We start from the raw sequence: 57671 nt of genomic DNA, 5'->3' as shown, positions 1-57671 counted from the left end.
ATGCTCCAGCGGTTGCTGTGCTGATGTCGGGGTATCGGCGGTGAAGCTATGCTTGAGGACCGTTACAGCTGGCGCCGGCAGGATTGCATTCACGTCGACGTCCCCCGGGGATTTTTCCGGCCTCGCGGGGTGGCGGTTTGAGGGCGACGTCAACGGGCCAATGTTGGTGGGGTGTGGAGCGTCGGGTATGTTCCCCTCTGCCGATCGCCTGGTGGGGATGTGGACGTCAACCGAAACGTTGATCCGCGGTAGTGATTTGACCGTCATGAGTTTTTTCATCCTTGAAAAAAATGTTTCAGGGGGCTTAAGCCGACAGCTCAAATATCTTCAGAGCGGTTTTGCCGTCAATGGTTTCTCGCCAGATCGGCACATGCTCCCTTCCGGCCTGAGCGTCCCGCCGCTGTGAAGCTATACCCAGTCGGCTCTGCTCCAGGGTCTTCAGGTGACCACCTTTCACCATGAAGTTCAGCGCTGCGCTGTCCTTTTTTTCGTATTTGAAATGTGCGTGCCACAGAGGCTCATGGGTGTGGTTGTCGTTCAGCGAATAGATATCGAGAAAGTTCTTGTCCCGGCCCTTGCCCCGCTCCAGCCGCTCGCTGTTTTTCTTACTGACGCTCAGGTGTCCTTGGCTGATCAGATACGCCACACGGTCGACGCTTAAAAAGGATTTGTCCTTGTAGAGCGCCATGCGTATTTTTTCGCCTTCGTTACGCAGATGCTCGCTGTCTTGCTTGAGGCGCTGGACGAGGGGGACGATATCGATTGTGGCCGGATTTGGAGCCCGTTCCATTTGCTGACGAAGATCATCGAGGTCTTCGGCCTTGCCCTCCAGAAATTCGACGATGTTGGTGGCATTGCGTTTTGCGGCTTCATCTCGCCGGGCTTTGTTCAGATGTGATTCTGATTGCTCCAGAAGTCGTTGAGCCTGGACGGTCAACGTCGACAGCTGTCTTTCTTGCTTTGCAACCAACTGGTGCCATTCACCTTCCCGGCGCTCATAGGTTTGCAAGACTTCTGTAGGGTTGTGCGGATCCATGACGTCGATCACCTCTTCGCCCAGTGCTGTGCGACGTGATTGCCCGATCCGGATCTTGTAAACGCCGTGGTGTTTGCTGCGGAACATCTTTCTTGATGTGTGTACAGGCTGGGTCGCGACCTGTGCCGGTATGAAGTCGAAGTCGATCGGCTGATCCAGTGACGGGAGGGATGAAGTTCGTTCCAGTTCCTGGTGATAAAGCTCGATGCGCTGTTCGAGGGTGTTTTCGAAAGCTTGAATGGCTTCGGTTATTTCTCGTCGTGAGCTGTCCTGGGCTGAGCCAGGTGGCAACGACATCTCTTCGTACGATGCTTTGGTTGCGGTGCATTGCTCGATCAGATAGCTCAATACGGGAATGCGCGCACCGTCCGGGATATTTTCGATATCCCCGAATGCGCGTGTTGTTTCTGAAAACGAACGCGACAATACGATGTATTGCGCGGCGTCGGGCACCGGCTCGCTGGCCAGCAACTGGCTTTTCGAGTAAATCCAGTTGGCGGTGTCTGTATGGATTCTTACCGGGTTGTAGCCATATTCCATCAATTCGATTTTCAGGTGCGGCGATCTGGTCAGTATGTCGTCGACAATGAGTTGGCATTTTCGCAAGTTTGCCAATTTGCCTTTCAAATACCCTGCCATCGAGCGATGAGCTTCCAGGGGGCGGCCATAGTAGGAAGACATGTCTATTGCTTTGCGTAAATCACCGGCCTCCAGGACATCGATATAGACTTCAACCTGCCTCTTCTGAACGCCCACCAGCTCTGTCTCGTAAGAGAAGCGTCCTTTGTACAAGAGCAGCGAGGCCTGGTTCCTGACGTAGAAGTTCACGCTCTTTTCCAGAGCCGCCAGTTGTTTTTGACTCTGGATTTCGAATTTGACCAGTTCACTTTTTTCACCTTCTTGGCCGGCCAATGCATGCCAGATGCTCCGTTGTTCTTCCGTAAGCTTCACCGCCTCCGTGATCGCTGTGATATGGACATCCAGTTCCTGATTGATCGCGTCGATTGGCTGCAGTGGCAGTGCGCCTGGCGAATCCTCAAGCGGATGCCAGAGCTTGCTGTCGTGGTCGCGCACCAGCACCGGGCCCAATGATCGTTCGCTCATCGATTTTGCTCGATACAGGCCCATTGCCGGGTCGATCACGACCTGCACGCTGCGGCCGCCCGTCACATCGACGTAGCGGCGTCCGCGCAAACTTCTGAATCCCAGGGCATCTACATCGGGAAGGCTGACTTCGACAGGAATCCAATAGTGTTCCAGTGACCGTTGTGCTGACGTGGAAGCGCCGGCGGAGGTCGAAGGTATCGGGTGAATCGTGGCCCGGGGGGGTGTAACTGCCTCGTGGGGAGGCTCACTTGGTGGTCTGTTCGACCCCGGAGCATTTCGTGTCGCAGGGGGGATCGATGGGCCAGCATCCGCACGCGGGGGAAGGGTGGGCAGTTGCGTATCGGTGTCCGCTGACGGTGCAGGGCGTGTACGAGCGCCGCCAGTGACGGCACCTTTAGAAGGCAGTTTCGGTGACATTTCTTCATCCTTGAAGGGTTGTCACATCAGCAATCGCAAATAGTTGACTGATGATGTCCAGGGTTTTGTTGGCGGTGTCTGTGCATTGAGGTCACGCAGGCTCCGGTTGTCGACATGCAACCAGCCGCGGCGTTATTTGACTATCTCGAATATTGGGCTGAATGTTTCGAATTTGCGCCATCCCCAGTCCTGACAAAAGAGGTTAACGTTTGCATCGGTTGGCAGGGGGGCAGCTGCAAAGAGAAACCGACCAAACTCGTCGGAATTGGTTAATTTTTGTGCTATATTCCGCGCCCGCGATTTTTCATCTCAACACCGGTCGTCGACATGCAAGCAGCCAAGCCGTTATTTGACTATCCAAAATATTGGGCCGAGTGTTTCGGGCCAGCGCCATTCCTGCCGATGAGCAGGGAGGAGATGGATCAGCTTGGCTGGGATTCCTGCGACATCATCATTGTTACGGGAGATGCCTACGTCGATCACCCGTCGTTCGGCATGGCGATCATCGGCCGGCTGCTGGAGTCCCAGGGCTTCCGCGTCGGGATCATTGCGCAGCCGAACTGGCAGTCCAAAGACGACTTCATGAAGCTTGGCGAGCCGAACCTGTTTTTCGGCGTCGCGGCCGGCAACATGGACTCGATGATCAACCGCTACACCGCGGACAAGAAAATTCGTTCCGACGACGCCTATACCCCGGGCGGTATGGCCGGCAAGCGTCCGGATCGTGCGAGCCTGGTCTACAGCCAGCGCTGCAAGGAAGCCTACAAGCACGTGCCGATCGTGCTTGGCGGTATCGAAGCTTCCCTGCGTCGCATCGCCCACTACGACTACTGGCAGGATCGCGTGCGTAACTCGATCCTGATCGATGCCAGCGCCGACATCCTCCTGTACGGCAACGCCGAGCGGGCCATCGTCGAAGTTGCCCAGCGTTTGTCTTACGGTCACAAGATCGAAGACATCACCGACGTGCGCGGCACCGCGTTCATTCGCCGTGACACGCCGGCGGGCTGGTACGAAGTGGATTCCACCCGTATCGACCGTCCGGGCAAGGTCGACAAGATCATCAACCCGTACGTGAATACTCAGGACACCCAGGCCTGCGCCATCGAGCAGGAAAAGGGCCCAGTGGATGATCCGGAAGAAGCCAAGGTCGTGCAGATCCTGGCCAGCCCGCGCATGACTCGCGACAAAACCGTGATCCGCCTGCCGTCGGTTGAAAAGGTCCGTGGCGATGCCGTTCTGTATGCCCACGCCAACCGCGTGCTGCACCTGGAAACCAACCCGGGCAACGCCCGTGCGCTGGTACAGAAGCATGGCGAAGTCGACGTCTGGTTCAACCCGCCGCCGATTCCGATGACCACTGAAGAAATGGACTACGTGTTCGGTATGCCTTACGCACGTGTTCCGCATCCTGCGTACGGCAAGGAAAAGATCCCGGCCTACGACATGATCCGTTTCTCGGTGAACATCATGCGTGGCTGCTTCGGTGGCTGCACCTTCTGCTCGATCACCGAGCACGAAGGCCGGATCATCCAGAACCGATCCGAAGAGTCGATCATTCGCGAAATCGAAGAGATCCGCGACAAGGTGCCAGGCTTCACCGGCGTCATTTCCGACCTCGGCGGCCCGACTGCGAATATGTACCGCATCGCCTGCAAAACGCCGGAAATCGAATCCGCGTGCCGCAAGCCGTCCTGCGTGTTCCCGGGCATCTGCCCGAACCTGAACACCGACCACTCGTCGCTGATTCAGCTGTACCGCAGCGCCCGCGCATTGCCGGGCGTGAAGAAAATCCTGATTGCCTCCGGCCTGCGTTACGACCTCGCGGTCGAGTCGCCGGAGTACGTCAAAGAGCTGGTGACCCACCACGTCGGCGGTTACCTGAAGATCGCCCCGGAACACACCGAGGAAGGTCCGCTCAACCAGATGATGAAACCGGGCATTGGCAGCTATGACAAGTTCAAGCGCATGTTCGAGAAGTACACCAAGGAAGCGGGCAAAGAGCAGTACCTGATTCCGTACTTCATCGCCGCGCACCCGGGCACCACCGACGAAGACATGATGAACCTGGCCCTGTGGCTCAAGGGCAATGGCTTCCGCGCCGACCAGGTGCAGGCGTTCTACCCGTCGCCGATGGCCACCGCCACCGCCATGTACCACTCGGGCAAGAACCCGCTGCGCAAGGTCACTTACAAGAGTGACGGCGTGACCATCGTCAAGAGCGAAGAGCAGCGTCGTCTGCACAAGGCGTTCCTGCGTTATCACGACCCGAAAGGCTGGCCGATGCTGCGTGAAGCGCTGCAGCGCATGGGTCGCGCTGATTTGATCGGGCCGGGCAAGGATCAACTGATTCCGCTGCATCAGCCGTCCACCGACAGCTACCAGAGCGCCCGTCGCAAGAACTCGACGCCGGCTGGCAGCCATAAAGTGGCGAAAGAAGGCAAAGAGAAAACCACCAAGATCCTCACCCAGCACACCGGTCTGCCACCGCGTGCCAGTGATGGTGGTAATCCGTGGGACAAGCGTGAACAGGCCAAGGCTGCGGCGTTCGCCCGCAACCAGCAGGCTGCCAAGGAGCGCAAGGACGCGGCCAAGGGCAAAGGGCCGAAGCCGGCTCGCAAGCCGGTCGTACCGCGCTAAAACAGAACGCCAACCTTCGGGTTGGCGTTCTGCATTTCAGGTCTCCCGACATGTGGTGGCGCGGCCGACCCCTTCGCGAGCAGGCTCGCTCCCACAGGTGACCGCATTCCAAATGTGGGAGCGAGCCTGCTCGCGAAAGCGCCCGATCAAACACTGCATGAACCAATGTCGCCACATTTAGGCGCAACTTTGCCAAAGCATTTCCCCGCGTCGCCCGATTTTGGTGCTGTACTGCCTTGAGCATTCCGGGAAAGCGCCCAAGCCTGTGCATGGCATAACTCTTGCGCGCTTTCAAATACGCTTAAGGCTCGCAGGAGGCACGCCGTGTCGATTCATGTCGCATTGCATCACGTCACGCATTACCGCTACGACCGCGCTGTCGAACTCGGCCCGCAGATCGTTCGCCTGCGCCCGGCCGCCCACAGCCGCACGCGGATTCTGTCCTATGCGCTGAAAGTCTCGCCCGAGCAGCACTTCATCAACTGGCAGCAAGACCCGCAGGGCAACTACCTCGCGCGGCTGGTTTTCCCCGAGAAAACCAATGAACTGCGCATCGAAGTCGATCTGCTGGCCGAGATGGCGGTGTTCAATCCGTTCGACTTCTTCCTAGAGCCTTACGCCGAGAAAATCCCCTTCGCCTACGCCGCCGATGAGCGCAAAGAGCTGGCGCCGTACCTCGAAACATTGCCGCTGACGCCGAAGTTCCAGGCGTATCTGGACGGCATCGACCGCACGCCGCTGCCGGCCGTGGACTTTCTGGTGGCACTCAATCAGCGCCTGAGCGAAGACATTGGTTACCTGATCCGCATGGAACCGGGCGTGCAAACCCCGGAACACACCCTCGAACACGCCTCCGGTTCCTGCCGCGACTCGGCGTGGCTGCTGGTGCAACTGCTGCGCAATCTGGGGCTGGCGGCACGGTTTGTCTCTGGTTACCTGATTCAACTGACCGCGGATGTGAAAAGCCTCGACGGCCCCTCCGGCACTGAAGTGGATTTCACCGATTTGCACGCCTGGTGCGAAGTGTATTTGCCGGGTGCCGGCTGGATCGGCCTCGACGCCACTTCCGGGCTGTTCGCCGGTGAAGGGCATATTCCCTTGGCCTGTAGTCCTGATCCGTCGTCGGCGGCACCGATCAGCGGGATGGTCGAACCTTGCGAGACACAGTTCAGCCACGAAATGTCGGTGGAGCGAATCTGGGAAGCGCCGCGGGTCACCAAGCCCTACACCGATGAGCAATGGCTGGCGATTCAGGCACTGGGGCGGCAGATCGACGCCGACCTGCTTGAGGGCGATGTACGCCTGACCATGGGCGGTGAGCCGACCTTCGTCTCCATCGACGACCCGGATGGCGCTGAGTGGAACACCGCGGCCCTGGGCGAGGACAAGCGCCGGCTATCCGCCGAGCTGTTCCAGCGCATGCGCAAGCATTACGCCCCGAAGGGGCTGGTGCATTTCGGCCAAGGCAAGTGGTATCCCGGCGAGCAACTTCCGCGCTGGTCGCTCAATTGTTATTGGCGCCGCGACGGCGTGCCGATCTGGCAAAACCACGCGCTGATCGCCGACGAACAACAGGATTACGGCGCCAATGGCGAACTCGCCGGGCGCTTTCTCGCCAGTGTCGCCGAGCGGCTGAAACTGCCTGCACGGTTTGTGTTTCCGGCCTACGAGGATAATTTCTATTACCTCTGGCGTGAAGGCTCGTTGCCGAGCAACGTCAGTGCTGAGGATTCGCGTCTGGAGGAGCCGTTGGAGCGCGCACGACTGCGCAAAGTCTTCAGTCAGGGGCTCGATAAGGTAATCGGTCAGGTGCTGCCGCTGGCGCGTACTGCCAAGGGCGATCAATGGCAGAGCGGGCGCTGGTATCTGCGTGACGAGCATTGTCGGTTGGTGCCGGGGGATTCGCCGCTGGGTTACCGCTTGCCGCTCGGTTCGCAGCCGTGGGTGAAAGCGGCCGAATATCCGTTTGTTCATCCGCAGGACCCGAATCAGGACTTCCCGGAGCTACCGGATACCGCGCAACTCAACAGTCACGGCGATCCGGCCACCGCTGACGAGCGCCTGCCGAAAATCGACGAGTCCGCCGATTGGCTGACGCGCACCGCGTTTTGTGCCGAGGCTCGCGAAGGGCGCTTGTACCTGTTCATGCCGCCGCTCGAGCGGGTCGAGGATTATCTGGAGCTGGTGGCAGCGATCGAGGCCACCGCCGAAGAGCTGCATTGCCCGGTGCTGCTGGAAGGTTACGAGCCGCCGAGCGACCCGCGTCTGAGCAATTTCCGCATCACCCCGGATCCCGGCGTGATCGAGGTGAACGTGCAGCCGTCTGCAAGCTGGGACGAGTTGGTCGAACGCACCGAGTTTCTCTATGAAGAGGCACGCCAGACTCGCCTGACCACCGAGAAATTCATGATCGACGGCCGCCACACCGGCACGGGCGGCGGCAACCATTTCGTCCTCGGTGGCGCAACGCCGGCGGACTCACCGTTCCTGCGCCGACCGGATCTGCTGCGCAGCTTGATCAGTTACTGGCACAACCACCCGTCGTTGTCGTATCTGTTTTCCGGGTTGTTCATCGGCCCGACCTCTCAGGCACCACGGGTCGACGAGGCGCGCAACGATGCATTGTATGAGCTGGAAATTGCCTTTGCACAGATGCCTGAACCGGGCGAGGAGTGCGCGCCGTGGCTGGTGGATCGACTGCTGCGCAACTTGCTGATCGACGTCACCGGCAACACCCATCGCGCCGAATTCTGCATCGACAAACTGTATTCGCCGGATGGCGCTACCGGTCGCCTCGGGCTGCTGGAACTGCGCGCCTTTGAAATGCCGCCGCACGCGCGCATGAGCCTGGCTCAGCAATTGTTGCTGCGGGCGCTGGTTGCGCGCTTCTGGCGCGAGCCGTATGCGCCGCCGAAACTGGCGCGCTGGGGCACCGAGTTGCACGATCGGTTCATGTTGCCGCACTGTATCGAACAGGATTTCGCCGACGTCATCGTTGAGCTCAACAGCGCCGGTTATCCGTTGCGCGCCGAGTGGTTTGCAGCACATCTGGAGTTTCGCTTTCCCAAGGTCGGCGATTACGCGGTGAACGGCATCGAGCTTGAGCTACGGCAGGCGCTCGAGCCATGGCATGTGCTGGGCGAGGAGGGCGCGGTGGGTGGCACGGTGCGTTACGTCGATTCGTCGCTGGAGCGTTTGCAGGTCAAGCTCAAGGGTTTGCCGCCGCAGCGCTATCTGCTGACCTGCAACGGCATCCCCGTGCCGCTGCATCCGACCGGGCGGGTCGGTGAGTTCGTTGCTGGCGTACGTTACCGCGCCTGGCAACCGGCCAACTGTCTGCAACCGACGATCCCGGTGCACGCGCCGCTGGTGTTCGACCTGCTCGACACCTGGATGGCGCGTTCGCTGGGCGGTTGTCAGTACCACGTCGCGCATCCCGGTGGCCGTAACTACGAGACGTTGCCGGTCAACGCCAATGAAGCGGAGAGCCGGCGCATGGCGCGTTTCTTCCGCATCGGCCACACGCCAGGGAAACTTCCGATACCGAACCTGACATTGTCTGACGAGCTACCGATGACTCTCGATTTACGACGCTTTTAAGTCCTACGCGACGCCCGGATTTTTCGTCTATCCGGGCGTCATGTGCCTGCGTTAGTCTGACCGTTCCCTGCTGTCTGCCGAGCTTTCCATGCCTGACCTGCTAGACCGCTACCCGCTGACGGCGGGCACTTATCACGAACTGCTGGATGACAGTGGTGCGGTGCGTCCGCACTGGCAGCGGCTGTTCGACCAGTTGCAGCGCAACACCTCCGCACAACTGCTGCAGCGTCAGGCTTTGCTGGCCCGGCAGATTCAGGAAAACGGTGTCACCTACAACGTCTACGCCGATCCCAAGGGTGCAGATCGCCCGTGGGAACTGGATCTGCTGCCGCACGTGATCGCAGCGGATGAGTGGCAGCAATTGTCAGCGGGTATTGCTCAGCGAGCGCGATTGCTCAATGCCGTGCTGGCCGACTTGTACGGCCCGCAACGGTTGATCAGCGAAGGTCTGTTGCCGGCGGAACTGGTATTCGGGCACAATAATTTTCTCTGGCCGTGTCAGGGGATTCTTCCGCCGGACGATGCCTTTCTGCATCTGTACGCCGTGGATCTGGCGCGCACGCCGGACGGGCGCTGGTGGGTGACGGCGGATCGAACTCAGGCGCCATCCGGGGCCGGTTATGCACTGGAAAACCGCACCATCGTGTCGCGCGCCTTCCCCGAGTTGTACCGGGATCTGAAGGTGCAACATCTGGCCGGGTTCTTCCGTACGCTGCAGGAAACCCTGGCCCGTCAGGCGCCCAGCGATGACGACGCGCCACTTGTGGTGTTGTTGACGCCGGGGCGCTTCAACGAAAGCTATTTCGAACATTTGTATCTCGCCCGACAGCTCGGTTATCCGCTGGTGGAGGGCGGTGACCTCACCGTGCGTGATGCCACGGTCTACCTGAAAACCCTCAGTGGCCTGCGCCGGGTGCACGCGATCATGCGGCGGCTCGACGACGACTTCTGCGATCCCTTGGAGCTGCGCACGGATTCCGCACTGGGTGTTCCCGGTTTGCTGGAAGCGGTGCGACAGGGGCGGGTGTTGGTCGCCAATGCGCTCGGCAGCGGTGTGCTGGAGTCTCCGGGTTTGTTGGGTTTTTTGCCGAAGATCAACCAATTCCTCTTCGGCGAAGAACTGATCCTGCCGTCCATCGCTACATGGTGGTGCGGTGAGGCACCGGTGTTGGCCCAAGCCCTGGAAAAGCTGCCGGAACTGTTGATCAAACCGGCATTCCCCTCGCAAAGCTTCACGCCGGTATTTGGCCGTGATCTGAGTGAAAACCAGCGTCAATCCCTCGCCGAGCGCATGCAGGCACGGCCTTATGCCTATGTTGCGCAAGAGCTGGCCCAACTGTCCCAAGCGCCGATCTGGCAAGCCGAGGATGGTCAACTGCAACCCCGGGCCATCGGCATGCGTATGTACGCGGTGGCCAGTCATGACGGCTATCGTGTGCTACCCGGTGGTCTGACCCGGGTAGCCGCCGAAGCCGATGCCGAAGTGGTCTCGATGCAGCGCGGCGGCGCGAGCAAGGACACGTGGGTGTTGGGCGACCGGCCGCCGAGCGGCGAACAATGGAAGGCGCAACGCAACGTCGGTGTACACGATCTTGTGCGGCGCGACCCTTACCTGCCTTCGCGGGTGGTGGAAAACCTGTTCTGGTTCGGCCGCTATTGCGAGCGTTGTGATGACAGCGCGCGTCTGCTGCGAATCATGCTGACGCGCTATGTGGACGGTGATGATCCACAAGCGCTGCTGGCGGCTGTCGATCTCGGCGAGCGGCTGGCGCTGTTGCCGGACGAGGGTGAACTGCCGGAGCGCCTGTTGGCAGCGCTGCTCGGCGAAGACTGGTCGTTCAGCCTGCGGGCCAATCTGCAACGCTTGCAGTGGGCGGCTTCGCAGGTGCGCGGAAAGCTCTCCCGGGAGAACTGGCAGGCGTTGGTGGAGTTGCAACGTGAAGCGACGGAACTGGACACCGACGAGCCGGATTTCGGCGAGTTGCTGGATTTTCTCAATCGTCTGGTGATGTCGCTCGCTGCGCTGTCCGGGTTTGCACTGGACGACATGACCCGCGACGAAGGCTGGCGTTTCCTGATGATTGGCCGGCGCATTGAGCGTCTGCAATTTCTCAGCAGCAGCCTGGCGGCGTTTCTGCGCGGCGCGGGGGCGTTCGATCAGGCGGGACTTGAGTGGTTGCTGGAGCTGGGCAACAGCAGCATCACTTACCGCTCACGCTATCTGGCGGTGGCGCAGTTGATTCCGGTACTCGACCTGTTACTGCTCGATGAGCAAAACCCCCACGCCGTGTTGTTCCAGTTGAAACTGGTCACCCGCACGCTGAAACGTTTGAACGACGATTTCGGTGTGCCACGGGAGGCTGGGTTGCCGCAACTGGTCGAGCGTCTGGCGCGGTTTGATCTGGGGTGTCTGGAGAACCCGTTGTTCGGCGAGTCCAGCGTGCGCGCGGCGCTCGATGGTTTGGCGGATTTGCTGCAAGAGATCGCCGATGCCAGCGGGCAGGTATCCGATCGCCTGGCCCTGCGCCATTTTGCCCATGTCGATGATGTCAGCCAGCGTACGGTGTCCGTCTGATGAACGCGCATTACCAGATCTTCCACGACACCTGTTATCACTACGACAGCCCGGTTTCCCTGGCGCAGCAATTGGCGCACCTGTGGCCGCGTGAATGCAGTTGGCAGCGCTGCACCGAGCAACAGTTGCTGATCAGTCCGGAACCAACGGCGCGCCGTGATGAGCTGGATGTGTTCGGCAATCCGCTGACCCGACTGGCGTTCGAGCGACCGCATGATGAATTGCAGGTCAACGCGCGGCTGACCGTTGAGGTGCTGGCGCGACCGGCGCTGGATTTCAACCAGTCCCCTGCGTGGGAGCTGACGCGCAATGCGTTGACGTACAGCAGTCAGCCGTTGTCTGCCGAATTGCTTGAAGCTTGCCGCTATCGATTCCAGTCACCGTACGTGCACTTGAAGCGCAGCTTCGTCGAGTTTTCGCAAAGCTGTTTCCCTCCCGGTCGTCCTTTGCTGCTGGGTGTGCAGGCCTTGATGCAGAAGATTTTCAGTGAATTCACCTTTGATGCCGAGGCAACCCAGGTGGCGACGCCGCTGGTGGAAGTGCTGGAACGTCGGCGTGGGGTTTGTCAGGACTTCGCCCACTTGATGCTGGCCTGCGTGCGCTCTCGAGGGCTGGCGGCACGTTACATCAGTGGTTATCTGCTGACCCAGCCACCACCGGGGCAGCCACGGCTGATCGGCGCCGATGCGTCGCATGCCTGGGTTTCGGTGTTTTGTCCGGTGCTGGGCTGGGTGGATTTTGATCCGACCAACAATGTGCAGCCGGCGCTGGAACACATCACGTTGGCGTGGGGCAGGGATTTTTCCGATGTGTCGCCGTTGCGGGGGGTGATTCTCGGTGGTGGCTCGCATGATCCCGAAGTTCGGGTGACGGTGATGCCACTGGAGTAACACAGATCAAATGTGGGAGAGAGCTTGCTCGCGACGGCGGGGGATCAGCAAGAGATGTGCTGACTGACACGACGCTTTCGCGAGCAAGCTCGCTCCCACAGGGGATAGCATCGTGTTCGGAAACAGGGAAGGTCTGTGAGGGCCGGCAATGTCGCCGCCAGCCCCGTCACGGATCCGCAGGGTCTGATTTGGATCATCAAACCCGGTGGGGCTCAGGCGTCAGGCGCCTGATCTTTCGGTGCATCCACATCGGTATCAACATCGTTGTCAGTCGCCACTTCACCATCAGGGTTCAGTGCCGCGTCTTCAGCTGATTGTTTCTTGCGCTGAAGCTTTTCCTCTTTCTTCTTTTCCTTTTCCAGGTCTCGTTGACGTTTGGCGAAGGAGTAATTGGGTTTGGCCATGGGCGATCCTCTTGGGTCGAAGGTGAGGTTGAGCGGCGCGTATTCTGCCCTGTATCGGTGCCCGGCGGTTAGCCGGGTTTTTGGTCGACCCACTTGGGCGTGACGGTCGGCTTCCAGTTATCGAGGGACTCGAGCAGTGTTTGCGGCGATTCGCTCACTTGCAGCATGTCACGGTGTGGCGCGCGAACGAAGCCTTCGCCGACGATATGGTCAAGAAAAGCGGTGAGTTTGCTGTAGAAACCGTTCACTTCCATCAAACCCAGCGGTTTGCCGTGGTAGCCGAGCTGGCCCCAGGTCCAGACTTCGAACAACTCTTCCAGCGTGCCAAGGCCGCCGGGCAGCGCGATAAACGCATCGCTGAGTTCAGCCATCCGCGCCTTGCGCGCATGCATGCCATCGACCACTTCCAGACGTGTCAGGCTCTTGTGACCGATTTCCTTGTCCATCAGGCTTTGCGGGATGATGCCGATCACCTCGCCACCGGCAGCCAGCGCGGCATCGGCGACGATACCCATCAAACCGACGGCGCCACCGCCGTAGACCAGGGTCAACTTGCGCTCGGCCATTGCCCGGCCAAGGGCGACGGCGGCTTCGGTGTAAGCCGGGTCGGTGCCGGCGTTGGCACCGCAGAATACACAAACGGATTTCAAAGACATGCCTTCCTCCTGGGTCAATCCGTCACAGGGTAATGGCTGGCAGGCCTCGATCCAAGGTCTAAACTTCGGGTTCCGGTGATTCAAAGGTACCGCTGGCGCCACAGGCGTAGGCGGCGAGCAAACTGCACAACAGACCGTTAAAGAACATGACAGGCACTCCGTCTCAAGGGATGGGCCGATCATAGGGCGGGCCAGATGGTTTGGCCGTTAGATTGTGTCGATGAGTGTCATAGCCTGAAAGTTGTATACAATTTTTGACGCAAGTCATAGGAACTTGCGAAGATTTCAGGCAGTCTTTCAACCATTCGTGATTTTGTTAACCCTGCCTTGGAGATTCACCATGTTTTCCAAAGTTGTTGCGGTATCCCTGCTGGCACTGGCCAGCAGCCAATTGATGGCTGCCGAGTGCAAAACCACCGTTGACTCCACCGATCAGATGTCCTTCAACACCAAGGCCATCGAAATCGACAAGAGCTGCAAGACTTTCACCATCGAACTGACCCACTCGGGCAGCCTGCCGAAAAACGTCATGGGCCATAACCTGGTGATCAGCAAAGAAGCTGACATGCAGCCAATCGCTACCGATGGCCTGGCTGCCGGTATCGACAAGAACTACCTGAAGGACGGTGACGCGCGCGTCATCGCCCACACCAAAATCATCGGCGCCAAAGAAACCGATTCGGTGACCTTCGACGTGTCCAAGCTTAATGCCAGCGAAAAATACGGCTTCTTCTGCTCGTTCCCTGGCCACATCTCGATGATGAAAGGCACTGTGACCCTGAAGTAATTTATTCAGGCACAAAAAAAGCGTCCTGCTCGGGACGCTTTTTTCGTTTCTTTAGGTGGCGCGGTATGGCTTACGGTGCAAACGGCATCACTCGTTTGTGATGGGTTTTGTTGTACGTATCAACAATGATCTTGAACGCTTCCTCTCGCAGTGGCTCACCGTGCAGGAAGGCGTCGATCTCGGTGTAGGTCACGCCGTGCGACGCTTCGTCCGGTTTACCCGGCGACAGGTCTTCCAGATCCGCAGTCGGAATCTTTTCAACCAACGACTCAGGCGCCCCAAAACTGCGGGCAATCGCCCTCACCTGATTTTTCACCAGACCGCTGAGCGGGGCGAGGTCGCAGGCGCCGTCGCCGAACTTGGTGAAAAAACCCATCACCTTCCTCCCCCCATAAAAGTGCACATCCAACCGAGTTTGATCGCTATTTCCGGTTCAAATCATATGTGCAGAAACCACGATTGCACAACGAAAAAATAGTTCATAAATTTTCGCCTACCAACCAGCTCTGCCAGCAATCGAGCCACGGCATCACCTCTTGATCGGGCATAATGACTCCACTAACACAAGATGCTGCGACATGTCCTGCCTGTCCTTAGATGAGCCACCAAAGGCACTTCGTGCTGCCGCTCAGTCGCCTTCAGCCAACTCGGTAGCGTGTGTCGGATGTCACCCGAGTACTCACCGAAATTGCCAGATGAACGACGCCTAGCTGACGGCGCAGAATCTTGTAGATCCCATATCAGGTTTCGGGAGGACCCATGGATCAGCGTTTGAGAGTGGTAATGGCCCAGTTGAACATCCGAGTTGGTGATGTTCATGGCAACGTCGAGAAGATCATCGAAGCAGCTCAGAGCGCCCGCGACGACCTCGGCGCACAGATCATCGTCTTCCCTGAGCTGACCCTGTGCGGATATCCGCCTGAGGATTTGCTCCTCCGATCTAGCATGCAGAGCCGCATCGAAAAGGCACTGGCGCGTGTCCGCGAGGCCGCTCGCGGCATCGTTATAGTGATCGGCTTCCCGTGGGTTGAAGACGGCGCTCGCTACAACAGTTGCGCGGTCATCTCCGAAGGCGAAGAGGTTGCTCGCTACTATAAGCAGCGCCTGCCGAACTACCGCGTCTTCGATGAGAAGCGCTATTTCGAGTCCGGCAGCGGCCCTTGCGTCGTCAACTTGTTCGGCATCCAGATCGGGATCACGATCTGCGAGGACATCTGGTTCTCCGAGCCCCTCAAGCAGGCCTGCGACGCTGGCGCCCAGATCATGCTGACGCTCAACGCATCGCCGTTCCATCGTGGCAAGCAGGCAGAGCGTGAATCCCTGCTAGCGCAACGGGCTGACGAGTGCTCGATCCCAATGGTGTACGTGAACCAGGTCGGCGGCCAGGACGAGCTGGTTTTTGACGGCAATAGTTTTGTCGTGGACGGCCACGGCAAGGTCACCCAACGCGCTCCAGCGTTTGAAGAGGGCTTGTACGTCACCGACTTCGATTGCATCGACAATGCTCTGGTGCCAGTTCCAGGGACTGTGACAGAGCTGCTGAGCCTGGAAGCCAGCGTGTACCAGGCGCTGGTGAGTGGCGTGAAAGACTACGTGCAGCACAATGGCTTTAAAGGTGTTGTACTGGGCCTTTCTGGCGGGATCGACTCAGCACTGGTTTTGGCCGTTGCCGCTGATGCGCTTGGCGCAGAAAACGTCGAAGCCGTAATGATGCCTTATCACTACACAGCACAGATGAGCCAAGACGACGCGAGGGAAGAAGCAGACATCCTGGGGGTGAAGTACAGCGTTCTGCCAATCGCCCCCATGGTCGAAGCATTCCTTTCTACGCTTGCGCCAATGTTCGAAGGTCTGGGCAAGGACACTACGGAGGAGAACCTCCAGGCCCGGTGCCGTGGCACGATGTTGATGGCCATCTCCAACAAGAAGGGCTACTTGGTGCTGACAACAGGCAACAAGAGCGAGATGGCTGTCGGCTACGCGACCCTTTACGGCGATATGGCCGGTGGATTTGACGTCCTCAAGGACGTACCAAAGACGCTGGTATTTAAGCTCTGCGAGTACCGCAATACCCTGGGCTACGTGATTCCGCAGCGCGTCATTGACCGTCCACCGTCAGCTGAATTGGCACCTGATCAGAAAGACGAAGATTCGCTACCTCCATATCCAGTTCTGGACGAGATCCTTCGCTTGTACGTTGAGCAGGATCTGTCCGCTGACGCGATCATCGAGGAAGGCTTTGACGCAGAGGTCGTGCGCAAAGTGATCCGCCTTGTTGACCTCAACGAGTACAAACGTCGCCAGGCAGCAGTGGGACCACGGATCACCGAGCGCGGATTTGGCCGAGATCGCCGCTACCCGATCACCTCGGGCTGGCGTATCGGCGACTGATCCTCAAAACCAAGTAGGCATAGAAAGGCGAGCGCCTGTGCGGGGGCAGGCTTGCTGCATTGCAGATAGGGGGCAACTTCTTTCGTGACGCGGCAAGCCTGATCGTTAACTTCCGTGACTCCTCCGGCTAGGTCTTCGCAACTGTACAGACTCGTAGTATCGCGCTTTCGCAGGATGGCAGCGAAGCAGGATGGCGAGTGCGTAGTTTTTTGATCTTTTACTTTGTTAAGGAAAACGGAAAAGTGCTTCTGGCTGTCAGCAAGCTTATTCATCCGTATCTTGAGTTCGTCGGTGGTGCTGCGTTTAGTTTAGGGCACGCATTGCAAGACTTGGGCGTTCCAAAATCCGAATTTTTTCAAGCTCACCTGAGCGGCTTTGTTCCGAGAGCAATGACGTTGCTTTTGGTCCTTCTGCTTTTGATGCCACTGATTATAGGTGCTGCTTATACCTTGGGGCGGTTTAAGGGTGGTGTGATTGCGCTATGCGTGCTCCTTGCGCCAGGCATACTTAACTTGATGGGTTTTTTCCCAGATTTTCGATACGGCGCACCAAGCTCTTCTGCGGGTGGCGTGGGTGTGATCGGAAACGTTATGGCGCTCATTCCTTTATTGATGATGGTCACTGCTGCTGGGTGGTCAGTCACGGTGCTGCTGTACGATACGTTGAAATTAACTGATAAATTTCATCATTATTATGATCATCTTTGGTTTTTGACAGCGCTGACGGCTGCGGTCTTTTTTGTGACAGACAGCACGGCCAGCAACAGTGCCCAAACCCTTAATAACGCATCGCGAGTAGCTCAGGATTCAAGTCGCTATCTTCTCCTGCAAATCCGCCGTTACCAAGATTATTGTCGGATTAACGGTTTGGAATCTACCAAGTCTTGTCAGTGGAGCAATTACTCACAGTGGACGATTGGAGCGCTTGCTGAATATGGTCCTGTCCTTTTTGAAGATCTTGCGCCCGAAAACAGTCGGGGATTTTTCCAGCAACCAAGAGAATCGAACCTGTCGGATAAAGATATTTTAACCATCAGGCGGGAGCTGTTGGAATACAACCAGAAAGTGTGTCCTGTGAAGCAGTTGTCTAAAGACGCTGCTCAGTACGCTCCGCTATCGGATAGTTGTGAATCACCCCCCTTTGAGTATTGCACCGCGTGGCCAGATGGACCAGTGGGGTTCGTTGATCCCTACATCTTCCAGCGGCCAGTGGCGATTGCTAACGAGTGCATAATTCCCAACCTGGTTAGGCTGAAATCTAGAATGCCGGGGTTACTTGCTGATGATCGTGAAGCGAGCCAGGTGAAGAACTACAGATGGTTTTACTTCTTGTTTATCGCGCTGGCTGTCGGTGGAAAGATAGCGAATTCGAGTACAAAGCTGGTCGACTTTAAGAAAAGGAGGAGAGCGATTTTCGTGAAGGATCTCTGGCGCCTCACGATTTTCCTTGCTTCGTTTGTTTGGAAGGCGTTTAGATCTGGTCTGTCTTTTGCTCGTTATATGGTCAAGACTGCTATAGCGAAATTTAAGGCTCTAAGGCCTTCTGCTGACGGAGACGCGCCCTAAAGGTACTCGGAGGAGGGCTCTGGAATGCTCTCTTTCTACGGATGCTTGGGGTACGCCGACGATGTGAAGGCCAGGCCTGGCCTCCAGCACCCATCATGGGGTCTTCAGCGCCTGCGCTTCTAGAGCTGCTTCGCAGAAGGTGCCGCGCGGGTTTTGGGGCCCGTGGGCCTAAGGTGAGGCTCATGATCAGCAATGACTGGATGATTCGGCCCGACCATAGCATTGCGATGGAAGGGTTACAGGCTGCACGCATACCCTAAAGGCTCATTGACATCATCTTTCGGGATTTGCATTCTTCATTCTTTGAACCCACCAAAGAACAAGGATGTGAGATGCGTAAAGCATTAATTTTTGGTAATGGCTTGGGCATGGCCCTTGCCCCGCAGCATTTCAGCCTAGGCGGGGCTATGCATGATGTGTGGCATCTACCGCATTTACTCACAGCGGAGGACAGGAGACTTATCAGTCTTACGCTAGGGAATGAGGGCGCGATCCCTCAGAATGAAGAGCAGCTTGACGTTTTTCATCAAGCCGTCACAGCGTGCAAAACGCTAAACAGAATACTGTCACCAGATCTTCACTGGCTTACAGAGCAGGGGCAGCGGTTTCCTGTGGCCGTAGCCAAGTACTTGCACATGGTTGCCACCAGATTACACCTTACTGATGCTGACTTACCTGAGCAGTTCATATCATCGCTATCAGCTTTTGTCCGCCAAACAAATTCTCATGTAGCGACTCTGAACTATGATCGGCTTTTATATGGGGCCTTCATTGAGAGAGGAGTTTTAGCTGGTTTTGATGGCAGTCTAGTTGATGGAATAACTAATGCTGGTTTTGATTCGGCGAATCTGGAAAGGCAGTGGGGGAGAACTTTTGGCTACTACTTGCACCTTCACGGTTCGCCGTTGTTCTACACGGACATTGATAAGCGAGTTCGTAAGCTTCAGCGGCATGAGATTAATATGTTTGCGGCGAACCCATCCGATCACATAGTCCTGACCCATGTTGCGCATAAGCGTTCAGTGATAAGTGCATCACCGATTTTAATCACGTACTGGCACTATTTGCATCGCGCACTGCAAGAGGCGTCAGAGATTGTAGTGGTAGGGTATTCGGGATGCGACACGCATCTGAACGAAATTATCGCCATGTACGGGGCACATAAACATATTCGAGTAATTGAGTGGGCTGCAAACTACTTCCACCCTGTCCGACTGTCCCAGTGGCAGACCGCATTTAGGTCAACCAATATACATTTAGAGCTGCATCAGAATATATTGAATAATTACGCTTGGTGACAGTTACTGCAACCGGAGATCGCAGATGTGGCGAGCGGCTACAAAAGTCCTGAGTTTCACAGTGTGTTCCTACAGGCTCTCCATGCTTCGGCAGAAGGGTACACCATGGTATCTTCAGCGCTTGCGCTGCTGTAACTGCTTGGTGGAAGGGGCCAAGTGGCGTCTTGCTCATGTCAGGTCAGGCTATTACAAAGGCGTAATGTCACCGGTCTCTGAGTATTGATGGCGCAAAGGCTTCACCAATGGTAAACAATGACCCAAAAGGTGGCTTGTAGCCATTATGCATGAGTGGGGCAGGGATGCAATTTGTAACGAACGGTCCAGATATTCCAGATGAGCTGCTTCAAGCCCACGAAGAAGGTAGGGTCATCTTCTTTTGTGGGGCCGGTATTTCTTATCCGGCTGGGCTCCTGGATTTCAAAGGTTTGGTGCAGCTCATCTACAAGGAGGCGTCGACCACCTTCGATAGCGCCGAGCAGAAAGCTTTTGATAACTATCAGTTCGATGCCACGTTGGATCTACTTGAGCGTCGCTTGCCGAACGGTCGCGCTGCTGTTCGAGATGCTTTGGCGCGGGCTCTCAAGCCCAACATCCGACTCAAAGGCGCCACAGACACGCACGCAGCATTGCTGAGACTGGGAAAGTGCCGGACCGGTGAAGTGCGTCTTGTAACCACAAACTTCGACCGAGTGTTCGATGCCGCAGGTCGACGTACAAAACAGCGTTTCAATTCTTACTCAGCCCCAATGCTTCCTCTTCCCAAAAAAAGTCGATGGGATGGGGTCGTTTATCTGCACGGCCTACTGCCGGATAAACCTACCATTTCCGAACTCAATCGACTGGTCATTACCAGCGGTGACTTTGGACTTGCTTACCTGACTGAGCGTTGGGCTGCCCGATTCGTAAGCGAATTGTTCCGCAACTACGTCGTTTGCTTCGTCGGGTACAGTGTCAGCGATCCAGTTCTCCGCTACATGATGGACGCGTTGGCTGCTGACAGAATGTTGGGAGAGATTACCCCTCAGGCATGGGCATTTGGATCTTGTGCGTCAGGAGAGGAAAGCCAGAAGACCGCTGAGTGGAAGGCAAAAGGGGTTTCCCCTATCCTGTACAACACTCAGCCTGGGGCAAACTCACATAGGGGGTTGCACCAAACTCTGAAAGCTTGGGCAGAGACATACAGTGACGGAACGACGGGTAAGGAGCGGATCGTGACCACTCATGCTCTCTCCAGGCCTTCGGCCAGCACCCGGCAAGATGATTTCGTGGGACGTCTGCTGTGGGCGCTTTCTGACAAGTCAGGGCTACCAGCGCGCCGGTTTGCAGATTTCAACCCTGCTCCGCCCTTGGAGTGGCTGCTGAGCGCCTTTAGTGACCCCCGATACTGCTACTCGGATCTGGCGCGCTTTGGTGTTCCTGCTCACGCTGAACATGATCCTAAGCTCAGCTTCAGTCTGGTTCAAAGACCTTCGCCCTACCACTTGGCAGCGCAGATGACGCTGGGAAGCGGGCGCACGGGTCACTGGGATAATGTTATGTTCCAGATCGCTCGGTGGCTTGTTCGGCATCTCGACGATCCAGACCTTCTACTTTGGCTTACTACGCGGGGCGGATGTATCCACGAGCGGCTTGCATTTCTTATTGAGGATCAACTGGGGCGCATTGCCAAGTTTCAGAGCGAAGGAAACACCGCTGAGCTGGATGCGCTTCGCAAAAGCTCACCTAACGCGATACCTGGTCCTCACATGCGCAAGCTGTGGGGACTGTTCCTGGCGGAGCGGATCAAGTCGCCTTGGAGAGACCTAGACCTCTATAGCTGGTTGGAGCGGTTGAAGCGAGATGGTCTGACTGCCAGCCTTCGACTGCAACTCAGGGAGTTGCTTTCGCCAGTGGTGTCGATCTCCCGGCCGTTTCGATCTTCAGAAGACCAGGATGTCTCAGCAAAACACCTGCGCGATCTGGTGAACTGGGAGTTGGTTCTAGTCTCCGACCATGTGCGATCCACGCTCTCCGAGTCGTCTCGTTCGGAGTGGGCACCGGTCTTGCCATTGCTGCTTGAGGATCTCCAGGCATTGGTTCGTGATGCGTTGGATCTTTTGCAAGAATTGGGAAGTGCCAACTCCTCCGGTGATCGTTCGAATTGGGATCTGCCGTCTGTCAGTCCTCACTGGCAGAATCGTGGTTTCCGTGAGTGGGTCGTGCTCGTTGAGCTGCTTCGGGATTCGTGGCTGGCTAACTTCGAAGAACATCCTGAGGTTGCGGCGAAGATCGCGCACTGGTGGTTTGAGATTCCATATCCAACCTTCAAACGCTTGGCGTTCTTTGCCGCCAGTCAGGATGGTGCCATTTCTGCTGATGAGTGGGCTGAATGGCTACTTGTCGAGAATGGTCATTGGTTGTGGTCCACCTCCACTAAACGCGAGGTCTACCGCCTGCTTGTGCTGCAAGGGCGCATGCTGCCCCGTGCCGCTCAAGAAAGGTTAGAGGCGGAGATTCTGGCCGGACCTCCCAGAGCAAACTTCGTGGAAGACATTACGGATGATCGCTATCAAGAACACGTAGACCGGGCGATTTGGAGGGGCTTGGCGAAGCTTCAGTACGGTGGGCTTGTGCTGGGTGATCAGGCTCAGCAAAGACTTGATGCGCTGTCCGCAGCCTACCCACATCTACGCTTGGCAGACAATGAGAGCGACGAGTTTTCTCATTGGATGAGTGGGACCGGAGACCCTGATTATCAGCAGCAGCGTGTTGTCAGGCCTGCACCTTACAAACGTGAGGCACTGGTCCAATGGCTTCGAAATGCCCCGGCAGCTGATGAGTATTTCGATGAAGACACCTGGAGAGATGTGTGCCGAAAGCACCTTCTCAACAGCTTGTATGCTTTGGGTGACCTAGCGGAGGAGGGCCAATGGCTCTTGGGTCGCTGGAGGGAAGCTTTCCAAGCATGGAGCGAATCTGGCATTGCTCGAAAGTCATGGCGTTATGTTGCTCCGTGGATCAATAGGATGCCAGATCGTGAACTTGTACAGATAATTCATTACGTAACTCGATGGCTCGATGAGGTATCCAAAGCAGAACTTCAAGATATGGATATGTTTTTGGGGCTTATCCGAAGGGTGATGCATCTGCCACTGGAAGCGGATACTGGAATGACCAGTAATGGCGAACCGATAAATCAGCCAGTCACTGAAGCCATCAATCACCCCATTGGGCACGTTACCCAGTCTCTGTTGAATATTTGGGAGAGATCAAGCCTCAACGACGGTGATGGTCTGCCAGAGAGGATGGGGCAGATTTTCATCGAGCTGTGCGACCCGCAAGTGGAACGATACCGTCATGGCAGGGTACTGCTTGCTTCTAGACTTATCGCTCTGTTCAGGGTGGATGAGGCTTGGACAAGAACAAATCTGCTTCCTCATTTCAGTTGGGCTCGTAATCCGGCTGAGGCTAGAAGGGCCTGGGAAGGCTTCTTGTGGTCGCCCCGCCTGTACCGTCCACTTCTATTGGCCTTCAAAGCCGAGTTTCTCGATACCGCAAGCCATTATGCGGATCTGGGTGAGCACGGGGAGCAATTCGCGGCTATTTTCACTTATGCAGCCTTAGGTCCACTTGATGGGTATACCACGGATGAATTCCGTGATGCCTTTGCGACGTTTCCACTGAAGGCGTTACAGGAGGCGGCTCAAGCTCTATCACAAGCGCTGGAAGGGGCTGGCGAACAGCGGGAAGAGTATTGGCAGAATCGGGTTCAGCCCTTTTGGCAACATATCTGGCCAAAATCCAGAGACCTAGTGACATCTAATATCGCTGAATCATTGACCCGGATGTCCATTGCGGGCGGGAGAACATTCCCGGACATCCTTAATGCAATTCACGACTGGCTAGTGCCCATCGAGCATTTGCACTATGTCATCCACCTGCTTGATGAGTCAGGCATGTGCATGGTTTTCCCTGAATCAGCGTTGCGCCTGCTGGCTGCGGTGGTTGGTGAGCAGACTTGGCCGCCTTCTGAGCTGCGCTCTTGTCTTGAATCGATTGCACAGGCCCAGATCGACCTTGCTGAGCGTCCAGAATACCGCAGGCTGACGGAGTACCTGCGTCGTCGTGGTCAGCCATAGTGCGAAGAACCGCTGGTGCAGCGGGCCAGTTGATTTCCTGCAAGGGAAAAAGATGCAGGATGATTGAATCGCGGCTAATGGGTAAAGCAGGGCAAGTAAGAGGTGAGTTTTGTCCGCTCTACAAACACGGCTACGTTAATGCGATCAAGAAGGTGCTTGCTGAGATTAAGTGATACCTCTGATGAGTAGGGGGGCAACCTAATCGGATACGCTGGGCTCATTCGGGGCGTAGGCCTCGGTCAATACCCGCTTAGGTGGGATGAGTCCAGCGGGTGGTGGTCTTGGTGGTCGTTGCGCTCCCGTTCTTTGCGGGGCCAACCAATTTCACCTCAAGTCCATAAGCTCCTTCAAACTCATGAATTGCATATCACTTTTTAATGAACGCGGGTCTTTAACAGCGCCGCCTAAGCGACAGACCAGATGTTCAAAAAGGTTATTAAAGTGGCCTTCCTGGTCTTCATCTTGCCATCGTTCAAATGGGCGTCGAGGGCGCGTATTCTTGCCTGAAATAGTTTGAGGGATAAAGAATGGACAGAATATCTCGCTGCTAACATCCAGTCCGGCGTAGCCCACTCTGGCAGCGGTATCTGTCCTCATGTAACGAGGGCGATGGAGCAACTGAATTGGGCCTTGCATCACACCAGCTTGAACAAGGAGCGCGCTCGCTGCGCTCTCCTGGGGCCTATCAAAGTCAGCTGGTACCAAGTACATATCCGGCTGTAATAGAAGCAGGAAAGCTTCATGTTTCGGTGTTATGCCAATGCTTTCGGCAGCGAGGTCTGCGCAGACGTCGATGATCACGACTTCGCCAGCTTCTGGTTTGCAGGCCAACACATCATCTGGAGCCAATCTTGCGCAATTGATGCGTAAGTCCTGCATTTCTTCAAGCTCGCCGGAGACGATTTCCTTGTTCTCAGGAGCAGTAGCCTGAACCAAGGTCGTCTTCATGTTCAGCGAAAATTTGGCGATGACCGCAAGATTTTTGGCAACCGTAGTTTTGCCTACTCCACTCTTTGGGCTCGCGACCGCAATCATCAATCCCTTACTTGACGGCATGTGAACGAGACGCTGCTTTTGGCTAAGCATTTTGTTGCGCACCAGCTTCGTCACCCAGTCCATTAGCGATGAGTCGACCGGGTCCAAACCACTTAGCCATCGACCTATGTTTTCAACTTCCGTGCATTTGCTGGTTCGACGAAATTCGCTGAATTGGTTGGCTAAGGCGGCGGCGCTTAGTCCGAGATATTTCATTGATTTTTTTAGCAGAAGTGAATCTATCATCGATCGATCTCGCGTCAACGAATTCTAGTTTGGATCAAATGACATCGAGTCGATTATCTCCAGTGGTTGTGATGATAGCCTCCATTGAAATCACCGTGGGCAACGCAGCCAGTGAATGAGGCCTACCTCGCTTACGCTGTTGATGCAGGAACAACTACAAAGATCGGCCGACTTCTATCATTGGGTGCCTGAAGGATTCTCAAATATGTCAGCCGTGAAATGGTTTAGCGATAGGCATTTACGTATGACTGGATCGGCGTACCTCTGAAGGGAAGATGGCCAAAATTGGGGAAAGGGAGGTTGTGGCCGCTTGAAGTCGCTACTGTGCGACTGTCGATTTTTGACCTATTTAGCGCGTTTTCACACAACCTCGCCTTAAGGGGACATGGATAATGCCCGCGTGGTTAGCAGCAGCTACTTCGGAATTAGCACTGAATCAATCACATGGATAACGCCGTTGGACTGCATGACGTCTGCAATGCTAACCGCGCTTCTGCCACCTTTAGCGTCCATCACCGATAGTTCCCCATTTTGCGCCATGATCGTGAGTGATTCACCTTGCACAGTTTTCAACACAACTTTACCGCCGTTCGTCTTGGCGTCCGCGATCAACTGTTTCGCGCTGTGAGTACCGGCAACCACGTGATACGTCAATATCTTCGTCAAATCTGCCTTGTTTTCCGGTTTGACCAGCGTTTCGACGGTGCCGGCGGGCAATTTCGCAAAGGCTTCGTTGGTTGGCGCGAAGACGGTGAATGGGCCTTTGCTATTGAGCGTGTCCACCAAGCTGGCGGCTTTGACCGCCGCCACTAGGGTCGTATGGTCTTTCGAGTTGACGGCATTCTCGACAATTGTCTTGTTTGAATACATGGGGGCACCACCCACCATGACGGGATCGGCTGCAAAGCCGGGTGACGCAGCGAGACAGAGGGCAGCGAAGCTGGCAGCGGCGATGCGTTGAACAATAGTAAGCATTATGCTTCTCCTAGATTCTTTGGTCCTTCGGATGAAGGTGATAAATGTACGGAGCAGGCCTGAAAACGGATGCATCAAAGTGACGAAATTTTTCCTTTGGCAATGACCGGTCCGGTCGGCAGCCCAGTAGGCGAGCCGTTCAAAGGCTCTAGGGAGACGGCGAGCACCGCGCCATCGCCAAGAGTGGCAGCAAGTTCCGACGGTACGCTCAAGGTCACGGCGGCATTGGCCGGCAGTAGGCCCAGTGAGTGGGGTTTACCATCGGTGGAGATGACCCATGCCTGAGCACTCTTGTTCTCCCAGTCGGCGGAGCGAGTCCGGACGAATAGCACACTTCGACCATCGAGATTAATCGTCGCAGTGAACAGCGTATAGCCGTTGCTTTGTTCCAGACGAGCTAGCATCGCCGGCCTCGTATTTGGTACCGGCGGCTGAAGGATGAAAACTGTAACCAGCAGCCCGGCGGCCAGCGCCGTCGCTGTCCAGCGCCAGAATCTTAGATTATTCCACCAGCCAGTAGACCTTGGTTGTGGGCTGGTCTCACTTGGGAACAGTTGCTGCTCGATGGCACACCAGCTGTCTGCCGGCGGATTAGACTCAGGCACCTGCGCAATCCACTCGGCGAAGTGATGCTGCCATGCCGCAATCGTGCTTTGATAATGCGGGTTCAGAGCCGCCATGGCCTGAACCCGATCACGTTCTTCTCGGGTCAATACGCCTAGCACGTACTCCGCGATCAACATGTCAGGGTCATCGTCCGGAGGCAATTCGTTCTCGTTCATAGGCTAAGGCACATGCGCAGTCGAAGCAGTCCGCGACGGATCCAGCTTTTCATCGTGCCTAGCGGAATGCTGTAGCGCTCGGCCAGCTCGGCATAGGAGTAACCCTCGAAGAAAGCCACGCGGATATAGCGTTGCTGAACTTCTTCCAATGTCTCCAAGCATCGCTCTAGCTGGCTCCCCTGTTGCTCCCGCTCGACGGTGTCCACGACCGTATCTTGCGTGGGCCAATCGTAGATCGTTTCGATTGGTTCCTGACGATGGTGGGATCTCCGTCGGTCGATGGCTTTGTGGCGGGCCATAGTCGCTAGCCAGGTAATCGCACTAGCCAATCGTGGATCGAAGCTAGACGCCTTTACCCACGCCATGATGTAGACCTCCTGAAGCACCTCTTCAGCCTCAGCTCGGTTACCTAAGTAGCGCAGGCAGATGCCGAACAGCCTAGCCGAAGTAGCTTGATACAGGGCCTCGAAAGCAAGCCGATTTCCCGTGCCGCAGGCCTGCATCAGGATGTTTAGAGCCTTGGCCTTAGATTCGATTTCGGTGAAGTCCGGTGCATTCGGTGTGATTGTCAAATGGCCAGTTCCTTCAGTGGTTGCAGCAAATGTAGTTTTTTTTTGTTTCTACTGTCGTGAATGTTTTTACAACGCAGATCGGCGTTTGTTGTTGTGCCTTAAGACCACTGCCAGCTTCCGAAAAATCCAGTAGCAAGCCCTATTGAGGCGTTTGACTCCAGTTCGTTGTGCTGTGTCATTAGTTAGGACTGTTCAGAGAGTTCTGGGTGCGATCGATGCAGCAAACTCCAAGCCATCAACAACCGCGCTCGCAATTTCACTAGCGGTAGATTGCAACGGCGAATGGAAGTAATTGAATCGAGTATTCATGGATATCTGACAGCATACTCGACGAAGCCGATCGCCCAGAACCCCCGATCGCACAGTCCAAGGTTGCTCGTCTGCATGAGAAAAGCGACAATTTCAATGCTCAAATGAAAGAGTTGTAACAGTTGAAATTCAGCTCAACGAATCGCCGGCCAGACCTCTGGGTTTGAAGCGGACGGAAGTTTCAACAACGATGCCTTCATCTATGATACAGCGAAAAACGAAAACATTGGTCCCGCTGTAAAGGCGTTGATCTCGCGCTTTTCCAGCATTGAAAAAGTCTGATGTTGCACCGGTACTGGATTTTCTAACTGCCAAGGATTCGCGCTGAAATAGAAACGCACATCGAGCAAGCAACGTCGAGTTCGGCTATTGGCGCATGAAGCCGTTTTGGTGAAATGCAGAACAGGCTGAGCAACGGTCCTGAGATGATGCTGATCCGAAAGTAGACGGTTGAGCATCCCTTTGGGACGCTCAACCAATGGATGGTGCGATGCATTTCCTCATACGAAAGTTTAGCGGGGGGAGTACAGTGTGATAGGGTTAAATGGGCTCGCCTACAACCTGAAACTGGTCCAGAAAATCATCGGCAGCACTGGCTCGATGAAAGCATTAACCGCTTAAAAATCAGTCTATTTATCTAGGCCAAAGGGCTTTAAGGGGTTAGTGAGCCGTTTTAACTGTCCCTGGAAAGGTCATGATGTTGCTCAGTTTGCGAAACGCGAGCACGGTGTCTTAGCATCGATTTAGAAAACCCAATCTGACGTTTTTACACAACCTAGACCCAAAGCAGTCATCTCTCATTGAAATTGCTTGCGCAACCTGAGCAATGGTCCCCAGCGAGCTGGGCCAGCTTACATCCAATATTTAGGATAGCTGCCTCGACTACGTATATTGTTTAGACACGAGGCGACCACGACGATCACGATTGACCCAGTCAATACTGGCGTGACTAAAAAGCTAAAAGGTGCGCCCGCGGCGAGCACAATCAACGGATTAGCACCTGCTGGGGCGTGCAGAGTGCGTGTTTGTTGCATGGCCACCAATGCGAGTCCCACGGCCAGTGCGCCTGCCCACCATGAACTTCCAAGGGTGCTCAGAATTAGAAGCCCGATTAGGGTTGACACCAAGTGTCCGCCGATAATGCTGCGAGGCTGGGCCAGCGGTGACTCAGGCATCCCGAAAGCAAGTACGCAACTCGCGCCAAAGGAGGCCATCAGCCAAGGCACTCCGGAAATATGGCTAAGCCAACCTGTTGCCCCGATAGTGATGACCGCTCCGCTGAATGACAACAAAGTAAAACGAAGAGACGGTGCTGGTGGTGCATTCGATTTGAGCAGAGGAGGGATTGGCATGGTAGTTAACTCTAGGACTGGTTGTGTGGTTTGCCAAAAAAGATACCGAACGGTATACCCTTATGTCAACCGATCGGTTTACACTTCATGCAGACCTGCACGAGGCCCGAGGAAATGAGCACATCCGACACTATTACTGAGTCCGCTCTGAAATTATTTTACTGCCAGGGTTTTCACGCCACCGGGGTGGAACAGTTAAGCCAAGTTGCTGGGGTAACCAAGAAGACGCTATATCGCCATTTCCCGAGCAAAGAACATCTCGTCGAGGCTGCTTTAAAGCTTCGAGATGCCGAGTTCATGGCGAAAATAAGAGAAGTGGTTGAAGCGGTTTCCGATCCGCAGCGGCCACTGGCATACATCGATTTCATCGCTGCATGGGTTCAAGAGCCTGACTTTCATGGTTGCGCCTTCATCAATGCTTCAGCTGAGTACAGCGTCCAGACCGATCAACCGCACATCTTGGCAAAGCTGCATAAGCAACAGTTACTCACTTATCTGGAAGAAATCTGTACCCATGCAAAGCTTAAGCAGCCGTCATCAGCAGCGCGACAGTTATTCTTGATCGGAGAAGGGTTAATCGTTACATGTCAGGTAAATGGATCCTCGAAGGATGTCATTGATGCGGCACGAGAGATGACGTTGATGCTCACCGCCAGGCAATTCGAAAAGTAGCTTCTTAAGGGGGTACGAGCCCATCGGGGATGCTACTTTTGGCCGATGCTGAGTAAAAGCGCTGTTCAGAGCTACAGGCATTCAGATTCGGACTGAGCCCGCTGCAAAAATCATCACATGCTAACGTGCCGATAAATTTCGGATTTAACACAGACGCGCTCGCTTTGATTTGGCGAGCGTTTAAATGTTCTGGCTCTAACGCAGACCAAGTCGAAATGCTGAATGTTTGAGGATAGCTTTTCCGTTTCGCGAGCTGCGCGAGGTCAGTAAATGTCCTAATTTTTCCGGCATATGGACATGTCGTAAAGTTACATTCCGCGTATCACGCGCCCCGGTGCTTCGCCGTATGTCTCCTTGAATTTTTTGCTGAAAGCCGATTGGGACTGATACCCCACCTGAGATGCAATGTCGCTTAATCCCAAATGTGAATTTTTAGGAGGCTAAAGGCTAGTTCCATCCGAACTTGGGTCAAAGATTATCTGTGTCCAGTGACCTAACCTCTGCTTCGACGCCAACACTATCTAATTCACCGTCAGCGTTTTCCACGATCATCGTCAACAGCACGGTATCGCCTTTCTTTATTTGCGCTTCTAGCTCAAGTAGCATCACATGGTAGCCATGGGGTTCTAAGCTGACCGGTTTTCCAGCTGGCAGTGTGACGTACTCAACTTGATGCATGCTCATCACATCGTCTTTCATGCTTGACTGATGAATTTGTACAGTCGGTGCAACTGCTGATTGTACGCTCAACAGTTTGCTGTCTCTGCTCGCTGTTAAAGTCATGAATGCGCCGGATGACTGTTGTCCCGCGACCGTTGCTCGGACCCAAGCATTCTTTACTTGAATTTCGGCCGTTACCTGCCCGGCCAAGCCCGTCAATGAAAAACCGAAAAGCAGCCTCATCAAATTTTTCAAAATTGGAATGTTTGTAATTTTGATTGGCATCAGCAAACCGCCATAACGGTGAGCAGATCTTCAGCAAATTCTTGAGCGGTAAGTGACGGCGATAGCCCCAGTCTTAAGCTGCCTACGGAGTCGAAAACAAAACTGGTGGCGGTATGGGAGATGGTGTAGCTCGTTCCACTAGGAACCTTTTCAAAAAAAACACCGAACTCCTTGGCAACGGCGGCGGTTTCCTCCAAGGTACCGTGCAATGCCTCGAAGCTCGGGTCAAACGACTTGACGTAAGCATCTAGCATTTTTGGCTTGTCGCGTTCAGGGTCCAAAGTAATGAAGATCACTTGCAGCCTATCGCCATCGCGGCCCATCAGTTTTTTGGCCTGTGCCGCGCGGGCTAACGTTGTTGGGCAGACCGCGGGGCACTGGGTGAAGCCGAAGAAAATCATCGGCATCAAGCCGCGATAGCTGGTTAGCAACCTCGTCTCACCCTGGGCGTCCTTCAGTTTAAAGGTTCGTCCCATAATCTTGTCGCTAAGATCCTTTCCATACTTGAATGACAGTTTGCTGCCGTTTTCGCAACCGGCGAGCATGCCAAGGCTTAACACGCTCATACCACATAGGATCTTGCGACGACTTAATAACGTATTCATGAATGCATCCTTTGCAGCCGCTTGATTCACACAGCGGCTGGTAGATCAGTCGAAACTGGAGTGTGGGAGTTAACCTTTTGACTACGGGCGCTCATGTATGCCGACGCGACGAGCATATGTGCTAGAAGATCCGTTAAAACGTGTAGCTAGACAACGAACCTCTCAGGTTAATGCTATCCACTCGCCGGAACCAAGTTTGTGTTGTTGAATCGCTGCGTAACGGCCATTTGATGGGCATTGAGATAAACCGCTTTAGAAAATATTCGGCTCATTGTTGGCGCAGGGCTTTTTTTGGTACAGCGTCAGATCTCAAAAAAATATGCGGATCAGACAGAAGGAGATACAAGTTCCGACGCGATAGGCAAGAAAAACCCGCGTGGAAGCGCGGGCTAAATAAATGCAGAAGGAGCGAGTTTAACGAAAATTACTTGCTGTAAAGAATCTGATTGCTGAGTTAAAACCCATATTTTAGGCGCCTTAGGTTTTACGGTTTCTAGAGTGGATAGAGCTATTGGGCATTCAGATAGTTGCCAACGGCCGAACCTCATAGCAGTTACCAAGTTTTTACTTTGCTGCTTTTTCGATCAGGTTGGCGACAGCCTTCGGATTGGACACCATGACAACGTGTGAGCCACCCTTAACGATAACTGTTTGTTTGGAGTTTGCGCGCTCAGCCATAAAAGCTAGGGCCTGAGGTGGGATGTTCTTGTCCTTGTCGCCGTAAACAAACCATGACGGAATGGTCTTCCAAGCCGGCTCGGTAGCCGCCTCGTTCAAAGCTGCAACGGTAACGGGACGCTGACCGGCAGCCATCAGGCGAGCATCAGCCTCGGATACATCGGCGGCAAACTGGTCGTGAAATTTGCCCTGATCGATGTATAGATCCTTGCCGCCATCTGCCAGGTCGACAGGGGGTGCTAAGGCTGCGCCCAGTGTGCCGCCTGGGAAACGGCTCGACAATTCCGCTGCCGTTTCGCCAGCTTCTGGCGCAAATGCAGCGACGAAAACCAGGCTCTTCACATTTTGGTTGCCATAGGCAGCTTCGCTAATGACAGGCCCACCGTAGGAGTGCCCAACTAGCACAACGGGTGTCTTGATGCTTTTGACGATGCTCGCAACGGACTGGGCGTCATTTGTTACGCCGCGCAATGGGTTCGCTGCTGCGATTACTGTATAGCCATCTTTTTGCAGAATATTCATCACGCCATTCCAACTCGACGAGTCAGCAAAAGCGCCATGCACTAGAACTACGGTTGGCTTGACGTCAGCGGCGTACGCGAGGCTGGCGGTAGCGAAGGCAGTTGCGAGTGCTAAACCCGAGAAAATCTTTTTCATTTGAATGTCTACCAGTAAGGGAGGGGCGAAATATACCTTGTGCGCTAACAAATCGCTGCGGTACAAATCGTGCGACAGGTAAAAATTTTTGTCAATAGCTTGCGATTTAATCGTGCACGTAATATTTTGTCTTTACGCGTAGGAGGGGAGGATGCAGGTGTCTGAATCAGAAATTCGCGGCGATGGTTTCGCGCCACTGAATGAGTTTTTGTGCTTTACGATTTACTCAACAGGCCATGCGCTGACGCAGTTTTATCGGCCGATTCTGGAGGCCATAGGTCTCACGTATCCGCAGTATTTGCTGATGGTGGCCTTGTGGGCAAAGGATGATCAGATCATTAAGGATCTGGGCAGCAAACTGTTTCTTGAGTCGAGCACCCTGACGCCGTTGGTTAAGCGTCTGGAAAACGCGGGTTTCATAACCCGTTGCCGGGACCCGAAAGACGAGCGCCAGGTGCGGGTTAAGCTCACCGACATGGGTAGGGCGTTGAAGTCTGAAGCGCTAAAAGTCCCGGGCTGCATCCAGTCGGCAGTGGGAATGAACATAGAAAAAGTCATGGCGATTCAGGCTGCGGTTGCAGGTATCCGTGATCGATTAATTGAGGGGAGATAGCATCATTCTCCAATTGCAATGCAGTGATCCATTAAATCTAGTGATCATCAGTGTTAATCCCGCGGCGCTTTCGTGGAAACTTCAAGGGGCAACGCTCGGATAGGACGGACGCGCAAATGGACTTCAAGTTCTTGGATGCACTTAGACACTGAAAACATCGGCATTTTAAGTTGCGATAATAACGAGCCGGCTTCAACGACTCAAGCAAAGGCGCGGATAGCTAGTTTTTGATTAATTGTTCACTCCGGCCGAGAGGGAAGGGCAGCTAACCAGATTCTTGATTTAGGACGTTGACCCAAAAATCATCGAGCTGAAGACTAAACTTTCAGTCGAAATGCTGAACTTTTTCCTAATTTAATACTGGGCAACCAGCGGACGTACACGAGACGGCTACATGAAAGGAAATCTGAGTGAAGAAGAAATGCGCCATGCTCTTTTCGGTACGGCGGCCCATGAGTCAAAAGCTGAAGCTGAAGATCTGCGGATTACATCTGATCAGCAGCATGTATCGAAAGCCCGGCGGGCACCGACCTCTCGCTCACCCAAGTTGAGGGTGACGCTCCGTGTTACGACGGATTTTGAGGGCAAGGCGGAGACTTTTACCTTCGAAGCAAGCACGCTGAGTTCCCTTATTGCGGAGCAGCAAGCAAAGACGGAGGCGAAGAAGCGCAAATTTAAGTATTTCGAGCTGGTGTCAATTGAATCTGTTTGACAAGTTTTGCTTGAGTTACTTCACATGGCGTTGGTGTCAGCAGCCGTGAACGGTGCCCACAGCATGTTGCTGGCGCAATGTTGGCACCATACCGATGCTTCTCGCTCGCTACAGGGAATGAAATGCAGGCGCGCTACCGGATGCCTCTGAACTGTAAGAAACGCGTTCTCTTTGCCGGTCCGCATAGGTGACAGGACTTCGCCGAACGCTCATGTTTATCTCACCCAGAGTCCTTGGACACGCTAACCCGCCCGAGGCTAAAAGCGAAATTACCATCCGCCCATGCAGTCGCTCCAGTTAGTACGCTTGTCGACACTCATACAGGCAATTCCATGCTGCCTATCGCTATGTGTGTCTCTGTGCATCTCTGCGCGAGCTGCCGACCCCAAGTTATTGCCACGATTGTTTCATCCTGCACAATTGAGCCATGACATCTCTGTCCATTCTCTCACAAGCCTTTGTTGGTGAAACTGATCCCAGAAGCGATCGACCACTGGAGTTGTCGCAGCGTTCTCCATTACTGGGATATTTCCAATGTTTGGCACTACTCAATCCTGCGCTGGCAGCTCCTATCCGGATACTTCAATCGTGCTTCATCGCGAGCACGAAGCGGGCTTTTTGCTTCCCCAATTCATGGGAGCTTTGGCAAGCGAGACCAGTGGATTAGGCATGACAGATATGTGCCAACAGCGATCAAGCGATGGTTTGTTTTTGAGGCTTAGTGCCTCACTGGTGCAGTCGCTGAAGCTCCGGTTGTTACCCCTCTAATGAATTTGGGCCGCCGGGTACTGTGCAATCCTTACAGAGAACTGAAATGGGCTACGACTTCGATTTATTTGTCATTGGTGCTGGCTCGGGCGGCGTGCATGCGGCAAGGTTTGCAGCGGGTTTCGGCGCAAAGGTCGCGGTTGCCGAAAGCCGCTACTTGGGTGGTACGTGCGTAAATGTCGGCTGCATCCCTAAGAAGCTTTTGGTTTACGGAGCCCATTTTGCTGACGACTTCGAACAGGCCGAAAGCTTCGGCTGGACTGCCGGGAAAGCGCAGTTCGACTGGGCTTCGCTTATTTCTAACAAAAATCGTGAGATCCAACGCCTCAACGACATCTACCGCACCCTATTGATCAACAGCGGCGTCACGTTGTTCGAAGGCCATGCCCGTCTATCCGATCCACATCATGTCGAAATACTCGGCCAGCGTTTCAGTGCTGAGCGGATCTTGATTGCGACCGGCGGCTGGCCGGAGATCCCGGACATTCTGGGGCGTGAGCATGCGACTACGTCAAACGAAGCGTTCTTCCTGAAGCAACTCCCCAAGCGAATACTGGTGGTCGGCGGTGGCTATATTGCTGTGGAATTCGCTGGCATTTTCAATGGGCTGGGAGCCGATACTCGGCTGCTGTATCGAGGCGACCTGTTCTTGCGAGGATTTGATCAGTCAGTGCGTACTCATTTAGCAGAAGAGTTGACCAAGCGCGGTCTGCAATTGCAGTTCAACACTGACATTGTCCAAATTGATAAGCAGGCAGATGGGAGCCTGCTCGCGACGCTCAAGGATGGGAGTCAAGTGGAAACCGATAGCATCTTCTACGCCACCGGCCGCAGGCCAATGCTAGATAACCTGGGACTGGAAAACACGCGCGTCGAACTTAACGAAGCTGGCTACATTGACGTCAATAAGCATTTCGAAACTCGCGAACCTTCGATTTTGGCTCTGGGTGATGTGATTGGTGGTGTCCAGTTAACACCCGTTGCGACAGCGGAAGGCATGGCGGTTGCCCGTCGCTTGTTCAAACCTGAGCAGTATCGGCCAGTCGACTATCGTAACATTCCGACTGCTGTGTTCAGCCAGCCAAATATTGGTACGGTAGGTCTCACCGAGCAGCAAGCGATTGAGCAAGGCCATAAAGTAGTGGTGTTCGAGAGCCGTTTCCGGCCAATGAAATTGACCCTCACCGAGTCGACAGAACAGACGCTGATGAAGCTTGTAGTGGACGCCGAATCTGATCGAGTGTTGGGATGTCACATGGTCGGTCCAGACGCGGGGGACATCATCCAAGGCTTAGCGATTGCTCTGAAGGCGGGTGCCACCAAACGGCTTTTCGATGACACCATTGGCGTGCATCCGACCTCTGCGGAGGAATTCGTAACGCTGCGTACAGCGGTGAGTAGCAGGTGACGGAGGGGGCGATTCATTTGCGCTTTCCGCCGGCGTCCTTATGGTAAACCTGCTTCATGTCTCTAGCGCTCGAACAACTAGTCGCTGGTACGCAGATCCCTTTTGCCGGTGGTCTGTCGTAGTGAGCCCCGAGTTGGCCGTGCGTTTCCGGCTAGGTGACCATCGGCTCGTAGAGCAAGTCAGTGGCGAACTGTTGCAGATCCCGGTGAACGTCTGTCTGATCCACCGTGATTGCGCAGCCGAGCTAATACCGGTGTTTCTCAATGCTCTAAGACGGGCTGGCACTGCCCGTGGCCAGAGTTGCGAATTGCACATCGTTGAGGGAAGCGAATCTGTTGTGCCAGAGGACTGGCAAACCGCTACCGTCGCGGTGTACCGCAGGATGAGGCGCTGGTTGGGTCGCTACCGGAGGATCAGTGGGGTCGGGAGTGGGAGTGGGAGTGGGGGGAGACTCCAGAGGTCAGCCTGAAGATCATCGACGATCTTGATGCCGCGGTGGGGCTGTTCAATCAATACAGTCCGAAATTTACAGCGTCTCTGATCAGCGAAGACGATCAAGCGCAAGAGCGATTCTTCAATGCAGTCAACGCACCTTTTGTAGGCAATGGCGTTACTCGCTGGGTCGACGTTCAGTACGCGCTCAATAAGCCGGAGCTAGGTCTTTCAAATTGGGGAGAGCGGGCGCCTTTTTACCCGTAGCGCCATCCTCTCAGGAGATGGAGTATTTACCATCCAAAGTCGTATGACACAGAACGATTTAACGGTTAAGCGATAGGGTCGAGCAGGAACATAAAGCGCACCCTGATCTGATCAGGATGCGATTTTTTTCATTTTTGCTTGATCAGGAATTTTCGAGTGAGATTCGCGACATCTTCCAGCCGGGTGTCCATAATAAAATGTCCGCCGTCGAGGATCGCAATCTCAGCATTGGGCAAGTCCCGGTGAAAAGCTTCAGCTCCTGCAACGGTAAAGGCCAAATCATGCTTGCCCCAGACAACCAATGTGGGCAGCTGATGTTCACGCAGCCATTTCTGCCACGCCGGGTATGCATCCAGGTTAGTGCGATAGTCGTAAATCAGCTCCATTTGAATCGCACCTTCACCGGGGCGGTTGAGGAATGCCACTTCGTCTTGCCATAAATCGGGGTTGTACGCTGTGACGTCTGGATCGCTGCCGACATGCCGCTGGCGAGTCACGTCCAGGGATAAATGAGCAGCCTGAAACTTGGCCTCATAGGCATTGCGATCAGCCCAGTAGGCTTTGCGGCTGTCCCACATCTTGCCCAAGCCTTCTGCATAGACATTGCCATTTTGGAACACCATTGAAGTTACGGCTTCGGGCCTCGCCATCGCCAATCGCATACCGACGGGAGCGCCGTAGTCCTGCATAAACAAGCTGTATCGTTTGAGCCCGACTGCATCTGTGAAGTGCTCCATCACCTTCGCAAGGTGATCAAATGTGTAGACGAACTTGTCTGGTGGGGGCGCATCACTATTACCGAAGCCTGGGTAGTCCGGAGCAATGAGGTGGAAACGGTCACCCAAATGCTTCATGAGATCATCGTACATACGAGACGAGCTGGGCACTCCATGAAGGAGTAATACGGCGGGGGCGCTGGGTTCGCCAATTTCTCGATAAGCAATATTTACTCCATCGACCGTCACGTGGCGATACTGCATTTTTGGCATTTCCGCTTGGGCGTGTCCGAAGCCCAAAAGCATCGTCAGAACGAGAAAGGAGAGGTATTTAAGTAAGGGCATCACCGGTACTCCAGTGGGTGCAGAGTTAGTCTGCGTTGAGATCTGGTCAGCGCATTGGTGTTGTTATGCGCTGTGTCTGATACTCGGCAAACCGCTGAGTCAGCGGAATGACTAACAGTGACAATGCGGTATTTCACCCGGTGAAAGAATGAGAAGGAGGGGCACCTAAGTACCTAAACAGAGCTGGGCACCTTCGCGGCATCGGTGCTCACGGAAGGCCCATTGCATTTTGGGAGGCTCGGTTGAGAATAATAAGCTGATACCTGCTCAGCCAATCACTGCGCAACGTCCGATATACAATGCATTACGTGCCCAACCTTTAGGTGATCCAATGCTGCTAAGACATCTGCGGTATTTGTTGGCAGTTAGCTGACCACGGTGGCTTCACTCGGGCCGCAGAAGTCCTTCATGTGTCTCAGCCGACACTGTCGCAACAGATACGGCAGCTGGAAGAAACCCTTGGCGTCAGCCTTTTTGATCGAACATCTCGGACTGTCAGACCCACAGATGCCGGACTGGCCTACATCGAATGTGCCCGTCGCGTACTGGTGGAACTGGCGGCGGGTAAGCGGACATTGCATGACGTAAAAGACTTGTCCCGTGGCACATTAAGACTCGCCATGGCCCCGACCTTTATCGCGTACGTCTCTAGGTCCTTTAGTGCGTGATTACATCTCGCAATTCCCGAGCATTCATCTGGAGATTTTCGAGCTGTCGATGGGCGACATCGAAACGAGGCTGGTCGATGATTCCCTGGATATTGCTGTTGCATTTGACCAAGTGAGAAACGCCGATATCGAATCAATCCCGGCTTTCGTTGAAACATTGGGTCTGATGGTCGGGCGCGCTCATCCATTGTATGACTGTCAAGGCGCGTTGACGTCTGAGCAGATAGCTCAACTGGATTTTGCTTTGCTGACTCCTAATTTCGCAACCCGCGTTTGTATCGATGAGTACTTCGCCAAGGCGAAAATCACGCCAAAGGTGAAGATCCAGGTGAACTCCGTCAACACATTGCTGGAAGTCATCCGAAACACCGCTGTTGCCACCATCCTTCCAGAACCAATCGCCACTCAGAATCGCGCTTTGCACAAACTAGCCTTGCTCGACAAGGCGTCTCAGCGTGGCGTGTCGATTCTCAGGCGGAAAAATAACTACCACAGTGCAGCATCGGTCGCGTTCATGCATTTGATGCTTGGATCCCCGGCAGTGGACTGAGAATAGAGTGCTGACCATTACTCCCAGTGAAATGCTGGATTGTAAATAATGGTAATTCCGCTGTTTGGTACGGAAGAGCAAGATGACGCCATCGACACGATCACCGGGTCGAATCCAAAAACAACCGGAGTACGTCATGTCCCAACAACCAATCAAGCTTTATCGTCACCCATTGTCCGGCCACGCGCATCGCGTCGAATTGATGCTCTCACTGCTCGGCCAGCCAACGGAGTTGATATTTGTGGATCTGATGAAGGGCGCGCACAAGATGCCCGAATTTCTGGCGCTCAACAGCTTTGGCCAAGTACCGGTGATCGAGGATAACGGCACCGTGCTGGCTGACTCGAACGCGATTCTGGTCTATCTCGCTGCTAAATACGGCAACGGTGAGTGGCTGCCCAGTGATCCCTTGGCGCAAGCAAAAGTACAACGCTGGTTGTCAGTCGCGGCCGGTCAGATCAACTCAGGCCCCGCTACGGCTCGACTGATTACCGTGTTCGGTGCCGGTTACAATGCGGAAGATGCGATCAGCAAGTCCCACAGCTTGCTCACGGTCATGGAGCAAGAGTTGGGTAAAAGTAAATTCCTGGCTGGCGATAAACCGACCGTCGCTGATGTAGCAGCTTATACCTACGTGTCCCACGCCCCGGAAGGTAATGTTGCACTGACTGACTATCCTAACGTCCGTGCCTGGTTGAGCAGTATCGAGGCATTGCCAAATTTCGTTGGTATGCAACGTACGGCTACGGGCTTGCAGCAAGCTTGATCGAAATGACGGAGCTACCTGGGAAACATTCCGGGTAAGCTCTGCTGATAGTCTGCGATTTGTCTTCGAATTTTTTGCCTGTCGTGCTAGTCATCTGGACAGGGTTTGCGCGAGTCGCCATTGGCGACACTCTTGGCATTTATGTCTGCTCGCTCTCGCGGTCAGATCTTGCTGTCCCTACGCCACGGCAGAGTCGCCTATGGATCGCTTTCAAGAAATGCAGATATTCATGACGGTGGCTGAAGAAGAAGGCTTTGCCGCCGCCGCACGTCGTCTAGATATTTCACCCCCCAGCGTTACTCGTGCCATTGCTGCCATGGAGGAACGCATCGGCACTCAGCTGCTCTCACGGACCACACGTAGCCTGCACTTGACAGAGGCCGGGCAACGATACTTGGATGATTGCCGGCGAATACTCGGTGAGGTCGATGAAGCGGAGGAGGCTGCTGCTGGCAGCTACTCAATTCCATGTGGGCATCTGACTGTGACAGCTCCCGTGCTTTTTGGTGAGTTGTACATTGCGCCTTTGCTAGCTGAGTATTTGGATCAATTTCCTTCTGTACATCTCAACGCGTTACTGGTTGACCGCGTGACGAGCATGGTTGATGAAGGTATCGATGTGGCGATCCGTATCGGCCATCTGCACGAGAATAATCAGCACGGCATCAAGGTTGGCGAGGTGCGCCAAGTGATTTGTGGCACCCCCGACTATTTTGAGCGATTCGGCAGGCCCCGCCACCCTGGCGAATTAAGCTCCGCCAAAATCGTTATGTCGTCCGCGAGCCATTTGTTAAGTGATTGGCAATTTGAGAATGACGGGAATGCATTGAGCTTTCGCTTCGATCCGCGGTTGGTCGTGACCGCTAATCAAGCTGCTATCAATATTGCCTGCTTGGGCTGGGGCGTGACACGTGTGTTGTCCTACCAGGTGGCTAGTCAGGTAGCGGCCGGTGAATTGGAGGTAGTGCTCCAGGATTTTGAACCACCCGCTTTGCCCATCCAGGTTGTTTATCTTAAGAGCACTCGCGTACCAGCGAAGGTACGTACCTTTGTGGATTTCCTCACGGAACGTCTGGGATGTGATACAGCGCTTAGACCCACTGTTAAAAGTACGCTTTGATGGACCGCTATCATGAAATGCTCATGTTTGAAGCGTTCTCAGAGCGCCCAAGCCTAGCAGCGGCAGCGCGCCGTCTTAATGTCTCTGGCCCGACGGTAGTTCGCGCGATTGCCCGGTTGGAGACGCGTCTCGGAGTGCCGTTATTGCAGCGAAGCACTCGTGGAGTGTCGTTGACTGAGTCGGGTGCGGCATTCATGGCCGATTGCTCCCGCATTCTCAAGGAAATCGAAGACGCAGAAGCATCTGCGAAAGGCCTTCATGTTCAGGCCCAGGGAAATCTGACCGTGTTGCTTCCACTTCTTTTCAGCCGCTATGTGATGACGCCTTTACTCGCGAATTACATGGAGGTTTATCCCGAAGTAAAAGTATTCGCTCATTACCATGATCGTTTTCCGAACATGAACGAGGAAGGTCTTGACGTGGCAGTGCTGGTGGGACATTTGCCCAGTTCATCGTTGATCGCTAGGCCTGTTGGCCATGTTCGTTCGATCGTTTGTGGCAGTCCTGCATACCTCGAAGCCCATGGTGTGCCCGCCGAGCCGGAGGACCTCAAAAGTCATCGGTTGATTGGCATACAAGCTTATCGGGAGAAGATCCACTGGGAGTTTTCCAAACAAGGCATTCAGAACACCATTAAGGCCCGATCACGGGTCAGTTGCACCACTGTTCAAGCTGCCATGGATGCGGCTGCTCATGGTGCGGGGCTTACGCGCTGCTTGAGTTATCCAGCCTACGATTATTTGAATTGCGGTCGATTGCGCCGGTTACTGCAACCTTTCGAGCTGCCAGCGCTTCCAGTACATGTCGTTTACCGAGAAAGGCGTAGGGCCTCGATGAGAGTGCGCAGTTTTGTCGACTACATTGTCGAGGGGCTGCGCGAACATCCGGCAATGCTACCGGATGCTCTTTGAACGATCAGCGACCCACTTTGGCTAGCTGTGTCCCGTATGTGTCCAGGTTTACAGTGTTACGCGTGGAAACGTGTCTGATACCACCTTTGCTACAAACCGACAAACGCACTCCAGCATTTCAGTGAGCGAAACATTGGATTGTGTTTTGTGTTCGTTCTCATCGAAGCGATTAAAGCGGAGCATGCGTTTCAAGCAGTTTATTTAAAGCCTCACCGCGGAGATTACTACCCGATGAAACGAGTACTCATGCTGCTAGCCAATGGCGTCGAGCCGATGGAAATGGCTGCGTTTACCGACGTGCTCGGCTGGGCCGATTTGCTCGGTGATTTTCCTCTTGAGTTAGTGAATGCAGGCCTTCGTAGAAAGATCGTAACCACGTTTGGTCTTACGATTAATCCACGTTTTCTGTTGCGCGATTTGGATATGAGTAGCTTTGACGCTTTGGCATTGCCGGGTGGTTTTGAACCGTCGGGATTTTATGAAGAAGCTTTAAGTGAGCCCTTTCTGGAGACCATTCGCTATTTTGTCGAAGCCGGCAAACCCGTTGCCAGCGTTTGTGTGTCGTCGGTATGTCTGGGTGTAGCGGGCGTGTTGCGTGGCAGAAATGCGACGACCTATCACCAGGAAGGTGGAAAGCGCAAGAATCAGTTAGTGGAAACAGGTGCTCTGTTCGTCGATCGACCTGTCGTGGTTGACGACAACATCATTACTTCGAGCGGACCAGGCACGGCCACTGAAGTCGCTTTTTTGCTGCTGGAAAAACTCACAAGTTCTGAGAACGCGACGTTTATCCGTCAGAAAATGCGCTTTGCCACTCCTGATCGTAACTGGTTTGAGACGCCACAAGTTCCCGAGGCCCTTATTCAGTAATCAAAAGAGACCGAGCGACTGTAGAAGGTAATGGAGCAGCAGTTGAGCCATCACCCGTTCATTGCAGGCGAGTATTCGATCGCTGACATGGCGATCTAGCCATGGTTGCTTCAACACGAGAAACAAGGAATGCATTGGACGCCTACCCGCACATTTCCACTTGACTAGCGAAAATCACTGAGCGTCTGGCGGTGATCCGGGCCTACGCTAAAGGAGAGGAAGTTCGCCCATCAGGTCACATCGGTGAAGATAGGAAAAAGTTCTAAAGCTGTCATAGGCACGGTCGCGGGCGACTGATGTAAATGATGTAAAGGCGCGCGGGACGCCGTTGTGTCTCGCAAAACCGTGCAGTGCTCCGACCTGCAAGACGCTGGGTTGATGGTATCTAGTGGATGTGTGGTTAGACACATCACGGGGCATCAATCAATACACGTTGGGCAGCGAGTGAACTGCACCTGTTTACGAATACGTAGAGGTGATCATGAATAAAACTGACGAGCCGGGGGGATCACCTTGGCATGCCGGTGAGCGGCACTTGCAGGAAAGCGTCGGCGTGGCGCAGCAGATGGAGCAATTTGGGCGAAAGGTTGTACGTGACTACATGCCGGATCAGCATCGTTCATTTTACAGCCAGCTCCCGTATCTAGTCCTAGGTGCTGTCGATGAAAAAGGCATTCCTTGGGCGACGTTAATAGAGGGCCCTCCAGGGTTCGTTAACTCTCCCGATTCACGCATTTTGCAAATCGGCCGGCTTCCAGCGGATGGTGATCCAGTCAAAGGAGCATTAGATACCGGTGCCGCAGTCGGGCTGCTCGGCATCGATCTAAAGACCAGAAGGCGCAATCGAATGAACGGCAATATCAGCACCGTCTCATCTGGCGGTGTTGCCGTTTCTGTCGTGCACGCTTTCGGCAACTGTCCGCAATACATCCAGTTGCGAAGTGTTGAGCCGGTGAGCGTTGGTCGTTCCTCATCCGATGTTGCAGCGGAATGCCTGAGCGAATTGGACGAGGCTGCAAAAGAGATGATTCGAAAAGCCGATACATTCTTTCTCACCAGCTACGTCGACCTGGACGGCGACTCATCCAGGCGCTCGGTGGACGTTTCGCACCGCGGTGGTAACCCAGGTTTTGTCAGGGTCGAAGGCAATGTGCTGACGATTCCCGATTTTGCCGGCAATCTGCATTTCAATACGTTGGGCAACTTGTTGCTCAATCCCAAGGCCGGTCTGGTTTTTGTCGATTTCTCGTCAGGTGATGTGCTTCAGGTGGCCGGACGCACGGAGCTTATTCTTGAGGGGCCGGAAATCGCAGCATTCCAAGGTGCCGAAAGACTCTGGACCTTAACGGTGGAGCAGGTCGTCAGAAGGCGCGCAGTGCTGGCCCTGCGCTGGGCATTCGAAGGTTTCTCGCCTAACAGTTTGATGACCGGCAGTTGGGAGAAAGCAGAGGGTCGTTTACAGGCTGATGCCCTGCGCGATCAATGGCGGCATCTGCGCGTGACCCGTATCGTTGAAGAGAGCAGCACAATCAGCTCTTTTTATCTGGAACCTGACGATGGCGCGGGGTTGCCGCGTTTCGAGGCGGGGCAGCATTTACCGGTACGGTTTAGCCTGGTTGAAGGGCAGCCTCCCCTTGTCAGAACTTACAGTTTGTCGAGCGCACCTTCTGACAACTTCTTCCGGATCAGCGTCAAGCGCGATGGGTTAATTTCGTCGCACTTGCACGACCAGATTCGGGTCGGGGATATCATCGAAGCCCGCGCCCCTCAGGGACGATTCACAGTGCAGGCCGATGAACAACGGCCATTGGTTCTATTGGCGGCCGGCGTGGGGGTCACGCCCCTGCTATCGATGCTGCGCGAAGTCATTTATGAAGGAGAGCGAATTCGGCGCACCCGGCCGACCTGGTTTATCCAGAGCGCGCGCAGCCTGGCGGAGCTGGCATTTCGGGACGAACTGTTTGAACTGGCGACCCGTGCGAAAGACAAGATTCGCGCCCTGCGACTTTTGAGTCAGCCCGAGCAGCACGCCCGCGAGGGCGAAGACTTCGAGTTGGCCGGTCGTGTGGATGTCGCGCTGCTCAAGGCGCTGTTGCCACTGGACGATTATGATTTTTACTTGTGTGGTCCGGGCGCGTTCACCCAGGCTTTATACGATGGGCTGCGTGAATTACGCATTGGCGACGATCGCATTCACGCTGAGACTTTCGGCCCTTCGACGCTGGTGCGGTTGCGCGACCAGTTGACACCGGCAGTCGAGCAAGTGCCGGCGGCCAGTAGCCCGGTCAAAGTGCTGTTCTCGACGTCTGCGAAGGAGGCGCGTTGGGAGCCGGGAAACGGCAGCTTGCTGGAACTGGCTGAGAGTAGGGGTTTGAACCCGGACTTCAGTTGCCGCGGCGGCTCGTGTGGAACCTGTCGTACGAAGTTGATCAGCGGGCAGGTACACTATCTGAACTTGCCCGCCGAGATGCCGGAGCAGGGAGAGGTGTTGATTTGTTGCGCAGTCCCTGCGCAGAGCAAGGAGGGCGATGCCCCCCTGGTGCTGGACTTGTAAACGAAACAACGATGGCCTGTTCATCCTGCTGGATGCGGCTGGAGAGCTTCGGCCAATCCGCCTTCGCGCTGGAGTTGGGCCAAATCGTCGTAACCTCCGACATGGCGGTCCCTATGAAAATCTCGGGGACCGTACGCCGACTACTGCGTTTCACCATTTCCTGCTTGGTGTTTTGAGTTCCCACATTGGTTTCTGTGTACGGGATCCCTTTGGAGTCCAGCAGCTGCTTCGCACCATTGCAGTACGGGCAGGTACTGGTTGTATACATCGTGACTTTACGCATGAAGAGTACTCCTCGTTTTCGATTACTTTTAGGCAGCGGTTTTTTTAAGCGGGCTTGTACAGCACAGGCATTGGAGTGCTCATGAACGTTGAAAACTCGGAAGCAATACTGCTGATTCCTGGCGGCTACTGGGTTTGGATTGATGTGGATGAGGCCAGCATCGGTGGAACAGGTACTGCTATGCGCTTCGAGTTGCCCTTGCATGCTCACAACCTGCCGTTGATGCATAGCCACGAAACAAAGCTCGTAGTGGCGCTAAGGGGGGAGCTGGATATTCGTATTGGTCGACATAGAATTGCATTGCTGCACGAGGGCGATGCCATACAACTTGAACCGGGAATTGCGCACCGCATCCATCAAGCCGGATCAACCCCGAGTATCGTTGGTGCAGTGCTCTGGCCTGGCGCAGTTGAAGGAGCTTTCCGAGAAATTGCCGCGTTGGTCGAGCGAGGCGCCTATCAACGTAGCGAGATGATTCGAATCCTCTCCCGATACGGCGTGATTTGGGCTGAACAACCCCTTACAAATAATCATCAAACAGTTGCTGTCCGACCTTTTTTCGATTTTCTCCGCGAAATGCCCAGCCTGCTGTCTCACGCGCTTGAGCACAGATGGAAATGAGTGGCTGTTCTCTCAATTTAGCGTTCAGAATGGCGAGAGAAAAAAGCCCGCGTACGGCGGGCTCAGTGGCAACAACTGTATTTATTTGGGGGAGGGGGCATGCAGTCGGTTTCCTCTAACTTCTACCTGTTGACCGATGGCAAACTCTTGGCGCGGCGAGCGCACCACTCGTTCTTCACCGGTATTGCTTCGGACTGCGTAGGCTCGCTCTTCTAGACCTGTAGCCTTTTGCACTTCCCGGCCGCCGAAAATCCCTAGCGCAGCTCCGATTAATGCGCCTAACGGGCCGCCAGCGGCTCCGCCGATTAGGACGCCAGTGCCTGCACCAAATGCCGCCCCTGCTGTAGTGTCCTCAGCTTGCGAGAGGACTTCGTCAGCGCTTGCGTGAGAGAGTTGGAACAGGGAAATTCCAATTGATAGAATGACTGCATAAAATTTTCTCATGCTGCCTCCGATTGGCTAGCATGGCAGTATTAGCCATGCAGATCTGGTTAGCGTGCTAATCAACTCGCCGTCTAGCGCTGCTTTTCTATGTGTCTTCGTCAGTTAGCGCAGGTACTCCGCCCTCCTCAAAGACCCAGGTCGGAAAGGCTTGGATGGTCATCCGGGCGACGGCCCAGAGGCCAATGAAACTTTCGTTCTGACTCTTTGATGGGCATGTCGTTGATGCACGCAAAACGGTGCGCCATCAAACCGTTCTCTGCGAACTCCCAGTTTTCATTTCCGTATGAGCGATACCAATTCCCGGAATCGTCGCGCCACTCATAGGCGTATCGCACAGCAATACGGTTTTCGGTGAACGCCCATAACTCCTTGATAAGTCGATACTCCAACTCCTTATTCCATTTTCGCGTAAGGAGCGCCTGAGCCTCAGCCCGGTTGACTGCAAAATCGACGCGATTGCGCCATCTGGTGTCGGGGGTGTAGGCCAATGCGACTTTTTCCGCATCTCGACTGTTCCATCCATCTTCAGCCAGACGAACTTTGAGTGTCGCAGACTCACGGTCAAACGGTGGTAGGGGGGGGCGGGTCTCAGATTCAGCCATGATGACTACTCCACATTGAGGTACATCGGGGATAAAATTTATGGTTCGCTAGAAGCTTAGTTAGGTTAGGAACGATTGGTGCCTCTACCGATCATTTCTAGAGTAAATAAATCACCTGGTGTGAAAGCGACTTCTGGGTTAGATAAACCTCCATTTGATTTTTCATCGCTAGCGCCCAATGTATAAGTAGGTTTTCAGCGACGATGCTAGAGTAGCGGTTTAGAGCAGTCCAAGAATCGAAAGAACTAATGCTCGTTTGTTTATGTAAGATAGGTCTAACGTGAGTTGGGCTCCATGCTACATAACATACATTTCGATGGCGTGCTTCCAGGTTGGTCTTTCACTTAGTGTAACAGTGGGGGGGCTTGCTACCCAATTGATGAGCAAATTATTATGCCGCTTCCTTGGCTGAAACAAGGTGTCCGATAGCTGCACTTTTTTCACCTAGATGGCTACTGATACGCGAACGTAACCAGCGTTCACCAGGATCCGTATCTGAAGTCGCACTCCATGACATAGATAGGTCGAGCGCAGGGATGCTCAACGGAAGAGTATCCATCCGCAGACCACCTTGGCGAATCATGGTCTTAGGTACGTAATCAGGAGCGACCGCAACCATCCGCGGTCTTCGATCAGGGTTTTGAGCGCACTGTATGCGGCACAGACAAAACGACCTGACGTTGCCGACCTAAAGCCACTAGCGCTCGGTCAATAGAGTCAATCACCTCTCCATTTAAAGACACGGAAACATGTGGACGGTCGCAGTACTCATCGAGATCAAGACCTCCGCTACTGACATCTGGACTAAGAAATGTGGGGCGGATGGTTCGTAGGAATTTGCGCTTGGCATTGGCTTGGAGGTCGCGTCTACGCTTCAGACGTGCGTATCTTGAGAATCGCGATGGTAGGTGTCAATAATCCAAATACTGCGGATTGGCTCGGCACTGCTCTCGCCACTGCGATGATGCTTGATGGAAAGCTGGCTTGCGCCACCGGACTCTCGAACGCGATGAAGTTTCTATCGGGGATTGAGGCGCTGCAAGTCAATGCAACCTCGACGGAGAAAGGTTGGTGTGTGGATGGATGGCTCCCTTGGGTGACCAATCTACGTAGAAGCGGGTTTGTAGTCGCCGCGGCGGTGGAGGGAAAGCGCGATGGTAGACCCTTCATACTCGCGATTCCGAGCACGTTATCGGGGTTAAAACGCTCAGATAATCTTCAGCTGATGGGGCTACAGCTCACGAATACAGCGGCATTACATTTCACCCAGTTGAACATAAATCGGGAATGGCTGATACACGATGACGCACGCGTTTTTCTCCCTGCGTTGCGACCAGCATTTCTTGGGTTGCAGTGTGGGCTAGCGATTGGTTTGGCGCGGCGCTCATTGATGGAGGTCGAGGTACGAATTTGAGGCAACCGATCTGTTCTTGCCGAGACTTTCAGGACCAGCGTCGCTGGCTGGAGCATTTAGTTTCGGACCTCAAAAGCGGGCTGTTGGATGGGCGGTTTGTAGCTCAGCCAACTGCTTTATTTTGTTTGTGAATAGCCTTTTCTGAGTCGGCGACCAAAGCAGTCGATCTTGAATTGCAGGCAATTGGAGGAAGCGCCTTTTTGAGTGGGAATAGTTATGGATTTGCCAGACGTTTACGCGAGTCGGCTTTTTTACCTATCCTCACCCCAAGCCTGGTCCAATACGTACTGAACTCCAACGCCCGTTATCTGACCGAAGCGTTTCCCGAGCTATCGCCCTTTTCGAGACATACGGCTAAATCGCTGAAGGAGCTGCAATCAGCATTGGGTTCTTGGCATGATCATTATCAATGGTGTCAAAAAGCGCAGGTCGAAACCGACTTGCAGCCGCTGGTGCGGGCCTGGTTGTCTTCTGCGGCAACCGCCCTTGAAAAAGCAGAAACTCAATTGGTAGACCTGACACATTCGCTGCCAAATTTTTCAGGCAAAAAAAAGCTGCCTAAGGTGGCAGCAGAAAAAAAGAACACGCGAGGAGCAACGTAAAGATTGATGTGAAATAGTTGCAATATGATGACGATATGTTGGATGTCATCTTTTGAAAGGCGGGCCTGCTAAAGGTCTGTGGATAGTCATAGGCAATGTATGTGGCGCATTTATACGTTGTTTCAGCTTTTCAACGAAGGCTTCGGCCTCCGCATACTTACGAAATCTGACGCGATAAGCGCCGATGACGACGATCCCTTCAGAGTATTTGTCCGCTTCTTCGATACTGATCAGCACGATTGAACTCCTATGATTAGGAGGTGGGTCATTGCCAATGCAAAGCCTACAAAGCCAGTAAATCGCTTCACAGCCCCGTCATTTGCTATGTTCGTTCGTTGTCATCTCACTGATTTTTCAATGATTCGATACCATTTCTAATGCATTCGGCGTTCAGGTCGAGCGTGGCGATGGCTCCAAGTACATGACTGGAAACTCCAGTGGAACCTCTCTGGTCTATCCACACTCCTATCGACTCAATGGCGTCGGCCAGCGCGAGCTGGTTTTCATGGAGCTTTTCGAGTACGTCATGAAGTTGAGAGTCAGCTGACATGGCAAAATTTCCTTGAGGTAAAAAGAAAAGGTTAGCTGCCTTGGGGCATGCACGCCTGCTTGGCCAACAACCGCAGACCAGTCACCGTTGCCTGTTGTACAAGGAGCATGCCCAGCGGGCGCTGCCTGCCGCCGGCAATCTAGACCCGGCGTGAGGCCATCGTCCGATAGAGTCCACTGTGAAGTCTATCGCGCAATTCGATTGCCCACTTGAAGAGGTTCTCTTCGCTCTCTCGCCACGACATTCCGTCCACCCACCGCGGCAGTGTGTGTGTAGAAGAATAAAAACTGACGCGCCGTTTCTAACCAATCCTAAGCTTCATCGTTTTGACTCTACTACTTAGCTATTGGATGAGCTTGATGGTAACCATTCAATACAAAGAGTTTTCTGTAAGTCAGACGGTTGAAGCGGCAACTACCTTGAAAGGCGGTGTAGCTATTCGTCGATGCGGGATGGGTCTCTGATTCTCGCAAAACGAGATCGCAGCAGCCTAGTAGATGACCGTCTAGAGTTTACGGCCAGACGAGCCTCCACCGTATAGGGAGAGGCTCGTCAATAGGAACGTTACTTGTTTAGATAAACTTTCACATCGTTGGCCCATGTGCCTACGGCTCTTACAGCCCTTAACAGCTGTAATTCAGTACAGCCAATGGATTTGCACCAGTTACGCACTTCGTTCGGATCATTTACATCAATGCGCCTAGTATCTAATGGGCTTGTAATGTTTTTGTTGTCGGCCATGTGTTTCTCCTAAAGAATGGTAGATGCGTGATGCAACGAATCGAGTATGGGGGTGCCAGCTTTACAATTCAGTGATGCAAAAAATGTTACTATCAATAGTGCCTTTATCAAGTTAATATTATTTGTAACTAAATAGCGCCTATATCGAGATCTTAGTCAAAAACCGTCTTCGGATCAAAAAATAGGGGGGAACTCCCAAAAAATCTAGAGCAGCAGTACCCTGGGGCGCTGCCCCAGACCCTGCTCTACGCCGCCCGAGGCGCTAGGGAAGCGGTCAGGCAGAGCCTAACCACTTCCATATCCAAGGCTGATCGCTTCGCTCGTTAGTGTGTTGTTATTAAATATAACGGTTTCTACCTGTGCTTCGCACAGGCAGACACCCCGTGATTTTTTTGACAATACGAAGCTTAGGGTGGTCTAAGTAATGACCATCAAAATCAAATCGAGAAGCCAACGCACAAGGTGTCACTACGGTTCGGCCTAGCTACGCCCTGTTGCACAATCTCTTGGGTACTTAGGATCAACGCCAGTCGCTTTGATCGTGAGATGCCGGTGTACACCATGCTCCGCTCCACAAACTCACTTTGTAAGCGCTCCGGGCATCCCGTCTTGCGTAATTAAACCGGTTGCCACTTATGCGGAAGCAACTGATCCATTTCACTCGCCCGCTGCGTCGGCAGGCGTGTGAGAACATCCTTGAGATAGGCGTACGGGTCATGCCCATTCAACCGCGCTGACTGGATCAAGCTCATGATCGCAGCCGCCGCCCGTTTGCCGCTGCGTAGCGACCCTGCAAAGAGCCAATTGTTGCGTCCAAGAGCCCATGGTAGGATCTGGTTCTCCGCCCAATTATTATCAATGGGTACGGCCCCGTCATTGAGGTAGCGCGACAGCGCGGCCCAGCGTTTCAGGCTGTAGTCCAGTGCTCTGCTGATAGCCGAACCTTCGGGCACAAGATCACGCTGGGCGATCATCCAGGCATGCAGCCTATCCATCACCGGCACGGCTTTTTCTTGTCGTATTTGGCACCGTAAATCCGACTCTAGGTCGCGGACTTCGCTCTCGATTTCGTATAACAACTGTATGTAACGCAGGGCCTGCTCAGCGAGTTGGCTTTTGTTGGTGGCGTGCAGTTCGAAGAACTTGCGCCGGGCATGGGCCATGCAGCCGATCTCTATCACACCGAGTTCGAAGCTGGCCTTGTAACCGCCAAAATCGTCGCAGACCAACTTACCTTTCCAGCCTTGCAGGAAGTTGCGCGCATGCTCACCGGCGCGGCTGGGGCTGAAGTCGTAGACAACAGCGGCTGTTTCGCAGAACTGACTGGTGGCGTGCGCCCAAACATAAGAACGGTGGGTTTTCTTCGAACCCGGAGCAAGCATTTGCACGGGTGTTTCATCCGCGTTGTGACATTCAACCTGACCCGCTGCGAGGGTTCCCGAGAAATGGCGTTGGGTGCGTTATGCGACAGTCCCGCGAATGTTGCTTTGGCATCAACCGGTAACCTAGGCCCGGACGATATCGACAGCATCCCGGCGGGCATCATCTGTTTCGCATGGGCCTTCCAAACCGAACCTGGACAGAGCGTATTGTCCGGTCAGCCCGCTTAACGTGGGCTTCTCGACAATTGCTGTCTCAGCTTTAGCCTAATTAGCGCCAGCGGTACTTGCATCGAAGACGTTACAGCCGCGCAGCCATCCTTCGATGGCCTCTCAACCAGCACGCAGGTATGCAGTCTTGAGCGCCCCTGCTGGATCTTTTCGGAAAGTGATTGAGGCAGGGATTATTCAAGTTTATTGAGATAAGCCATCAACCGCTCCTTCCCAGACTCGCTAAGCCGATAGTAACGCTCAAGCAGCTCCGCTTCATCATGACGGTAGGCGTAGAAGTAAGCTGCGGGCAGATTCAGTTCAACTGCGACTCGTTCTATCAACTCAGGGGCTGGAACGCGTTTGCCAAGCTCGTAGCGATTCATACGCGTACTCGCCGAAGCAGGCTCAAGGCCAATGCGTATGCCCAGCTCTTCCTGCGAGAGGTTGGCACGCAACCGCGCATATTTAAGCCTAATGGATAGCGTGCTACTCGTCATGACGTCGTCTAGTAAATCAGTAGCGCCATGGTGCAATTTGCTGCTTTTCTAAATACTACCGATTTGGTAGCTTTGGCCGGCGATGGCAAATCAGTGGCTCAGAAGCGCTCAGTTGGCCGTCATTCTGGAAATTTTATAGGGATACAATCCATGGTCCTTGGCCAATATTCGCTGCTAGGGCACAGGCTGCTTGCGCTCGCAATACCTGCCGGCTGCATGTTGTTAGCAGGATGTGGGGGAGAAAGTGAGCCGCCTAGAGCTGAAAACTCTAAGGCTTCTGCAAACCCTGCGGCGGTTGACGCGAAGGCGTCTGACCAAGCGGTCTTGCAACAACTCGCTCAAGAAAACGCTCCGCGTGTCGTCGTATTCCAAGACCCAGGGTTGGCAGATCCAAATGCCTATCTTGACGCCAAGCAACCAATGACGACTTTCAATTTGTACAACGCGAAACGCGATTGGAACGAGACATCCGAGGATATTGCCGATTCCATTGCCGATGCGTTCAATCTCAAGAAAGCAAATCCCGAGCTTTATCGGTTGGCGTCAGAAAGACTTTCTGAGCAGGATTCATTTAAGAAGAAAGATCTGACGACAGCGATAGGCGTCTTGGTTGGAGCGGAGGCCGAAAAATCAAAGCAGTACAATTTGGTCAAATTAAGCTCTGATGATTGGACGCCTATTTCACTGAGCAATTATGATCAGCAAGCGAAAGGTTTTCGAATAGATAACTGTTTGTTTTCGGATAAGCTGGAATATTCAGATGAAGAAAGGCGCAACTCTACTTCTATGGCGCGGGCTCCCAAGCTTCGCTGCTACATAAATCCTGGTCCAACTTCTTACTACCTCGGCTTTCAAGGTGGTTCTGAGTTACTGCTAGATGTTCCAGATGAATCACTTGCTCGAACCTTGGAAGCTTCAAGAGAAAGCTTGAAAATCGACATCTACGGCTACGTGAAGTCTGTGGAGCGAGAGCGTTTCGCCGGACAGTTCGGTCCTCAGCGATTTGTATTGATTGGCCCGCAGCGCATTGATTTAAGAGATGCCAATGGGAAGATCATTTACTCGAAGAACATCTAATATCCGTAAAATAATATCTTTCGCGAAGGTGGCGTATTATATGGCACTTGTAATACTAGATGGCGTCATTCAAGAAATTGGCTTCGGCTCTTATGTTGATGGGCAAAGAATTATCTCGTTTGTAAAAATAAATGGTGTTCGCGTAAAAGATGTCATTTGCGACGACTACATGCGTTCATTTTTAGTGGTAGGGCGAACGGTTAAGCTCGCGCTCGTCCGTCGACTTCAGGGTGTGCATGTTTTGTATTCAGCACAGCTTGAAGACGGTGAAATCGTTTCCAAGGGTAAGGGGCTACCTGTCGCTTGGGTAATAATGCTTGGATTCGCTTTTTCTCTTTTGATGAGTCCAATATTCATAGCTATTTTGCGCGCTACTCACTCGATCGTGGTTTCATTAATAATATTGGTAGGAGCTGGAATGGGGGTTGCGTATTTCATAATGAAAGATCACTTCAAAGCCCGCAAAGTATTCAATATCACTCGTTAACGATATTCCGTGCTCCTGCGCTGTTGTAACGGTTGTATGGTTGTCATCATACAACCATTCTCTACCTGTTCCGTTCAACGATTGTAAAAATTCTCCAGCCTACCTCAATTTCCGCTGTGGCTTGCCGATACGCTGTAGGGCCCATTTATAAACGGTGCGCCATCAGCGTACGGCTCTTGCCAGCTAGATCGAGCTTGAGACTGCATGCTAGGGTTACAGGGGTATTGATGCAGTCGCAAATAGTCACTGACTCGCAATGCGGTATTCCTTCGTCATATATGTCAACTGGATAAGACTGAAAGATACGAGAAATTGAAATCAATTTTAGATATGTTCGGCCTCTTAGAGGCTAAAGACCTTATCTTACTCGCTTTAGGTGCCTTAGTTGGCTACCTGCTGAGTTTGATCGCTACTAAGCAAACGGAGAAGAAGAAAGATTTAGTTTTAGAGGTGCTCGGACGCCATATTGTTGCTGAGAGCACTGACACCTGTCCCTTTTTGATAACCGACCTAGCGGGGATGAAGCTGGATAACGTCTACTATTTTGTAGTTCGCGTATGGAATAGAGGCCGCGAAGCAGTGCGAGGGGACGAAATCTCCCGAACTGCGCCTCTTTCGATTGAGGTGAGCGAGGATGCCAATGTCATTGGCGAGCCGCAGATAATGAAACCTCACCCTGAAATGGAGTTCTCGATCACATCATTGCATCAGAATAAATTCAGTATTTCCTTTGATTGCCTGAATCACGATGAGTGGGTTGAGGTAGGCTTCTATATGACAGGAAACCCTAGAGCCACTATCAGTGGTGCTGGGCGTGTATTTGGTCAGCACTCTGAATTTGATGTTACAACCGATGACTCCCGTACTGGTTGGCTTGAAAGACTGAGTTATTTGCTCGTAGTGTTGATGATTGTTAGCAGTCCATTCGCATTGCCGTGGGCGCTATGGTGGGCGTACACTGAATATACAATATCTGATTTGCTCTTCAATACCGACAAGCTTCCGAAGTTTCTTATGACGCTTTTTTGTCTCGGTATTATTGTCCCTACCATCACAGCCTATTATTTCTCGTCGCTATGGTTTAAGCGCAAAAATAATCCTAAGGGCTATCCAATTCGTGAAGACTTCGAGCCAACACAGCGTGAATCTCTTAGAGCTTTTTATCTAACAGCTCTTCGTGGGAAACGTTATGAGGTTTCTGCTTCGGTCCACGATTACGGAGAGATTAAGACACGCTCAATCGAGAATAATAAGTCGGACCTTCCATGATCTCGGCTAAGTACCGATTTCCGAAAATGTGCTCCATATGGAGGCGGCCGAATGTTCTGGTATACCGTTTATACAGCTGGCAACTTTGACGCTTGCGGAAATACTTACGTTATCGAGGAATCGAAAGAGCCGTCCTTAATACTGGTTCAGCCCCGAAGGGCGGGGCTGAGTGCATTTCTTCCGTGATTAGTTCGATATCATTGTTTTACACGAAGCGCCGTTGGTAACGGCGTGATTTGGCAGCTTCCTGAACCAGTTGAAATGTCGGTTACCATAAGAAGGCCCAAAATCGATGGTGCAAAATTTAGGATGCAGTTTTCACCAAATTTGGCATCGAAATTTGGATTTTTCCCTGTCTGTATTTCCCCCACCATCGAGCCAGTTTTCTTCCCCGCATCATCTGTGGCAGTGACCTCAATGAGTTTCTGACCAAGCTGGTAATAACCTTGGGTCTCAATGCCACCAACGGTCTGTGAGGCAACAGCCGGACAGGCGAGGAATCCTGTGACGACGCCTGCCAAGGCGAGAGCAGATAAACGCATTTATTTCTCCAAACTTACGATGGGTGTGGGTAGCGCAAGACACGAGTGCCCCTCAATCGCCCCGAGCCCGCATCCGCGAGTCTTGGGGGTGTGCTTGCGGGGCTCGACGTCTAGCACCAACGGTATAGGGGCTGCGCTGGGGCAACATTTCCGTGAATAGTTGCTTTCCTTTGCAAGAGGAAAACGTATTCACTGCATCCAGCAGCAATTAGGGGTGTTGAAAACAGCTGAAAAATTACTCGGAAATTGGGTACAGACGGAGCGCACATTGCGCGAACCGACCTGATAACTCGTAAAGTTGGTCATTGCTCATCTTTCCGCCGATATGAAGGCCCATGAGCAATCGCCACATCTGTGGAACGGGCGATGCGGTTTCAGCTTGCTGCGGGTCAAGCAGCATCTTTCCGATTGCTTGCAATGCTTCAGCCAAAAGTCGCGGGTCATCATTGTTACCCACTGCAAGGACTACGTCGGCTTGCAGTTTTTCGATTTCAACAATTACTTCCGATCGGATGCTCTGGGTCGTCATCAGTAACCCCTTAAATTTTTCAGACGCGAAGATAGGCGTCCTCTATGTCGTCGACCTCTGCTTTCGGTCGTGCTCTCGGGTGTCCGGTGCTTTCCGATTAGTTATTTTTGAGCACGGCTATAGGCCACCCAAGCATCTGCCACGAAACCGGTATTACGCGCTTCCACCATCCAATGCTGACGCTCGGCAAGGGCAAGAGTATTCCACCAGGCCATGCTGGCCTCTTGGTCAGCAGTGCGGGGGCGACCATAATCCTCACCCTGCGGTGGATTTGGTCCAGCGGCGGCACCAAGCGCAGCGAGTCGCATGTCACGATACTGAGTGGCTATGTTCTTCAGTTCCTGCGCGTTATAGATCGATAGTTGGCCCGCATCTAATAGGCCATCTAGGTAACCGTGCAAATACGCGGTGCGCGTACGCGCTTCCGTTGCGTCTGGCGCCTCAATAATCAGCGCTTGGGCTCTCATCAATAGGGCTTGGCGTTGAGATTCATTCATTGGTTTTTCCATCCTCTTGCGGACAAGCAGATAGAGTTACCGATATCACCATGCCAGCGCAATCGAGAAAGCACGGCGGAAATTTCTCGGTCAACTGCTAGGTGCGGCTAACTTTGGGGGGACAAGCATGTCTTGGGGTGTGCTGAATCGTGTCAACGTCTCCCTTGGCAGCATCAGCGATCAATTTCGCTCGGATTGCACCAGGTGCGGATTGAACATGCCGTTGGAGATCATCGGCGTCGCCTCTTCATCGCCATGCTGCTGGCAGAGGAATTCGCGTATCGCCTCTGCGGTTCTACTGGCGCTGGTCACTATGAAAAAATGCCCCTCTCCTGGTAGGACGCATAGTTCGGCACGGCGGATGGTTCGGCGCAAGATGTGCGCGTTGTACAGCCGCACTAGGGTGTCACGTTCGCCGGCGAGGATTAGCGTGCGTTGGCGCAGACGGAATAGACGCAGCAGACTGGTCCAACCAACTAAGGCGGCGAGCTGGTGGTAATAGGCTCGCGGGTTGGCTGTGAGCATGCCTTTCCCTACACCGAAGCGCAGCAGAGTCCGTATGGAATTGCGCGAGACCTCTGTCTTGCGCAATTTGTTATTTTTGCTCCTTCCAAAAAAATCTAGGATGTCGGCGGGCTTCACAAGCAACGCCGGGCCCGCCGAGGTCGCGGCTAGGATCAGTCGGCGCACCATGCTCGGATAACGTAGGGCGAATTCTTGCGCCAATGCACCGCCCCAACTCACGCCGAACACATCGACTCGGTCTATTCCCATTTTGTTGAGCATGTAGTGGTCAACTAATCCCGGACACGACGTTAAGTTTTTTCTCGGCCTGAGCTGGGGCCAGTCCGTTATTGAATTGGTGCGGTCTAATCCAGTTGTACCGATGCATCAGGTAATGACTGATGTCGC

At 53.9% G+C, this 57671-nt stretch carries 44 protein-coding genes and 10 pseudogenes (1 of these 54 running past the window's edge); 28 read left to right on the top strand and 26 right to left on the bottom strand.

Features of this window, described 5'->3' with window-relative positions:
• Both IAI51_RS07400 and IAI51_RS07395 read right to left on the bottom strand, forming a co-directional pair.
• Window positions 1-93 carry the 5' portion of a hypothetical protein gene (locus IAI51_RS07400; protein ID WP_316249755.1) on the bottom strand. It extends 2325 nt beyond the left edge of the window, so only the first 93 of its 2418 coding nucleotides appear in the window; its start codon is at window positions 91-93; the stop codon falls past the left edge of the window.
• A 211-nt stretch (window positions 94-304) separates the two neighbouring features.
• A complete protein-coding gene (locus IAI51_RS07395; RefSeq protein ID WP_187677869.1) occupies window positions 305-2230 on the bottom strand; it encodes a hypothetical protein in 1926 nt (641 codons plus the stop codon).
• A 657-nt stretch (window positions 2231-2887) separates the two neighbouring features.
• On the opposite strand from IAI51_RS07395, the gene IAI51_RS07390 reads away from it, so the two are divergent.
• The 4 genes from IAI51_RS07390 to IAI51_RS07375 all read left to right on the top strand — a co-directional run bounded on the left by IAI51_RS07390 (window position 2888) and on the right by IAI51_RS07375 (window position 12265).
• Window positions 2888-5200, top strand: coding sequence for a YgiQ family radical SAM protein (locus tag IAI51_RS07390; RefSeq protein ID WP_187677868.1), 2313 nt, complete (start codon window positions 2888-2890; stop codon window positions 5198-5200).
• Between the two features lie 324 nt (window positions 5201-5524).
• Window positions 5525-8800 carry a DUF2126 domain-containing protein gene (locus IAI51_RS07385; protein ID WP_187677867.1) on the top strand — a complete coding sequence of 1092 codons (3276 nt, stop codon included), beginning with the start codon at window positions 5525-5527 and terminating at the stop codon, window positions 8798-8800.
• Window positions 8801-8888: 88 nt separating this feature from the next.
• A complete protein-coding gene (locus IAI51_RS07380) occupies window positions 8889-11375 on the top strand; it encodes a circularly permuted type 2 ATP-grasp protein (protein WP_187677866.1) in 2487 nt (828 codons plus the stop codon).
• Window positions 11375-12265, top strand: a complete 891-nt coding sequence (locus IAI51_RS07375; RefSeq protein WP_187677865.1) for a transglutaminase N-terminal domain-containing protein — start codon at window positions 11375-11377, stop codon at window positions 12263-12265. Before IAI51_RS07380 ends, IAI51_RS07375 begins: the two co-directional genes overlap by 1 nt.
• Window positions 12266-12477: 212 nt before the next feature.
• On the opposite strand, the gene IAI51_RS07370 is transcribed toward IAI51_RS07375, so the two are convergent.
• Window positions 12478-12669, bottom strand: a complete 192-nt coding sequence (locus IAI51_RS07370; protein WP_187677864.1) for a hypothetical protein — start codon at window positions 12667-12669, stop codon at window positions 12478-12480.
• 68 nt (window positions 12670-12737) lie between these two features.
• Window positions 12738-13325, bottom strand: coding sequence for a TIGR00730 family Rossman fold protein (locus tag IAI51_RS07365; protein WP_187677863.1), 588 nt, complete (start codon window positions 13323-13325; stop codon window positions 12738-12740).
• 340 nt (window positions 13326-13665) lie between these two features.
• Here IAI51_RS07365 and azu point away from each other — a divergent pair, with 340 nt between their 5' ends.
• Window positions 13666-14112 carry an azurin gene (gene azu / locus IAI51_RS07360; protein WP_042557408.1) on the top strand — a complete coding sequence of 149 codons (447 nt, stop codon included), beginning with the start codon at window positions 13666-13668 and terminating at the stop codon, window positions 14110-14112.
• Window positions 14113-14182: 70 nt separating this feature from the next.
• Here the strand turns inward: azu and nadE are convergent.
• Window positions 14183-14494, bottom strand: a pseudogene (nadE, locus tag IAI51_RS07355) (NAD(+) synthase); the annotation flags it as partial.
• A 377-nt stretch (window positions 14495-14871) separates the two neighbouring features.
• Here nadE and IAI51_RS07350 point away from each other — a divergent pair.
• The 4 genes from IAI51_RS07350 (at window position 14872) to dsr1 (ending at window position 23484) form a co-directional block, all read left to right on the top strand.
• Entirely contained in the window at window positions 14872-16503 is a 1632-nt protein-coding gene (locus IAI51_RS07350) for an NAD+ synthase (RefSeq protein WP_187677862.1), read from the top strand.
• 197 nt (window positions 16504-16700) lie between these two features.
• Window positions 16701-18068, top strand: coding sequence for a hypothetical protein (locus IAI51_RS07345; protein ID WP_187677861.1), 1368 nt, complete (start codon window positions 16701-16703; stop codon window positions 18066-18068).
• Between the two features lie 332 nt (window positions 18069-18400).
• Complete coding sequence (locus tag IAI51_RS07340; RefSeq protein ID WP_222944083.1) at window positions 18401-19366, top strand: SIR2 family protein; 966 nt, start codon at window positions 18401-18403, stop codon at window positions 19364-19366.
• Window positions 19367-19665: 299 nt separating this feature from the next.
• Window positions 19666-23484, top strand: a complete 3819-nt coding sequence (gene dsr1 / locus IAI51_RS07335; protein ID WP_187677860.1) for an anti-phage defense-associated sirtuin Dsr1 — start codon at window positions 19666-19668, stop codon at window positions 23482-23484.
• Window positions 23485-23808: 324 nt separating this feature from the next.
• Here the strand turns inward: dsr1 and IAI51_RS07330 are convergent, their stop codons facing one another.
• From IAI51_RS07330 to IAI51_RS07315, 4 genes are all read right to left on the bottom strand, one after another.
• Window positions 23809-24765 (bottom strand): ParA family protein, encoded by a 957-nt coding sequence (locus IAI51_RS07330; protein ID WP_187677859.1) that lies wholly within the window; start codon window positions 24763-24765, stop codon window positions 23809-23811.
• 414 nt (window positions 24766-25179) lie between these two features.
• Window positions 25180-25740 (bottom strand): fasciclin domain-containing protein, encoded by a 561-nt coding sequence (locus IAI51_RS07325; protein WP_187677858.1) that lies wholly within the window; start codon window positions 25738-25740, stop codon window positions 25180-25182.
• A gap of 74 nt (window positions 25741-25814) precedes the next feature.
• Window positions 25815-26522 carry an anti-sigma factor domain-containing protein gene (locus IAI51_RS07320; protein ID WP_187677857.1) on the bottom strand — a complete coding sequence of 236 codons (708 nt, stop codon included), beginning with the start codon at window positions 26520-26522 and terminating at the stop codon, window positions 25815-25817.
• Entirely contained in the window at window positions 26519-27094 is a 576-nt protein-coding gene (locus IAI51_RS07315; protein WP_222944082.1) for a sigma-70 family RNA polymerase sigma factor, read from the bottom strand. The genes IAI51_RS07320 and IAI51_RS07315 overlap by 4 nt, the downstream gene beginning before the upstream one ends.
• A gap of 462 nt (window positions 27095-27556) precedes the next feature.
• On the opposite strand from IAI51_RS07315, the pseudogene IAI51_RS28180 reads away from it, so the two are divergent.
• Window positions 27557-28024 (top strand): annotated as a pseudogene (locus IAI51_RS28180) (IS5/IS1182 family transposase); the annotation flags it as partial.
• A gap of 230 nt (window positions 28025-28254) precedes the next feature.
• Here the strand turns inward: IAI51_RS28180 and IAI51_RS07310 are convergent.
• Entirely contained in the window at window positions 28255-28617 is a 363-nt protein-coding gene (locus IAI51_RS07310; RefSeq protein WP_262410314.1) for an HPP family protein, read from the bottom strand.
• A gap of 252 nt (window positions 28618-28869) precedes the next feature.
• Here IAI51_RS07310 and IAI51_RS07305 point away from each other — a divergent pair, with 252 nt between their 5' ends.
• A complete protein-coding gene (locus IAI51_RS07305) occupies window positions 28870-29427 on the top strand; it encodes a TetR/AcrR family transcriptional regulator (RefSeq protein ID WP_187677855.1) in 558 nt (185 codons plus the stop codon).
• A 308-nt stretch (window positions 29428-29735) separates the two neighbouring features.
• On the opposite strand, the pseudogene IAI51_RS07300 reads toward IAI51_RS07305, so the two are convergent.
• From IAI51_RS07300 to IAI51_RS07285, 4 genes and pseudogenes are all read right to left on the bottom strand, one after another.
• Window positions 29736-29899, bottom strand: a pseudogene (locus IAI51_RS07300) (helix-turn-helix domain-containing protein); the annotation flags it as partial.
• Window positions 29896-30330, bottom strand: a complete 435-nt coding sequence (locus tag IAI51_RS07295) for a copper chaperone PCu(A)C (RefSeq protein WP_262410313.1) — start codon at window positions 30328-30330, stop codon at window positions 29896-29898. The gene IAI51_RS07295 and the pseudogene IAI51_RS07300, both read right to left, overlap by 4 nt.
• 41 nt (window positions 30331-30371) lie before the next feature.
• Window positions 30372-30977, bottom strand: coding sequence for an SCO family protein (locus IAI51_RS07290; RefSeq protein ID WP_187677853.1), 606 nt, complete (start codon window positions 30975-30977; stop codon window positions 30372-30374).
• Between the two features lie 564 nt (window positions 30978-31541).
• Window positions 31542-32312: an alpha/beta fold hydrolase gene (locus IAI51_RS07285; protein WP_187677852.1), complete on the bottom strand. Its 771-nt coding sequence runs from the start codon at window positions 32310-32312 to the stop codon at window positions 31542-31544.
• A gap of 151 nt (window positions 32313-32463) precedes the next feature.
• On the opposite strand from IAI51_RS07285, the gene IAI51_RS07280 reads away from it, so the two are divergent.
• The 4 genes and pseudogenes from IAI51_RS07280 to IAI51_RS07265 all read left to right on the top strand — a co-directional run.
• On the top strand, window positions 32464-32925 hold the full coding sequence (locus IAI51_RS07280; RefSeq protein ID WP_187677851.1) for a MarR family winged helix-turn-helix transcriptional regulator: 462 nt from the start codon (window positions 32464-32466) through the stop codon (window positions 32923-32925).
• 394 nt (window positions 32926-33319) lie between these two features.
• Complete coding sequence (locus IAI51_RS07275) at window positions 33320-33637, top strand: hypothetical protein (protein ID WP_187677850.1); 318 nt, start codon at window positions 33320-33322, stop codon at window positions 33635-33637.
• Between the two features lie 814 nt (window positions 33638-34451).
• Window positions 34452-35813: a glutathione-disulfide reductase gene (gene gorA / locus IAI51_RS07270; protein WP_187677849.1), complete on the top strand. Its 1362-nt coding sequence runs from the start codon at window positions 34452-34454 to the stop codon at window positions 35811-35813.
• Between the two features lie 205 nt (window positions 35814-36018).
• Window positions 36019-36588, top strand: a pseudogene (locus tag IAI51_RS07265) (glutamate-5-semialdehyde dehydrogenase); the annotation flags it as partial.
• A gap of 52 nt (window positions 36589-36640) precedes the next feature.
• Here IAI51_RS07265 and IAI51_RS07260 read toward each other — a convergent pair.
• Window positions 36641-37573 (bottom strand): alpha/beta fold hydrolase, encoded by a 933-nt coding sequence (locus IAI51_RS07260; protein WP_222944081.1) that lies wholly within the window; start codon window positions 37571-37573, stop codon window positions 36641-36643.
• Between the two features lie 331 nt (window positions 37574-37904).
• Between IAI51_RS07260 and cynR the strand changes: the two are divergent.
• The 6 genes and pseudogenes from cynR (at window position 37905) to IAI51_RS07230 (ending at window position 45012) form a co-directional block, all read left to right on the top strand.
• Window positions 37905-38791 (top strand): annotated as a pseudogene (cynR, locus tag IAI51_RS07255) (transcriptional regulator CynR).
• A gap of 136 nt (window positions 38792-38927) precedes the next feature.
• On the top strand, window positions 38928-39557 hold the full coding sequence (locus IAI51_RS07250) for a glutathione S-transferase family protein (protein WP_187677848.1): 630 nt from the start codon (window positions 38928-38930) through the stop codon (window positions 39555-39557).
• A 199-nt stretch (window positions 39558-39756) separates the two neighbouring features.
• Window positions 39757-40677, top strand: coding sequence for a LysR family transcriptional regulator (locus IAI51_RS07245; RefSeq protein WP_109629139.1), 921 nt, complete (start codon window positions 39757-39759; stop codon window positions 40675-40677).
• On the top strand, window positions 40677-41588 hold the full coding sequence (locus IAI51_RS07240) for a LysR family transcriptional regulator (RefSeq protein WP_187677847.1): 912 nt from the start codon (window positions 40677-40679) through the stop codon (window positions 41586-41588). Before IAI51_RS07245 ends, IAI51_RS07240 begins: the two co-directional genes overlap by 1 nt.
• Window positions 41589-41735: 147 nt before the next feature.
• Window positions 41736-42458, top strand: coding sequence for a DJ-1/PfpI family protein (locus IAI51_RS07235; protein ID WP_256665951.1), 723 nt, complete (start codon window positions 41736-41738; stop codon window positions 42456-42458).
• Between the two features lie 481 nt (window positions 42459-42939).
• Window positions 42940-45012 carry a pyridoxamine 5'-phosphate oxidase family protein gene (locus IAI51_RS07230; protein ID WP_187677846.1) on the top strand — a complete coding sequence of 691 codons (2073 nt, stop codon included), beginning with the start codon at window positions 42940-42942 and terminating at the stop codon, window positions 45010-45012.
• A gap of 20 nt (window positions 45013-45032) precedes the next feature.
• On the opposite strand, the pseudogene grxC reads toward IAI51_RS07230, so the two are convergent.
• Window positions 45033-45295 (bottom strand): annotated as a pseudogene (gene grxC, locus IAI51_RS07225) (glutaredoxin 3).
• Window positions 45296-45376: 81 nt separating this feature from the next.
• Here grxC and IAI51_RS07220 point away from each other — a divergent pair.
• The gene (locus IAI51_RS07220; RefSeq protein WP_187677845.1) at window positions 45377-45916 is read left to right on the top strand and encodes a cupin domain-containing protein; all 540 of its coding nucleotides are present in this window, start codon (window positions 45377-45379) and stop codon (window positions 45914-45916) included.
• A gap of 569 nt (window positions 45917-46485) precedes the next feature.
• Here IAI51_RS07220 and IAI51_RS07215 read toward each other — a convergent pair.
• The gene (locus IAI51_RS07215; RefSeq protein WP_109629148.1) at window positions 46486-46962 is read right to left on the bottom strand and encodes a DUF1348 family protein; all 477 of its coding nucleotides are present in this window, start codon (window positions 46960-46962) and stop codon (window positions 46486-46488) included.
• A gap of 964 nt (window positions 46963-47926) precedes the next feature.
• Between IAI51_RS07215 and IAI51_RS27910 the strand changes: the two are divergent.
• Window positions 47927-48734, top strand: a pseudogene (locus IAI51_RS27910) (acyl-CoA dehydrogenase); the annotation flags it as partial.
• A 25-nt stretch (window positions 48735-48759) separates the two neighbouring features.
• Complete coding sequence (locus IAI51_RS28175; protein ID WP_410457995.1) at window positions 48760-48978, top strand: hypothetical protein; 219 nt, start codon at window positions 48760-48762, stop codon at window positions 48976-48978.
• Window positions 48979-49023: 45 nt separating this feature from the next.
• Here the strand turns inward: IAI51_RS28175 and IAI51_RS07200 are convergent, their stop codons facing one another.
• The 4 genes and pseudogenes from IAI51_RS07200 to tnpC all read right to left on the bottom strand — a co-directional run.
• Window positions 49024-49215 carry a hypothetical protein gene (locus IAI51_RS07200; RefSeq protein ID WP_187677843.1) on the bottom strand — a complete coding sequence of 64 codons (192 nt, stop codon included), beginning with the start codon at window positions 49213-49215 and terminating at the stop codon, window positions 49024-49026.
• Between the two features lie 106 nt (window positions 49216-49321).
• The gene (locus IAI51_RS07195; protein WP_187677842.1) at window positions 49322-49528 is read right to left on the bottom strand and encodes a hypothetical protein; all 207 of its coding nucleotides are present in this window, start codon (window positions 49526-49528) and stop codon (window positions 49322-49324) included.
• 564 nt (window positions 49529-50092) lie between these two features.
• Window positions 50093-50269: a DUF3606 domain-containing protein gene (locus IAI51_RS07190; protein WP_187677841.1), complete on the bottom strand. Its 177-nt coding sequence runs from the start codon at window positions 50267-50269 to the stop codon at window positions 50093-50095.
• A gap of 617 nt (window positions 50270-50886) precedes the next feature.
• Window positions 50887-51675, bottom strand: a pseudogene (tnpC, locus tag IAI51_RS07185) (IS66 family transposase); the annotation flags it as partial.
• Between tnpC and IAI51_RS07180 the strand changes: the two are divergent.
• Window positions 51673-51870: pseudogene (locus tag IAI51_RS07180) on the top strand (CinA family protein); the annotation flags it as partial. The pseudogenes tnpC and IAI51_RS07180 overlap by 3 nt on opposite strands.
• Window positions 51871-52052: 182 nt before the next feature.
• On the opposite strand, the gene IAI51_RS28170 reads toward IAI51_RS07180, so the two are convergent.
• Complete coding sequence (locus IAI51_RS28170; RefSeq protein WP_172792179.1) at window positions 52053-52358, bottom strand: helix-turn-helix domain-containing protein; 306 nt, start codon at window positions 52356-52358, stop codon at window positions 52053-52055.
• A 27-nt stretch (window positions 52359-52385) separates the two neighbouring features.
• Between IAI51_RS28170 and IAI51_RS07170 the strand changes: the two genes are divergently transcribed.
• The 3 genes from IAI51_RS07170 (at window position 52386) to IAI51_RS07160 (ending at window position 55191) form a co-directional block, all read left to right on the top strand.
• Window positions 52386-53435, top strand: a complete 1050-nt coding sequence (locus IAI51_RS07170) for a hypothetical protein (protein ID WP_262410309.1) — start codon at window positions 52386-52388, stop codon at window positions 53433-53435.
• Between the two features lie 40 nt (window positions 53436-53475).
• Window positions 53476-53922, top strand: coding sequence for a hypothetical protein (locus tag IAI51_RS07165; protein WP_262410308.1), 447 nt, complete (start codon window positions 53476-53478; stop codon window positions 53920-53922).
• A 312-nt stretch (window positions 53923-54234) separates the two neighbouring features.
• On the top strand, window positions 54235-55191 hold the full coding sequence (locus tag IAI51_RS07160; RefSeq protein ID WP_187677838.1) for a hypothetical protein: 957 nt from the start codon (window positions 54235-54237) through the stop codon (window positions 55189-55191).
• Window positions 55192-55388: 197 nt separating this feature from the next.
• On the opposite strand, the gene IAI51_RS07155 is transcribed toward IAI51_RS07160, so the two are convergent.
• From IAI51_RS07155 to IAI51_RS07140, 4 genes and pseudogenes are all read right to left on the bottom strand, one after another.
• Entirely contained in the window at window positions 55389-55733 is a 345-nt protein-coding gene (locus IAI51_RS07155; RefSeq protein WP_187677837.1) for a hypothetical protein, read from the bottom strand.
• Between the two features lie 235 nt (window positions 55734-55968).
• A complete protein-coding gene (locus IAI51_RS07150) occupies window positions 55969-56262 on the bottom strand; it encodes a hypothetical protein (protein ID WP_187677836.1) in 294 nt (97 codons plus the stop codon).
• A 101-nt stretch (window positions 56263-56363) separates the two neighbouring features.
• Window positions 56364-56759 carry a hypothetical protein gene (locus tag IAI51_RS07145; protein ID WP_187677835.1) on the bottom strand — a complete coding sequence of 132 codons (396 nt, stop codon included), beginning with the start codon at window positions 56757-56759 and terminating at the stop codon, window positions 56364-56366.
• A 180-nt stretch (window positions 56760-56939) separates the two neighbouring features.
• Window positions 56940-57545 (bottom strand): annotated as a pseudogene (locus IAI51_RS07140) (alpha/beta fold hydrolase); the annotation flags it as partial.
• Window positions 57546-57671 lie beyond the last annotated feature (126 nt).

Source organism: Pseudomonas sp. N40(2020), from assembly GCF_014472415.1.
Classification (GTDB): domain Bacteria; phylum Pseudomonadota; class Gammaproteobacteria; order Pseudomonadales; family Pseudomonadaceae; genus Aquipseudomonas.
Note: the sequence above shows the minus strand (reverse complement) of the source record. Positions and strands in the feature narration are given on the sequence as shown.

Bases quoted from the DNA above. Each gene is read 5' to 3' on its own strand.
- IAI51_RS07155 (WP_187677837.1), bottom strand. From the start codon at position 55,733: ATGCGTTTATCTGCTCTCGCCTTGGCAGGCGTCGTCACAGGATTCCTC.
- IAI51_RS07170 (WP_262410309.1), top strand. From the start codon at position 52,386: ATGGTGCAATTTGCTGCTTTTCTAAATACTACCGATTTGGTAGCTTTG.
- IAI51_RS07295 (WP_262410313.1), bottom strand. From the start codon at position 30,330: ATGAGGCTGCTTTTCGGTTTTTCATTGACGGGCTTGGCCGGGCAGGTA.
- IAI51_RS07230 (WP_187677846.1), top strand. From the start codon at position 42,940: ATGAATAAAACTGACGAGCCGGGGGGATCACCTTGGCATGCCGGTGAG.
- IAI51_RS07330 (WP_187677859.1), bottom strand. From the start codon at position 24,765: ATGATAGATTCACTTCTGCTAAAAAAATCAATGAAATATCTCGGACTA.
- IAI51_RS07305 (WP_187677855.1), top strand. From the start codon at position 28,870: ATGAGCACATCCGACACTATTACTGAGTCCGCTCTGAAATTATTTTAC.
- IAI51_RS07245 (WP_109629139.1), top strand. From the start codon at position 39,757: ATGGATCGCTTTCAAGAAATGCAGATATTCATGACGGTGGCTGAAGAA.
- IAI51_RS07165 (WP_262410308.1), top strand. From the start codon at position 53,476: ATGGCACTTGTAATACTAGATGGCGTCATTCAAGAAATTGGCTTCGGC.
- IAI51_RS07375 (WP_187677865.1), top strand. From the start codon at position 11,375: ATGAACGCGCATTACCAGATCTTCCACGACACCTGTTATCACTACGAC.
- IAI51_RS07365 (WP_187677863.1), bottom strand. From the start codon at position 13,325: ATGTCTTTGAAATCCGTTTGTGTATTCTGCGGTGCCAACGCCGGCACC.
- dsr1 (WP_187677860.1), top strand. From the start codon at position 19,666: ATGCAATTTGTAACGAACGGTCCAGATATTCCAGATGAGCTGCTTCAA.
- IAI51_RS07195 (WP_187677842.1), bottom strand. From the start codon at position 49,528: ATGTCAGCTGACTCTCAACTTCATGACGTACTCGAAAAGCTCCATGAA.
- IAI51_RS07310 (WP_262410314.1), bottom strand. From the start codon at position 28,617: ATGGCCTCCTTTGGCGCGAGTTGCGTACTTGCTTTCGGGATGCCTGAG.
- IAI51_RS07380 (WP_187677866.1), top strand. From the start codon at position 8,889: ATGCCTGACCTGCTAGACCGCTACCCGCTGACGGCGGGCACTTATCAC.
- IAI51_RS28170 (WP_172792179.1), bottom strand. From the start codon at position 52,358: ATGACGAGTAGCACGCTATCCATTAGGCTTAAATATGCGCGGTTGCGT.
- IAI51_RS07280 (WP_187677851.1), top strand. From the start codon at position 32,464: ATGCAGGTGTCTGAATCAGAAATTCGCGGCGATGGTTTCGCGCCACTG.
- IAI51_RS07390 (WP_187677868.1), top strand. From the start codon at position 2,888: ATGCAAGCAGCCAAGCCGTTATTTGACTATCCAAAATATTGGGCCGAG.
- IAI51_RS07260 (WP_222944081.1), bottom strand. From the start codon at position 37,573: ATGCCCTTACTTAAATACCTCTCCTTTCTCGTTCTGACGATGCTTTTG.
- IAI51_RS07250 (WP_187677848.1), top strand. From the start codon at position 38,928: ATGTCCCAACAACCAATCAAGCTTTATCGTCACCCATTGTCCGGCCAC.
- IAI51_RS07290 (WP_187677853.1), bottom strand. From the start codon at position 30,977: ATGAATACGTTATTAAGTCGTCGCAAGATCCTATGTGGTATGAGCGTG.
- IAI51_RS07275 (WP_187677850.1), top strand. From the start codon at position 33,320: ATGAAAGGAAATCTGAGTGAAGAAGAAATGCGCCATGCTCTTTTCGGT.
- IAI51_RS07190 (WP_187677841.1), bottom strand. From the start codon at position 50,269: ATGGCCGACAACAAAAACATTACAAGCCCATTAGATACTAGGCGCATT.
- IAI51_RS07215 (WP_109629148.1), bottom strand. From the start codon at position 46,962: ATGGCTGAATCTGAGACCCGCCCCCCCCTACCACCGTTTGACCGTGAG.
- IAI51_RS07150 (WP_187677836.1), bottom strand. From the start codon at position 56,262: ATGACGACCCAGAGCATCCGATCGGAAGTAATTGTTGAAATCGAAAAA.
- IAI51_RS07285 (WP_187677852.1), bottom strand. From the start codon at position 32,312: ATGAAAAAGATTTTCTCGGGTTTAGCACTCGCAACTGCCTTCGCTACC.
- IAI51_RS07350 (WP_187677862.1), top strand. From the start codon at position 14,872: ATGGATCAGCGTTTGAGAGTGGTAATGGCCCAGTTGAACATCCGAGTT.
- IAI51_RS07340 (WP_222944083.1), top strand. From the start codon at position 18,401: ATGCGTAAAGCATTAATTTTTGGTAATGGCTTGGGCATGGCCCTTGCC.
- IAI51_RS07220 (WP_187677845.1), top strand. From the start codon at position 45,377: ATGAACGTTGAAAACTCGGAAGCAATACTGCTGATTCCTGGCGGCTAC.
- IAI51_RS07145 (WP_187677835.1), bottom strand. From the start codon at position 56,759: ATGAATGAATCTCAACGCCAAGCCCTATTGATGAGAGCCCAAGCGCTG.
- IAI51_RS07240 (WP_187677847.1), top strand. From the start codon at position 40,677: ATGGACCGCTATCATGAAATGCTCATGTTTGAAGCGTTCTCAGAGCGC.
- IAI51_RS07325 (WP_187677858.1), bottom strand. From the start codon at position 25,740: ATGCTTACTATTGTTCAACGCATCGCCGCTGCCAGCTTCGCTGCCCTC.
- azu (WP_042557408.1), top strand. From the start codon at position 13,666: ATGTTTTCCAAAGTTGTTGCGGTATCCCTGCTGGCACTGGCCAGCAGC.
- IAI51_RS07370 (WP_187677864.1), bottom strand. From the start codon at position 12,669: ATGGCCAAACCCAATTACTCCTTCGCCAAACGTCAACGAGACCTGGAA.
- IAI51_RS07320 (WP_187677857.1), bottom strand. From the start codon at position 26,522: ATGAACGAGAACGAATTGCCTCCGGACGATGACCCTGACATGTTGATC.
- gorA (WP_187677849.1), top strand. From the start codon at position 34,452: ATGGGCTACGACTTCGATTTATTTGTCATTGGTGCTGGCTCGGGCGGC.